Source organism: Streptomyces sp. NPDC052114, assembly GCF_040680155.1.
Classification (GTDB): domain Bacteria; phylum Actinomycetota; class Actinomycetes; order Streptomycetales; family Streptomycetaceae; genus Streptomyces.
The window spans coordinates 284,571-339,389 of sequence record NZ_JBFAWC010000007.1; the positions used below are offsets into that span (position 1 = coordinate 284,571).

Consider the following 54,819-nt stretch of genomic DNA (forward strand, 5'->3'; position numbering starts at 1 on the left):
CCGCGCTGGTCGATGGTGTCCGGGCGGCGCATGGACCCGGGGATCAGCCGGGAGTCGAACTCCGGCAGCAGATCGAGCAGCCCGCGCCCCACGAGTGCCGTGCCGGGCGCCTCGAAGGCCTCCAGCGCGATGGCGTTGGCGTTCACGACCGTGCCGTTGGCATTGACGAGGACCAGCGCGTCCGGGAGCGCGTCGAGTATGGCTGCGAGGCGAGCAGCGCCTCGGGATGGCCTGCTGCTCACGACGACGCTTCCTCCCTGATTACCGCTGCTTGCCGACCCGCTCAGGCCATCTTGCCCCTCGGCCCGTGGCGTGTCACGGGAGGGAGTCTACGGGGAGAGGTTGCGCGCGCGACGCCGGATGACAGGGAGGTCACACGCAGAAGATGTGAGTTTTCGGTACCGCCGGTCATGGGACGGCCGAGGTCACGGGTCACGAACCGGGCGAAGCCACAGGTCGCGGCCACCCGTCACGAATCGGCCGAACCCGCCCGTCGGGAATCGGCCGAACCCACCTGTCGGGAATCGGCCGAACCCGCCCGTCGTGAACCGGCCCACGGCCGCGCGGCGAAGCCGTCACGCACCGGCCGCGGGCAGCACGGGCACCAGCCCGTCCCACCGCGAGATCTCGCAGCCGTTGGAGCGGTCGTACGTGGCGTCGACGGGCCTGCCCTGCCAGGTCCCCGTGATGTGCGCGGTGGCGGGGCCGCCGTACTGCATCGTGCACATCGCGTCGGGCGGCACGGGAGCGAACGGGTCCTTGCCGTAGACCGTGACCTCCTCCAGCCGCGCGCACGCGCCCGCCGCGTCGGGGTGCGTGCCGCCCGTGGGGTGGCACTTCAGCTCGTACGTGCCGTCGCCCTCGCCCCCCGAGTCCGTGACCGTCACCGTGAGCCGGTCGGTCGGCGCCACGATCCCCGGGGCGGCGTGCGCGGCGGCGGGCAGGGCGGACAGCGCGGCGGCGGAGGCGAGTGCGGTGAGGGCGAGGCGACGCAGCATGAAGGGCTCCATGGAGAACAGAGGGTCAACGAACAGAGGACCGGGACAGTTGCTCTACCGCCTCTAACGCCGCGCGCCGCATGACGTTGCGGTGCCGTGGGACGCTTTGCCCTGCGGGCCGCGCGACTAGTACCGTGGGGACCGCGATTGGTGACACGCCACCAGGCTGTGTCATCATCTGCACGCACCCCCGCGCTCGCGCAGGTGTGCAAGCTGGAGGCGTCGCCTAGTCCGGTCTATGGCGCCGCACTGCTAATGCGGTTTGGGACTTAAATCCCATCGAGGGTTCAAATCCCTCCGCCTCCGCACCAAGATCCGAAGCCCCGGTCCGTCTGGACCGGGGCTTCGGCGCGTTCGGGGGTGCGTTCGCGCCGGAGCCTCGGGGCGCGCGGTCCCGCGCCCGGCGCGCACGGACTGCGCCGGAGCCCACCCTGGGGGCGTTTTCGCAGGTCACAAGGGGTCGGGCTAACGGATTTCACATGGCGGCGGCAGTCATGTAATGTTCTTCCTGTCGCCGCGAGCGGGCCGAAAGGCCGGGGAGCGGAGACAAAAACAAAACAAGCACTCGTAGCTTAACGGATAGAGCATCTGACTACGGATCAGAAGGTTGCAGGTTCGAATCCTGCCGAGTGCACAGCAGACCAGAGGCCCTGTGGAGAGATCCACAGGGCCTCTGGCTTTTGCTTTGACGGCAGTGTTTGACGGCAACCGCCTCAGTGGGCGGATTCGGGCCGGATCAGATGGCTACAGGGACACCAGCCGCGCCGTCGTCATCGTCCGGCTCATTGCCGTCACCCCTCAGCGCATCCCCGACACGGTCGAAGGCGGATCGCTGGGAGTCGAGCCGTACGAAGGTGTAGATGTCCATGGTCACGCGGATCGAGCTGTGGCCCAGTACTTCCATGATCATTCGGGCGTCGGCGCCCTGTTCGTGGAGCAGGGACGCGCAGGTGTGCCTCAGGTCGTGGAAGCGGACTTTGCGGACTCCGGCACGGACGCACAGCACCTCGAAGGACCGGTTGAGGTTGCGCGGCTCGATGGGGGTGCCGTTCTTGGTCGTGAAGACGAGGCCGTGACCCGTCCCCTTCCAGTTGTTGCCCGCAGCCTTCCTGTCGGCGATCTGCTGGGCGCGCTGGGCTCGGAGCGCTGTCACGCACTCGGGCGGCAGGGCGACGCGACGGGCCGAGCGCTGAGTCTTGGGCGCGACGATCAGCAGCTCACCGCCGACCCGCTGAAGGGCCTGCCGGACGGTGAGGACACCTTCGTGGAGGTCCACGTCCGACCAGCGCAGCCCCAGCAGCTCGCCCCGTCGAAGGCCGATACGGACTGCCAGCTCGTACGCGGCCCACAGCCGGTTGTCCCGGGCCGCCGCCAGCAGCTGACGCCCCTCCTGGACTGTGAGCGGTTCTATCTCGCGCTTCGTTCCCATGCCCAGCTCCACGTTCCGGGCCACGTTGCGGGGCAGCTCGTCCTCTCGTACGGCGTGCTGGAGAGCCGCCCGCAGCAGCACCAGCAGGAAGCGCACGGTCCGATCGGACGGGAGCTTCTCGCAGCACTTGCCGAGGGCGCAGCAGCGCCGCTTGTGCTCCGGCCGCTTCTTGTCCTTGCCCTGTGCACAGCACTGGCATGTCGCGGCCGTCTTCACGAGGAAGGCCCGGATGTCGCGGGCGGTGAGCCGGACCAGCTTCTTCCTGCCGAACTCCGCGGTGACGTAGTTCCGGACGAGGGACTCGTAGTTGACGTAGGTCGTTCTGCGGACCTTGCCCTTGGCGACGTTCGCCAGCCAGTAGGCCAGGTACTCGGAGATGGTCATCTTGCTGGTGGCCACCGGAAGGCCGTTCAGGGAGTCGGCCTTGAGCCTGGTCAGCTTCTCGTGCGCCTCGTCCCAGGTCTTGCCGTAGACACTGCGCCGCTTGTAGGTGCCGTCCGTCGTCAGCACATACGCGCTGCCCTCCCAGCGGCCATCCTTGCGCTGGTAGATGGTGCCCTCGTTGTTGGCGTTCTTCTTCGGCTTGGCCATCAGGCGGCTTCCTGTTCGATGCGGCGGGATACGTAGGCGTCCAAGGCGGCTTCACTGATGCGGCGGCAGCGGCCGACCTTGAAGGAGACGAGTTCGCGGGAGCGGATCAGGTCGTGGACCTTCCAGTGGCTGATGCCGAGGTGCTCGGCGACCTGGGCCACGGTGAGCACGGCCGTCGTCATTCGGGCAGCAGTCCTTCCTGCTTGAGGCGCTGGGTATGGGCCAGGTCGTGGCGGACCTGGGCGGCGAGGAGTTCCTCACCGGGGGTGTAGCCGGTGCCGAGGAAGGTCCAGACGGACTGGGTGACGAGGGTGGTGTTCTCGTCGCTGGTGGGGTGGCCGGCCCGGGTGCGGGCGGCGTCGGCTTGGGCCAAGCGCCAGGCACGGCGTACGGCTCGGAGCGCGCCGAGGGTGGTCGAGTAGGCGCGGGACTTGCTGGAGAAGTGGCCTCGGAAGCCGAGCATGTGAGCCCACTTCCAGAGCTTCAGGTCGGCGAACTCTGGCAGGTGGCCGAGGTCCCAGGCCGTGCGGATCATCTGCCGGGCGTGCTGCTGAACGGGGAGAGCCTTGATGGATTCGGACTGCCCGGTGCCCTCGCAGTAGGAGCAGAGGTCGTGGAAGCCGTCGGGGCCGCGTACGTAGCCACGACCGGAGCAGGGGCGGCACATGAGGGTGCGGTCCACGGTGCCCGCGCCTTCGGCGTTCTTGGTGGCGTACTTGGCGACGTACCCGGCGACCTTGGCATCGGTGAGTTCGCCCTCGCCCAGGGCGGAGATGGGGTCCACCTGGAACTGAGCGCCCCAGGTGAGTACGCGTTCGCCGATGGCGTCGGAGGTGATGGTGAGCCGGGTACGCCGGACGGCCAGGCCCACGGCGACGCTCAGGGCGTCGAAGGTGGCCCAGGGCGGGGGCGGGGCGGTGTGGCCGTCGAGGCCGTCGAAGCGGATCACAGCGTGGAAGTGGACCAGGCCGCGTTTCTGGTACTCGGCGACCTTGGCGAAGGAGACGCGCAGGGATGCGTTGAGCGCCTTCTGTGTCATGCCGAGGTGGGCGGCCAGGGCCCGGCGCAGGTAGGTGGTGAAGCGCGCCCACAGCTGCCCGGCGTGGGCGTTCCAGAGCACGGCGCCGGTGTAGTCGTAGGTGGCGGGGTTCAGTGGGGTGCCCAACACCGGGGAGTCCTCGGTGTGGTGGCTGCCGCAGGCGCAGGGACGGGGCTTGCCCACGGGGTCGGTCTTGCGGTTGTGGACGGGGCCGAAGGAGGGGGCGGTGAGGGTGACGAAGGCGCGAGGGTGGTCGCGGACGGTCTCGGCGACGTTCTTGCCGCCGGACAGTCCGGCCTTGATCAGGTGGTAGGTGTCGGCGGCGTAGACGCGGGAGCAGGCAGGGCAGCGGGAGGAGCGGCGGTTCCCGCAGGTGGTCAGGAGCCGTCCGGAGGGTTCGTCCTCGGAGCGGTAGGAACGGGTCACCTCCTGGGTGGCCGGGTCGGTGGTCACGGTCCAGCCGTGGAGGTTGACGGGGCTCGTGCAGCCGCGCAGGTTGCGGACCTGTTCGGCGACGCGGCCGAAGCCGTCGCTGTTGGCCAGCTCGATCAGGTTCCGGAGGCCAGGGCTGATCACGTGACGCAGGTCGAGGGGGCGGCGCATGAGAGGCGGGGCTCCTTTCTGGGGCGCGGACCTGCGGGCAGCAGTGATCAGTGCTCGGGCTGCTGCCCGCAGGCATGGCGAGTTGGGCCCAGGGGCGGGCGAGGGTGGGAAGTGCCGGAAGACCGGCGGAGAGAGCGCGGCCCTACAGGGCGGCGTGCAGGGCAGTGGCCATGGGCAGGCCGATGCCCAGTCGCATCTTGAGCTGGGCCGCCGTGATGGGGGCGCCGTGCTCGGCCTGGTGGGACGCGGCGATGGAGCGTGCTTCGGTGAGCAGAGGCTCAGGGACCTTGACCGCAGGCGGGGCGGGGACGGGAGCCGTGGCGGGTGCTGTCGGGCGGGGCTGCGAGGGAGCAGGTGCCGGAACGGGGGCCGGTTCGGCAGCGGTGACCGGGGCCGCGGGCGTCGAGGACGGCTCCGCCTCCGTGGCGGTCGGGGCGGGCTGCTGGGTCGGTTCCGTCTCTGCCGCTGGGACCAGGGCGGTGGCGCTGGAGGAGACCGCTTGGAAGGAGCGCAGGAGTTGCGGGCCGACCGCTCCCCAGCCCAGGAGCAGCAGCGGGGCGACGGCGTCGACGGCAGCGCGGCCGTAGTGCCCGGCGGCGAGCGGCTCGGCGACGTTGAGGGCCAGGGTCAGCAGGCCGGATACGTGCATGAGGCGCGTGGCCGCCTTCATCTGCTCGGCAGGGACACCGCGCAGGGAGAGGAAGCGCAGGGCCACCAGGAGGCCGACCACGGACAGGTCCACCATCGGGGCGATGAGCGGTGCGATCGGGTCGGGGACGCCCAGGCGCAGGGCCAGGGCCCAGACGTTGCCGAAGGAGAAGACGAACGCCAGCGTGGCGATGATGCCCATGACCACGGTCACGGTGCGCTGAGTGATCCGGTCCTCGGACATGGTGAGTTCACCTCCCTTCAGGGGCGTACGTGCGGCGATGCGGTCAGGCCGCCATCGGCGGGGTGGTGTCGTCCGGATCGGGCTTGCCGAGGTCGACTCCGGGCAGCTGGGCGGTCAGCAGATCAGCCGGATCGGTGGCGAGGTGGGCGGTCTGCTGGGCGATGGCCGCACTGTCCCTGCTGGACACGAAGGGTGTGCGGATGCGGGCGAAGCCGGGCTGAGACTGGTGATTCATGGAGGCGACACCGACATAGGCGCGGTCCTGGAGATTGATCGGGTTGGCGTCGGGCCACTCCCGGATGTCCTCACCGAGCGCGGCGACGGAAGCCTCAGCGGTCTTCTGAGCGAAGGACAGACCGATCGGGCACACGTCACGGATGAACGTGGGGATGGCGTCACCGGTGGACTTCTGGGTGGCGAGGATGACGAGGATGCCCATGCTGCGGCCCTTCTTCACCAGGTCCTCGACGAGCCGGGCGTTCTCGGCGGCGAGCGCGGCGAGCTTCTTCGTCTTGGCGTCGCTGCCCTTGTGGTCGCGGAAGTAGGTGTGCGCCTCGTCGACGATCACGACGACGAGCGGCCACCTCTCTGAGGGCCCCACCTCCCACATGCTCTGTACGCCGAGGATCTGATCAGCGGCGGAGACGCGGGCGCGACGCAGTTCCACCAGGCGCCGGAACAGGGCGTTGGCCTCTTCGAGGTCGTCACCGACGAAGGCGAACATCCGCTTCACGAGGTGGGCGTAGTCGCCCTCCCGGGCGGTGGATACCTTGCCGTCGGCGCACACGAACTGAACGGCGGGCGAAGGCGCCCAGTCGCAGATCAGCCGGTTGATGAGCGACGTTTTGCCGTAGCCGGGCAGGCCCGCCACCGTCACACCGGGCACCTGCGTGAGGTCGACGGACACCGGCTCGGCGTACTCGTCCAAGCCCAGGTCCCACCGGGCGATCTCGTCCGGCACCTCACCGGTTGGATGGTGCTCGGTGGTGAACTTCAGCGGATCGAGCCGCACTCCACGGATCAGCACCCGTCCGGGCTCGTCCTGAGTGACGGCGACCCGTGTGCACCTCCAGGCGTTGGCCAGGTGCGGAGCCGCCTTCTGGAACTGTTCCAGACCGACGCCGGGCAGGCAGTCCGCCCGCGCGATCACCCCGTACGCGTCATGTGTGACCTTCAGGGCGGGGACCAGGACGCGGGGCTTGACCGGCTTGTTGTCCGTGCTGGCCAGCGACGCCAGCGCGGTCGGAGTCTTGTCCGTGACCGACAGCTTCAGCATCAGCGCGAGCCGCTTCCAGTCCCTCCGCACGCGCATGGCCTGCCGGATCGACTGCCGTGTCATGGCATCGGCGCGTACGTAGCGGACCACCCACCACACCGCCCACGCGGCGAACACGGACAGGCCGACCAGCGCGACGAGCGGGGCGAGGCCGAACACCTCCTGTACGGACATTCATTGCTCCTTGGGGCAGTAGAGGAAGGAGGCCACCAGGGCCGATTCGAGAGCAGAGGGATTCACTGGGGCGGGCATCCGGCCCGGCGCGAGGCAACGGGGAGTCGTCTCGACGCCGGACCGGAAAGCGGTGCCACTCACGCCGCGTCAGCGGCCGGGGCCTGTGCCGGGGCGAGAAGCTCGACGCGGTCGGCGCGGTAGGCGATGCCGTCCGACAGCGAGCCGTTGAAGATCCGGGCCCACGGGGTAGCGAACAGCTCCACCGGCCGCACCGGCAGACCCGGCTTGAGGCCGTTGGGAAGACCCGTCTCCGGAACGGTGATCTTCAGTGCCTCGGCTCGGTCCTCCTCCATGAAGAAGAGGGTGATCGTCATGAGCTTCGCGCCGGTCTCGCGGTCGGTCGCGAACTGGGTCTTCTCGGCGTCCGCGTACTTCGGCACCGGCAGGGTGCCGACCATGAACGCAGCGGTCGGGAGCAGGCCAACACGGATACGGGCCATGGGAGTTACGTCCTTTCGATAGGCGCTCCGCTGGAGTGGCGGGGCGTGATCTATAGAACCTCGGTGACCTAGCACTGTCAAGTGAGACGGGTGAGCTAAGTATGGAGAGACCTATGTCAGTGGGGTGTGCTAGGGGAGCTAGAAGTGGCTACTCTGAGGGCATGACCCCCGCGCCAGACAAGAAGCAGGACCGCCGGCCGCCGTATCAGCACGCAGCCGACGAGCTTCGGCGCGACATCAAACAAGGCCGCTTCAAGCCCGGCGAGCAGATGCCGTCCGTCCGCGAGCTGCAAGAGCGCTTCGGTGTCGCCAACATGACCGCGAGAAGCGCCCTGAACGTGCTGCGGGACGAAGGACTGATCTACACCATCCACGGCCGGGGCAGCTTCGTCGCCGATGTCGGTGAGCCCGCGGGTGAGTCCGGCAGCGACTACACCCCGCCTGCCTGGTACCTGGCGAAGAACGGCACGGCTGAACCGGACGAGGGGACAGGGGAGGCGGAGCCCGGCGCTGAAGTCACCGGGTCCTCCCTCGTCGAGTTGCTCACGACCCTGCGCGATGAGATCCGAACCCTCAGCGCTGAGCATCAGGAACTGCGCCGCGAGGTCGAGGAGCTGAAGAAGGCGCAGCACTCGCAGCCCTGAGGCGCTCAACCTCCTGCCGCAGTTCCCTCGTTTCACGGCTGAGCCTCGCCACCGTGGCCTGCATTTCACGGATCAGCGCGGCCGCCTCTTCCACGTCGCGGCTGTGAGTAGCCACCAACTTCCTTTCTGCTCTGCCTATCTGCTCGGTCATGTCTCCCCGTTCACTGCCGTGCCGTCGGTGCGTGCTGCGCGGGCCAGACCCGGTGGACCTGTTCAGAGTTTCTTTACTGGATCAAGGCGGCCCGCCTACGGCGGTCCGCGCGCGCTGGCGGCCCGTGGCCGCCGCCGCTCCATGTCTCCGCCACCGCTCCGGCGGCCCCCCGCCGCTCAGCGCGCAGTGCCGCCAAGGCGGACAGCAGGACCAAGAAGCAACCCGACTGCTCCGGGCACCGGGACCAGGCCGACGCCCACAAGCCCCGGAGACGCCACTCGATCGCCCGACTGTCGAGGCCGCAGGACTCACAGGACAGCAGCCCGAGCCCGGTGGCTGGGCCGCGTCGGCAACGCCCAGGCCGGGAAGCGGTGCTGGCCGTGACGGATAGAAGTAGCGTGGCTGAGACCGGCACGGGGTTGCGGGAGGCATACGTGGCGGGTGCTCGTTCGGCTCTCCCGCCGTCGTGGCTGACTTTCGGTGGCTGAGGTCAGAACTGGGCGGCCACCAGCTGAGCGGCACCATCGGATCTCCCTGACTCGGTTATGGGGAACCGGAGTTGCGGCCGCACCCGCATTCGGACACGACGACCGCCCCGGTACCATCGGCACCGGGGTCCTGATCAGGGCTTCCGCGACCGGACCACCCGGAATGCTGTCCAGGCTGAGGGGTGGTCCGGTCTTGTGTTGTTGGCACCCCCCTTCACGGCTGGGTGGGGATGTGGAACCCGTCCCCGCCGAGTCTGCTGAGCGCGGGGAGTGCCTCACTCGGCTTCGTTCGGCGGGGACGGGGGTTCAGAGGAGAGGCGAGCCGGACGCCAGCGTGAAGCCGATGACCAGGCCGCACGAGCCGGAGATCATGATGATCATCAACGGTCCGGTGAACTGCCCTAACCGTGCGATCGTCCGGCGCATCAGGCTCGCCTCCAAGCCCGCCAGGGGCGCGTGATGATCTCGCGGTAGCTGTGGTGTGACGGATGCTTGCCGCAGTGTTCGAGGACCCACTTCTGCGCCACGGCGAAGTCCACGGCGGCCGGTGACGTCTCGCCGTCCACAGCGCACTGCATGGCGTACGTCGCGGGCTCCGCGTCGGGCTCGCGGTCGGGTTCGAGGGTCCATGTCTCGTGCCGCAGCACGGCGCGCGTACTCACAGTCCCCACCGCCCATTGGCGACGGACACCTTCGCACTCAGCTCCTCGGCCTGGGTGGGACGGCGGAGCGAGCCGGGCGGGACGTCCCACTCCAGGCCCCCACGCGGCGGCCGGAGTTGTATGTACGGACCCTCATGCCCCATGACCACACCCGCCTGGCCCGTTCGCTTGTCGACCATGAGGTCCCCGACATTGGGTAGAGCCACGTTGTCGATCACTTCCGCCTCCTCCTCGCCGGGGGAACGAATCGGCTCCGAGCCGGAGGGCCACCCCGGGCAAGCAGTCGCATCTGTTCGTTCGCCATGCGCAGAGCTTCGCGAGTTCGGCAACCGTGCAGAAAGGCCCAGGTGATTACCCAACTTGGGTAACATCACGACTGGTGACACGTAGCAACGTTGGGTAGTCCGTGGGAGCTTCGCGATGACCGAGCAGTCCCGTCCGCAGGAACTCCCTGCCGGGCTGCTCACCGATCCCGAGATGATCGACGCGTGCCGGGTACGGGACTTCGCCCGGGTCTTCCGGATGGTGAAGGCCAGGGCGGGCATCTACCCCTCGATGCTGGCCAGGAGATGTGACCTGACGCCCAGCCGAGTCGGCGAAGTAATCGCCGGGCGGCGGCAGTTGCTTCACATGGACGTGGTCGAGCGGATCTCGGACGGTCTGCGGATCCCGGGACACATGCTGGGGCTCGCACGGCGGCCCTGGGAGACGCCGCAGCCTCTTGGAGCCGATGAGCCCGAGGTGCCTCAAGAGGTGGAGGCCGAGAAGGCTGAGCCCGCCATCCTGCCGGGTCCCGATGTGGACAGCATCTTGGCGTTGACCACCAGGACGACTCTCAGCACGGCCACGCTTGAGGCATTCCAGTCGTCCATCCAGGACTACTGGCGGCGCGACGACCAGCATGGCGGCGAGGCGCTGAGGCCGGCCATCGTCGGACAGCTGCGGTACGTGGTCGGACTCCTGAAGGAGAATCGGCCTCCCTCCATCCAGAACGGGCTGTACGCGGTCGCGGCCGAGTTAGCCCGGCTCGCCGGGTGGACCTACTTCGACGCCCGCCAGTACAACCAGGCCCGCGCGTACTTCACCGAGGCGCTGCAACTGGCCAGGGAGATCGACGACCGGCAGACCATGGCCAACGTTCTGGCCTGCATGAGCTTGCAGGCGACGTACCAGGACAAGCCCGCGGACTCCCTGGCATTCGTGACTGCCGCCCAGGACCAGGCTCGATCAGCGATGGGCACCACCCCACGGGTCCTGTCGATGCTGTCGATACGAGAAGCCTTCGCGCATGCCACGCTCGGGAACAGGGACTCCACGCACCGGGCCATCGGTGAGGCGCACCGGCACTTCGAGGCGATCCGGACGGGCGACGTCGACCCGTCATGGGTGACGTACTTCGACGAGCCGAAACTCATCGTGGACACCGGCATCGCCCACGGACGACTGGGCGAGGCAGCGACAGCGGAACCTCTGATCGCGGATGCGTTGCGGCGGGAGAGCCACGCCAACCAGCGCGGCCGTGCCTTCCACTCGTTCTGGCTGGCACGTACACAGCTGGATCAGGGCAAGCTCGATCAGGCATGCCACACGGCCACGCGGGCTCTGGAGTCTGCGGCGGTGGTGGCATCCGAGCGCGTGAGTGGCCATCTCCGTGAGTTCTACGACCAGTTGGCACCGCATAGGCAAGAGCCCGTAGCCCTGGCCTTCGAGGCGCGGCTACGGGCCCTTCTGCCGCCGGTCAGCGGATTGATTCATCCATGAGCAGGTAGAGCAGACCGACGAGCGATCCACTACTCACGATCTCCTTGCGGTCGATCATCCCTCGTACCTCTGAAAGGGGGATCCACTCGATACGGTCGGACTCGTTCTTTTCGGTCGGCGGTCCCGAGTAGGTGGCGCCGTCGATGCGGAAGACGTGGTGCTGCGAGTCGGTGATCCCGTTGGCTGGCTCGGCGTAGATCAGGGACTTCACAGGACCAGGCTGGTAGCCCGTCTCCTCCAGGACTTCGCGTGCCGCCGCTTCCTCGGGGGTCTCGCCCTCCTCGACCAGCCCCATGGGCAACTCCCAGGCCCAGGAGTCCGTGATGAAGCGATGCCGCCACATCATCAGGACCTCTTGCCGGTCGTTCACCACGGCGGCAACGGCCAGGTGCCGAAGGCGAACGACGTGGTACTCCCACCTGCGCCCGTCAGGCTGTTGGACGTCGACCAGACACAGATTCACCCACTTGTTGGTGTAGATCTGTCGCTCCCCGTGGGTCTTCCACTCCATACCTGCGGCCCCTCTCGATCGGTCTTCAGGATCGCAGACTGATCGGGGGAGAGACGCAAGTTCGGCTCTTTTTGCGTCAGTTTGACGAGATGTCCATGGGCTGCTGCTCCGTGACGACCACCCAGACCTGAGTAGGTGACGCAAGGTCACTGCTGATCCATGGCGTGGGCGGTCTCGTGGACAGCGCAGTGTCACAGACCAACTTCACTGAGAGGACAGAGACTCCGGTTCTGCTCAAGTGGCTGCGCCTAGGCGGGGCCGGAGTGTGTCGGCGGGTGACCGAAGGCGCATTGAACGGTCTCCTCCGTGCTCGATGGCGGCAGCACCTACGGCACGCATTCTGATCACGCATGCCACACGGCCGCGCATGCGACTTGGCTGGGCGTCCCCAGCCAAGCGCCCCTCGATCCTGCTCACGGCCACACCGCTAGCGTGGTGACCGGGTTACTGCGGTGAGACCGCCAACCAGGGTCTAGGGGTGACTAGGTGCACGGCTATTGCGGCCAGCCCACGGTCTCTTACCCGACAGTGTGGCCTCCATTTCGCCAGTGGGCTACGCCCTCGCGTGAAGGTCACGATGCACAGCAGCACTGACAGCGACGAGCAGCGCGATCGAGCGGACGAAGGTGTCCCCTCATCAGGGTGATGCACAGGGAGGCCGCCGCCCGTCGACGAGGGCGGCGGCCTCACGCGCGAGCGCCTCGGGTCCCCTCCCCTGGGCTCGCGCGAGAACGTCCTGGCCGGTGACCTGACCGGGGACATGCGGGAAGAGTCCCCGGCCGCGTTGGCTGCCGGTAGGACGGAGATGGGTGGCTCCTGAGGTCCTAGTCGGATCGTAGGACGGTACTGGGGATCCGGACAGGCGTGCTTTGGCCTTCTGTCTTGGATATGGCGTGGCGCCTGACGGCAGGACTGACGGCAACGTCGGCGCACGGCAACCCGTGATCGCGACCTAGGACGATCAATCCGACAGGTGGTGGGACGCCCCTCCAGGGAGTTGCCCGATCCTACGGATCAGAAGGTTGCAGGTTCGAATCCTGCCGAGTGCACAGCAGACCAGAGGCCCTGTGGAGAGATCCACAGGGCCTCTGGCTTTTGCTTTTGCGGTGGTGTCCGCGGCGGCGCACGAGGCGTGTCCGTGGTCGCGGACGTGTTCCCGTCCGTGGTCCCGTCCGAGCCGGCGTGCGGCCGGCGGTCGGCGTCGGCGGGCGGTTGCTGGGCGGATTATTCAGCAGTCGGGGGCGGATGTCCGGGGTACTGGGAAGTCCAGTCGGTAGTCATATGCCCTAGGTAATGTGGCGCCACCTGCCTTCGACCAGATGGGTGGTGGGGATCCGCGCCCGTGGGTTCCGAACCGATGGCCTCCTTGCCCGAGCAGAAGAGCTCTTGTGGTGTAGGACCTGCCGCGCAGCACTGTGCGCCGTATCCGGTGCTGACAGTGGATGCGGGCGGCACCGTGCTGTCCCACAACGAGCAGGCCGCTGCTCTGCTGGTGCGCGTCGGCGTCGGTGCCTCGTTGGGCGAGATCGCGCCCGCGTGGCTGGTCGAGGCCCATCTGCGGCGGGTCAGCGGGGTCGGGGACGAACCGTCGGCGTGGGCGGGCGGCCGGATCGGCGGGCACCGTGTGAAGGCGCTGGCCGGGCCGCGTGTGGACGGCGCGGTGACCTGGTGGCTGGTCGGCGACGGCGCTCCGGTCGGCGTTGCGCAGGAGTTGGCGCGCGAGCGGGCGAGAGCCGGTCTGCTGCAGGAGCTCTCCTCCGAACTGCTCGCCTCGCTGAACGTCGAGCGCTGCATGGAAGTGACCGTGCGACAGGCGGCCCGGCATCTCGCGGACGCGGCGGTCATCGTCGGGACGGGCGACGGGCACAGCTTCCCCGTGACGCGGTGCACGACCGACGGGCCCGTGGTGCAGGAGCGCATCGCCCTGGCCCCGGGGCAACTGCCCGGCCTGGCGGAGGCGTTACTCGGGCTTCCCGCGGTGTCCTCCCGCTGGATCGACCCCCGCGAGGTGCCGTCCTGGGCCATGCCCAAGGAGTTCGGGGGCGATGCCGCCGACATCGGTTCGGTCGTGGTGGTGCCGCTGCCGGGGCACGGCACCCCCGCCGGCTGCCTCATCCTGCTGCGCCACCGCCAGGAAGAGGCGTTCAGCCCGGCCGAGGAGACCTTCGCCCAGCTCTTCGCCGCCCGCGCGGGCGCCGCCCTGTCCGTGGCCCGCAGCCACGCCCGCCAGGCGTACAGCACCGAAGTGCTGATGCGTGACCTGCTGCCGCCGCCGCTCGGCCGGGTGCACGGCATCTCCTTCTCCGGCCGCTACCGCGCCTCGGTGCCGGGCGAACGCGTCGGCGGTGACTTCTACGACCTCTACCCCGCCGACACACCGGACGCCGAGACCGTCGCGGTGCTCGGCGACGTATGCGGCAAGGGGCTGGAAGCCGCGGTGACCGCCGGCAGGATCCGCCACGCGCTCCGGGCGCTGGTGCCGTTCGCCGCCGACCACACCCGCCTGCTGACCCTCCTCAACACCGCGCTGCTCTCCTCGGGCCAGACGCCCTTCGTGACCCTGGTCCTGGTCACCGCCGTCCGCCGGGGCGCACGCGTACGGCTGCGCATATCGAGCGCGGGCCACCCCGCCCCGCTCATCGTGCGCACCACCGGCCAGGTGGAAGAGGCGCAGACCGGCGGCACGCTGATCGGCGCGTTCGCCGACCTGGAGTTCAGGACCGCCGAAGTCGTCCTCCAGCCGGGCGAGACCTGCGTGCTGTATTCCGACGGGATCACCGAGGCGCGCGGTGGGCCGCTGGGCGACGTGATGTTCAGCGAGGAGCGGCTGCGCGCCCTGCTGTCCCAGTGCGCCGGGATCGCGGCGGAGGCGGTCACCGAGCGCGTACAGATGATCATCGCCCAGTGGGTGGGGAAGGGCCTGCACGACGACATGGCCGTCCTGGCGATCGGCGCGCCCCGCGACAAGCGTCCGAGGACATCCGACAACTCCCGGCCGAAGGCGAAAGCGGGCAACCCGCTGCCGTCATTCGACGATCCGCTGCCGTCATCCGGCAATCCGCCGCTGTCGTCCGGCAATCCGATGCCCTCGGTCCGGCAGCCCTCGAACGACCGTACGACAAACACCTGACGGCCGTCCGACAGGCGTCGGCGGCCGTCCGAACAACCGTGAACGAGCCAACCGGGGAAGGTGAAACCCGTGACTGGTGGCGAAGGAACCCTCTCGCTCGCCGAGCCGCGCGAGCAACTGTGGGAGGCACTCGACGAGTGCGACGAGGCCCGCGCCGTCGCCGTGGTGCGGCGCGCACTCGATACCGCGGGGACCGTGCGGACGACCGCCGCGCGCGTCTCGGCCGCCGAACAGGTGCGGGCCGCGGGTGAGCGCGTCCTGCTCGAACTGATCGCCCCGGTCCAGGAACGGGTGGGCCTGGCCTGGGCGGCCGATCACATCACGGTGGCGCACGAGCACGCCGCCACGGCGATCAGCGAGCGGTGCGTCGCGGCCGTGGCCGCCGCCACCTCCCCCGCCCTCGCCCGCACGTTCACGGGACGGGTCCTGGTGTCGTGCGTCGAGGGTGAGTGGCATGCCCTGCCCGCGCGGCTGGTCAGCGAGGTGCTGCGGCTGCGCGGCTGGCGCGTCGACTATCTCGGGGCGCAGGTCCCCACCGAGCATCTCGTCGCGCACGTGCGCCGCACCCGTGCCCAGGCGGTGCTGCTGTCCTCGACCATCCCGACGCTGCTGCCCGGCGCCCACAACGCGATCAGTTCGTGCCAGGGCGCCGGTGTTCCGGTCGTCGTCGGAGGCGCCGCGTTCGGCCCGCAGGGCCGCTACGCCCGGCTGATGCGGGCCGAATGGGCCGAGGACGCGCGCGGTGCGGCCGCCCTGCTCGGCCAGAACCTGTCGCCGCCCGGCGCACCGGCGGTCCGCCTGCCCGATCTGGACCTGCCGCACCTGGGCGACCAGGAGTACACCATGGTCCACCGGACCAAGCTCCAGTTGGTCAAGCAGGCCCTCATCGACGTCGAGGAGGGCTTTCCCGAGATGCGCCGGTACAGCGCGTACCAGCTGGAGTGCACCGTCGAGGACCTCGACCACATCGTCGGATTCCTCGCCGCCGCCCTCTACGTCGACGACCCCGGCCTGTTCACGAGGTTCATCGCGTGGACCGCCGACATCCTGGCGGCCCGCGACGTCCCGCCGTGGTGCCTGCTCCCCGCTCTGGACTCGCTGCTGAACCAGCTCAAGGACTTCCCCCGCGTCGTCGGCATCCTCACCGCCGCCCGCGGCCTCGTCGATCCTCCCGGGTCCGCACCGCCCGAGTGATCACTCCGTAGACATCCGTAGACAGAAGAGCCCGAGAGGAGAGTCCGGGAGAGAGGTGCAATCGGGGCTACTTTCGCAAGGACGTAAAATCTGGACATCATGAGCAAGTCAGACGCCCCGGTGCGCGGGGTCATGTGGTGGGTCCTGGTTCCGCTGTTGTCCGTCGGTCTGCTGACCGCCGTGCCCTTCGGGTGGCTGGCGGGGCGGGCGAAGAGGGTGCGGAACACGCTCATCGCCGCCGCGTACGCGGTCGCCGCCGTCCTCGTGATCGTCTTCGTCCCCGAGGACGAGACCGACAACTGGGCCGTCGCGCTGGGCGCCTGCGCGTGGATCGTGGGCACGGCGCACACGGCCGCCGTCATGAGCGTGCTCCGGCGCGGGCGCGGCGGCGGCCGGGAGCGCAGCACGGGCGAGGTCAACCGCGAGGTCCTGCGGGCCGCGATGGAGCGCGAGGACCTGCGCAGGAAGGCCCGCGGTCTGCTGGCCGAGCACCCCGTCGCCGCCGCGGAGATGCGGATCGGGCGGCCGGACCTGCCGCGCACCTTCGACGACGGCGGCCTGATCGACGTCAACACGGTCCCCGCCGACGTGCTGGTACGCCACCTCGGCTGGCCGGCCGAGCGGGCCGCCGAGGTCGTCGCCGTGCGCGAGCGGCTCGGCCGTTTCGCCGACGGCAAGGAACTCATCGCGTTCACCGAGCTGTCGCCGACGCGGGTGGACGCGGCGCGCGCCGTGCTGGTCTATTCCGCCTGACCGGTGCGCCCGGCCGCTTCCGGGGCCAGGCCCGACTCCCAGGCCCAGGCGGCGATGCCGACGCGATTGCGGACCCGCAGCTTGGCCTGGATGTTGGCGATGTGGGTCTTCGCCGTGCCCGGGGAGATGAACAGCTCCGTGCCGATCTCCGTGTTCGTGAGTCCGTCCGCGACCAGCAGGGCGATCTCCTCCTCGCGGGCGGTGAGGGGCGAGGCGCGCCGGGCGGGGCGGTCCGCGGGGGTGCTCGCCGGGGTCTGGAGGAGACGCACCGTGAGCTGCGGGCTGATCAGGAGGTCGCCGGCCATCGCGGCGCGCACGCCCTCGATCAGGAGGCCCGGCCCCGAACGCTTGAGGAGGAAGCCGCAGGCGCCGTCGCGCAGGGCCGTGCGGACGTAGTCGTCGTGGTCGAAGGTGGTGACGACCAGGACGCGGGTCGGGTCGGTGGCGTCCGGGCCCGCGAGCCGGCGGGTGACCTCCAGGCCGTCGAGGCCCGGCATGCGGATGTCCGCGATGAGGAGGTCGGGGCGCAGCTCCCGGGCGAGTTCGACCGCCCTGACCCCGTCGGGGGCCTCGCCCACGACCGTCATGTCGGGCTGGGAGTCCAGGATGAGACGGAACCCGCCGCGCACGTCGTCCTGGTCGTCGGCGATGACGATGCGGATCGGGGTGTGCGACGCGTGCGACGCGTCTGAGGTGCTCACTTCGGCTCCATCTGGGGCTGCTCCCCGGGCTGTCTCTGTCACTGCTTCTGCCCTTGCTCCTGCCGCTGCGCGGTCCTCGGCAGTACGGCCGTCAGCCGCCAGCCGCCGTTCTCGTCCGGGCCCGCGGTGAGCGTGCCGCCCAGGGCCTCGGCGTGCTCGGTGAGGGCGGGCAGGCCCAGGCCGCCGCGGGTGCGGCGGGCACGTGGGACGCGTGGGACGGTCGAACGGCCCGGCGCGGGCGCGTCGTTGGTCACCCGGACCTCCACACCGGCCGGGACGGAGGTCAGGGTGATCCGGGCCCGGGGTGACGTCGGGGCGTGTCTGCGGATGTTCGTGAGGGCCTCGACGACGATGCGGTACGCGGCGGCGCCCGCCTCGCGCGACAGCGCGCCGGACGCCTCCGGGGACATGCCGAGCTCGGCCGCCGTCGCGCCCGCGGAGGTGAAGTCGTCCACGAGGGACGGGAGCCGGGCGAGGCCGGGGACGGCGTCCTTCGGCGAGCTCTCCGTGCCGTGGAGCATCTCCACGGCACGGTCCATCGCCGCCAGCGCGTTCAGGCCCGCCTTCTCGATCCGCTCCAGGGCGAGGACCGCCTGCGCCGGGTCCGTGGCGGCGACGAAGCGGGCCGCCTGGGCCTGCACGACGATGCCGCTGACGTCGTGCGCCACGAAGTCGTGGAGATCGCGGGAGAGCTGGCTGCGCTGGGCGCGGCGCGCCTGTGCGACGGCGGTCCTGCGGCGCAGGTCGAGGCGGCGCGGGTAGGCGCCGGCGGCCACCGCGGCGAGCGCGGGGAGCAGCCAGAAGGCGGCGGCGCCCGCGCGCTCCAGGATCGAGCCGTCGATCAGCGGCACGGGCCACAGGGCCACCGCCGACGCCGCGGCCGGCACGGCGGCCCGGAGCTCGCGCCGCGGTGCCCAGCGGGTCACCGCGGCGACGAGGAGCACGAGGACGACGGCTTCCGCGAGTTTCCAGCCGGAGCTCGCGTGGTGGCCGAGCGCGGGGAAGCCGAAGGTGGTCGCCAGGGAGAGGGCCGCGCAGACGGTGGTCGCGTGGGCGCGGCGCGCGGGGCGCGGGCGCGTGAGGGTCCGGGCGAGAGCGCCGAGCGCGGCCACCGTGGGGAGGCCGTCGAGTGCGGTGGCCCAAGCCGTGGTCGCCGTCGCCGTCATCGTCCCTCTCCCCCTGGGCCCTTCCCCCTGGCCCCTGTTCTCAGGGCCCTTCCCCCGGGGCCCGTGGCCGCCAGCGTACGAGGGGAAGATCCGTTCGCGCCCTCTGCCGATCGGCAGAGGGGCCGCGCGCGGGGCGTGGATCTTTGTGCCGGTCGGCGGATGGGCCGGGGCGGTGGGCGCGGGCGAGGCTGGGTCCCGTTCGGCAAGGAGCCGCAACGAGCAGGACAAGAAGCCGCAGTGGAAGGGGAGTTGGCCATGTTCGAGGTCGTACGCACGAGGCTCGTGGCGGTGTGCCGTGGCTGAGGCCGTTCTCGGGGCCAGGGCGGCGACGCCCGTACCTGCCACCCCTGGCGGGGTGTCCCGCGCCGTCCGGTGGGCCGCGCACGCCGCCGCCTTCACGCTCGTGCCGTCGGGGCTCTGGCGCATCGCCATCGCCTTCGGCTGGGACTCCGGGTTCGACGGGTTCCTCGACCCGTCCCACTTCCCGGGGAAGGGGTCGTTCTACCTGATCGGCCTGAGCCTGTTCGCCGAGGCGCTCGGGCTGCTCACCCTGGGGCTCGTGCACCGGTGGGGCGAGGTGCTGCCGCGCTGGGTGCCGGTGCTCGGCGGGCGGACGGTCCCCGTGCTCGCCGCGGTGATCCCCGCCTCGCTGGGGGCGGCCGCGGTCACCTTCGTCACCGTCTCCGGTGCGTTCGCCTGGAACGACTCGGGGAACATGGGATCGGCCGAGGCGCCGGACGGAGCGCTGTGGTGGGTCATGACCGCCTGCTACGCGCCGCTGCTCGCCTGGGGCCCGCTGCTCGCGGTGGTCACCACGGCGTACTACCGGCGCCGGCGGCACGGACGGACCATGTAGCGGAGTCGGAGTACGAGAGGGAGTCGCGGACGGTGGAGTGGCGGTGTGCCGGGCTCGGGTGGCCGGAGGGGAAGCCCGTGCTGCGGTGGCAGGGGGGACGGGACAGCGTCCTCGCGTACGGGACGGACATCGGGTTCCGGGCCGTCGGTGAGCGGCGGTGCGTGGGGGCGCGCGGGAACCCGTGCCCCCTGCGGGCCGTGGTGCCGGGGCGGGCCACGCAGGCGCGCTGCCCGGAGTGCGCGCGGCTCGACCGGGCGTTCTCGGTGGCCGCGGACGGGGTGCCCGACGATCCGCGGACGTACCGGGTCTATCTCGCGTGGTTCGGACCCGGGCTCCTCAAGGTCGGGATCACCGCGGAGGAACGCGGTCCCGCGCGGCTGCTCGAACAGGGGGCCGTGGCGTTCTGCTGGCTGGGGCGCGGGCCGCTGATGGCGGCGCGGCGTACGGAGGAGCTGCTGCGGGCGGCGCTCGGGGTGCCGGACCGGGTGCCGTACGCGCGCAAGCGGGAGGTCAGGGGCGGGCTGCCCGGGTGGGCGGAGCGGGAGCGGGAGCTGGCGGGTCTGTACGGGCGGGCCACGGGGCTCGACGGGTGGGCGGAGGCGCTGGAACGGGTGCCGTTCGAGGCGGTCGACCACTCGGGGGCGTTCGGGTTCGGGGCGGAGTCCGGTGCGGAGACCGGTGTGGAGTCCGGTGCGGAGAGCGGTGCGGGCCCCGCGCCGGATTCCGGCGCGCGGTCCGGGACGGCCGCCGTGGCCGCGGCCGTGCGGGAGCTGGTCGACGGCGGGGCGGTCGCGGGGCGGCTGGTGGCCGCCGCCGGGCCCGACCTGCACCTCGAAACCGCCGGGACGGGCGTGCTCGCGGTGGACACGCGGCTGCTGGTGGGGTGGCGGCTGGTGGGCGCGGAGGCCGGTTCCGGGGTGACCGTGCCCGTCCAGGTCCTCGCGGGCGACGAAGGCGGGGGCGCGCAAGACGGGCTCTTCTGACGCGTCGGCCGACCGCGTCGACTTGGCTGACCGCGTCGACTCGGCCGACCGCGTCGACTCGGCTGACCGAATGGTCAAGTCTCCGCACCCTTGGGGCAAGAGGAGGGCCGGAGGGTGGACACGGGGGTGGCGGTGGCCGGACCGTGAGGACATGAATGATCACGCCGTGGCTCCTGTCGGGCCCTTCGAACCCCCCTATTACGCCGCCGTCTTCACCTCCGTGCGCGCCGAGAGCGAGGAGGGATACGCGGAGACCGCCGCGCGCATGGACGAACTGGTCGCGAAGGTGCCGGGGTTCCTCGGCACCGAGTCCGCCCGCACGCCGGGCGGCATCGGCATCACCGTCTCCTACTTCCGCGACGAGGACGCGCTGCGGGCCTGGCGCGGCGACCTGGAGCACCGGGCCGCGCAGCGCCGCGGCCGCGACCAGTGGTACGAGTCGTACGTCCTGCACGTGGCCAAGGTCGAGCGGAGCCACGGCTTTGTGCGGGACTAGCGGTCACGCCGCGCACACAGGTCACGCCGCCGAGGTACGGCACCGCTGGGAGCGCCTCGGGCTGCCCGGACTCATCGACGTACACACGCACTTCATGCCGGACCGTGTGCTGCGGAAGGTCTGGGCGTACTTCGACTCCTTCGGGGCCGACGGCCGCGGGGTGCGGTGGCCCATCACCTACCGGCACGAGGAGGAGCGGCGGGTCGCTCTGCTCGGGGAGTTCGGGGTGCGGGCCTTCACCTCGATGCTCTATCCGCACAAGGCGGGGATGGCGCAGTGGCTCAACGGCTGGTCCGCGGAGTTCGCGCGGCGCACGCCCGGGTGTCTGCACACCGCGACCTTCTACCCGGAACCGGGCGCCGAGGCGTATGTGCGGGAGGCCGTGGCGGGCGGGGCGCGGGTCTTCAAGGCGCACCTCCAGGTGGGGGCGTACGACCCCAACGACCCACTCCTCGACGGGGTCTGGGGGCTGCTCGCCGAGGCCGGCGTGCCGGTCGTGACGCACTGCGGGTCCGGCCCCGAGCCCGGCAAGCACACCGGGCCCGAGCCCATGGCCCGGCTCCTCGCGCGCCATCCGCGGCTGCGGATCGTGGTGGCGCACATGGGGATGCCCGAGTACGCGGAGTTCTTCGCGCTCGCGGAGCGGTACGGGGAGGTGCGGCTCGACACCACCATGGCGTTCACCGACTTCAGCGAGGGGCTCATGCCGTTCCCCGAGGGCGAGCTGGGGCGGCTCGCCGACCTGGGGGACCGGGTGCTGCTGGGCAGCGACTTCCCGAACATCCCGTACGCGTACGTCCACCAGCTGGAGGCCCTGGAGCGGCTGGGGCTCGGGGACGCGTGGCTGCGGCGGGTGCTGTACGAGAACGCCGCCCTGCTGTTCGGCGTGGACTGACCGGCCGAGTGGCGGCCTCACCGGGCCCCGCGCTTTCTCAGGGAATTCACAGGTTGGCGCAAGGGTGCTCTCACGGGCGCCGCCAAGGGTGTGGGTATGACCACGACCACGCCTCAGGCGCGTACCGAACTGCTCAGGCCGGACGGGAGCCCCGTCCGTGTGCTCGTCGTGGACGACGAGGTGTCGCTCACCGAGCTGTTGTCCATGGCGCTGCGCTACGAGGGCTGGCAGATCCGCAGCGCCGCGGACGGCGCGGGCGCGGTGCGGGCCGCGCGCGCGTTCCGGCCCGACGCCGTGGTGCTCGACATGATGCTGCCCGACATGGACGGGCTCTCCCTGCTCGGCAGGCTGCGCCGCGAGATGCCGGACGTGCCCGTGCTCTTCCTGACCGCGAAGGACACGGTGGAGGACCGCATCGCCGGGCTCACGGCCGGCGGCGACGACTACGTCACCAAGCCCTTCAGCCTGGAGGAGGTGGTGGCGCGGCTGCGCGGGCTCATCCGGCGGGCCGGTGCCGCCGACAAGCGCAGTGAGTCGACCCTGGTGGTCGGCGACCTGACCCTCGACGAGGACAGCCACGAGGTGACGCGGGGCGGGGACTCCATCCATCTGACCGCCACCGAGTTCGAGCTGCTGCGCTACCTCATGCGCAATCCGCGGCGCGTGCTCAGCAAGGCGCAGATCCTCGACCGGGTCTGGAACTACGACTTCGGGGGCCAGGCCAACGTCGTCGAGCTCTACATCTCGTACCTGCGCAGGAAGATCGACGCGGGCCGGGAGCCGATGATCCACACGCGGCGCGGGGCGGGCTATCTGATCAAGTCGGCCGTCCCCGTGCCTTCGTGAGACGCCCCCGCCTCGGGTGGCCCGGCAGGCGCCCCGACGCCCGCCGCCCCCGCCTCGGCACCCGCCGTCCCCGCCCCGACGCCCGCCGCCCCGGCACCCGCCGTCCCCGCCCCCGCACCCTGCGCACCCGGCTCGTGCTGTCCGCCGTGGCGCTGATCGCCGTCGTGTGCGCGGTCATCGGGACCGTCACCACCATCGCCCTCAAGTCCCATCTGTACGAGCAGCTGGACGGCGCGCTCGGCGGGGTCGCCAAGCGGGCCTCGGGCCCGGCCGCCGTGCCCGGCGACGTCCCCCTGCCGGGGCACGGCGGCGGCCCCGGCGGGCAGGGTGACCCGCTGGAGTTCGTCTCGCGCGGCCCGCAGGAGATCGGCTCGATCGGCGCCGAGGTGCGGGACGGCACCATCGCGCGCGCCCTGGTCAGCACCGAGGGCGACGGCGACGGCGGCACCTCGCTGCCGGACGCCGAACCGCTGGACGCGGACCAGGTCGCCGCGCTCGCGGGCGTGCCGAAGGACGGCCGGCCGCACGACGTCGACGTCCCCGGGCTCGGCGAGTACCGCATGACGTACACGAGCGGCGTCAACGGCGACTTCGTCGTCGGCATCCCGACCGACAAGGTCCGCAACACCCTCAGCACGCTGGTCGTCGTCGAGGTCAGTGTCACCGCGGCCGGCCTGGTCGCCGCGTCGCTCGCCGGTGCCGCCATGGTCGGCGTCGCGCTGCGCCCGCTGCGCAGGATCGCCTCAACCGCGACGCGCGTCGCCGAACTCCCCCTGCACAGCGGCGAGGTCGCCCTGCACGAGCGCGCCCCCGACGCCGATCCGCGCACCGAGGTCGGCCAGGTGGGCGCGGCCCTCAACCGCATGCTCGACCACGTCCACTCCGCGCTCGACGCGCGCCAGCGCAGCGAGCAGCGGGTGCGCCAGTTCGTCGCGGACGCGAGCCACGAGCTGCGCACCCCGCTGGCCTCGATCCGCGGCTACGCCGAACTGACGCGCAGGGGCCGGGAGTCCACCGGGCCCGACACCCGGCACGCGCTCGGCCGCATCGAGTCCGAGGCCGAGCGGATGACCGGTCTGGTGGAGGATCTGCTGCTGCTCGCGCGGCTGGACGCGCAGCAGCCGCTCTCGTACCGGAGCACCGATCTCGCGCCGCTGGTCGTGGACGCCGTCAGCGACGCCCGCGCGGCCGGGCCCGACCACGTCTGGCGCCTCGACGTCCCCGGGCCCGACGAACCCGCCGTCGTCCACGCCGACACCGCCCGCCTCCACCAGGTCGTCGTCAACCTCCTGGCCAACGCCCGCAGCCACACGCCGCCGGGCACCACGATCACGGCGCGCGTCCGCGCGGACGGGCCGCGCGTGCTCATCGAGGTGCGGGACGACGGCCCCGGCATCGCGCCCGAGCTGCTCCCCACCGTCTTCGAGCGGTTCGCCCGCGGCGACGCATCGCGCTCGCGCCACGCGGGCTCCACCGGCCTGGGCCTGGCCCTCGTCCGCGCGATCGTGACCGCGCACGGCGGGACGGTGGAGGCCGACAGCGAGCCGGGCCGGACGGTGTTCACCCTCGCGCTTCCGGCCGCCCCGGGCGATCCCTCACCGACGGCTCACGGAACCACCTCACAGCCGGGCCACAGCCTCACCACACAGCCCTGACAGTCCCCTTGGCGAGTGTCGGTCGCATGCCAACCGACTCTTCCACGGACGACTCCTCCACGGCCGACTCCTCCACGGCCGACTCCTCGTCGCCGGGCGTCCTGCCGTCGCGGGACCACCTCCCCGCCGCCTGGCGCGACGTGCCCGTCCTGGACGTCGTGATCCCGGTCTACAACGAGGAGAAGGACCTCGGGCCGTGCGTCCTGCGGCTGCGCGACCACCTCGTCCGCACCTTCCCCTACCCCTTCCGCATCACGGTCGCGGACAACGCGTCCGTGGACCGCACCCCCCAGGTCGCGGCCAGGCTCGCCGCCTCCGTACGGGAAGTGCGGCACGTGCGGCTCGACCAGAAGGGCCGCGGCCGCGCGCTGCGCACCGTCTGGTCCGCCTCCGACGCGCCGGTCCTCGCCTACATGGACGTCGACCTCTCCACCGACCTCAACGCCCTGCTCCCGCTCGTCGCCCCGCTGATCTCGGGCCACTCGGACCTGGCGATCGGCTCGCGGCTCGCGGGCGGCTCGCGGGTGGTGCGCGGCCCCAAGCGGGAGTTCATCTCGCGTACGTACAACCTGATCCTGCGCGGCTCCCTGAACGCCCGCTTCTCCGACGCCCAGTGCGGGTTCAAGGCGATCCGCGGCGACGTGGCGCGGGAGCTGCTGCCGCTGGTCGAGGACACCGGATGGTTCTTCGACACCGAGCTGCTGGTGCTCGCCGAGCGGGCCGGGCTGCGCATCCACGAGGTGCCGGTCGACTGGGTCGACGACCCGGACTCCACGGTCCACCTGGTGCAGACGGCCACCGACGACCTCAAGGGCGTGTGGCGGGTGGGGCGCGCGCTCGCGGTCGGCGCGCTGCCGCTCGACCGCCTGGCCCGCCCCTTCGGCGACGACCCGCGGGACCGGCAGCTCGCCGGGGTCCCCGGCGGCCTGGCCCGCCAGCTCGTCGGCTTCTGCGTGGTCGGCGCCCTGTCGACCCTCTTCTACCTGCTGCTCTACAGCGGCTTCCGTACGTTCACGGGGTCGCAGGCCGCCAACGCGCTCGCCCTCCTGGTCTCGGCGGTCGCCAACACGGCGGCGAACCGGAGGCTCACCTTCGGGGTGCGCGGCCGGGACCGCGCGGTCCGCCACCAGGCGCAGGGCCTCGTCGTGTTCGCCATCGGCCTCGCCCTGACCAGCGGTTCCCTCGCGGCCCTCGGCGCGGCGTCGGGCGATCCCGCGCACTCCACGGAGCTCGCGGTCCTGATCGCGGCGAACCTCGCGGCGACGGTGCTGCGGTTCCTGCTGCTGCGGGCGTGGGTGTTCCCGGACCGCCGCGAGGCCCGGGCACAGACCGCCCGCCGGCCCGCGTGCGACGTCACGCACGCGTACGACGTCCAGGCCCCCGCGTACGACATGACGGTCACCCGCACCGACCCCGTCCGCACCGCCCCCACCGGCACGACCCCCACCCCGCACGACGACCCCACGAGGAACGCACGATGACGACCACCTCCCCCACGGCGGCGCCGCTCCCCGCGGCGTCGGACGGGGCCGCGCACCGGCGTTCCGGCGCCCTGCCCGCCAGGCTGTGGCGCGGCCGCCCCGACGACCCTCGCTGGGCGCGCCCCGCCCTGCTCGGCCTGCTGCTCGCGACCGCGGTCCTCTACCTCTGGAACCTCGGCGCGTCCGGCTACGCCAACTCCTTCTACTCGGCCGCCGCCCAGGCGGGCAGCCAGAGCTGGAAGGCCCTGTTCTTCGGCTCGCTGGACGCCGGCAACGCGATCACCGTCGACAAGCCCCCGGCCTCGCTCTGGCCGATGGCGCTGTCCGTACGCGTCTTCGGGCTGAACTCCTGGGCGATCCTGGTCCCGCAGGTCCTGATGGGCGTCGCGACGGTCGGCGTGCTGTACGCGGCCGTGCGCCGCCGCTTCAGCCCGGCGGCGGGCCTGATCGCGGGCGCGGTGCTCGCGCTGACCCCGGTCGCCGCGCTGATGTTCCGCTTCAACAACCCCGACGCGCTGCTCGCGCTCCTGATGACCGTCACCGTGTACTGCGTGCTGCGCGCGCTGGAGCACGGCCGCACCAAGTGGCTGGTGTGGGCGGGCGTCGCGGTCGGCCTCGCCTTCCTCGCCAAGACGCTCCAGGCGTTCCTGATCCTGCCGCCGCTCGCGGTGCTCTACGCCGTGTGCGCGCCGGTGCGGCTGCGCAGGCGCCTCGGCCAACTGGCCCTGTCCGCACTCGCGATGGTCGTCTCCGGCGGCTGGTGGGTGGCGGTCGTCGAGCTGTGGCCCGCGTCCTCGCGCCCGTACATCGGCGGCTCGCAGAACAACTCCTTCCTGGAGCTGACCTTCGGCTACAACGGCCTCGGCCGCATCAACGGCGAGGAGACCGGCAGCGTCGGCGGCGGCCGGCCCGGACTCGCGGGCGGTCAGTGGGGCGAGACCGGCCTGGGCCGGATGTTCAACTCCGAGGTGGGCGCGCAGATCTCCTGGCTGCTCCCGGCCGCGCTGCTCCTCCTGGTGGCGGGCCTGGTCCTCACCCGCAGGGCCCGCCGCACGGACACCGCGCGGGCGGCGTTCGTGGCGTGGGGCGGCGCGCTCCTGATGACGGCGGCGGTCTTCAGCTTCATGGCGGGGATCTTCCACCAGTACTACACGGTGGCCCTGGCCCCCTCCATCGCGGCGCTGATCGGCATGGGCGCCACGGTCCTGTGGGAGGAACGGTCCGCGCGGTGGGCGAGCGCGGCGCTCGGCGTGACGACGGCGGCCACGGCGGTCTGGGCGTACGTCCTGCTCGGCCGCACCCCGGACTACCTGCCGTGGCTGCGCTGGGCGGTGCTCGTCGTGGGCCTCGCGGGCGCGGCGGGCCTGCTGTTCGCGGGACGCCTCGGGCGCCTACTGGCCCTGGCGACCGTGGGGCTGAGCCTCGCGGCGGCGGTGGCGGGACCGGTGGCGTACACGCTGTCGACGGTGGACAGCGCGCACACGGGGTCGATCGTGACGGCGGGCCCGTCCGGCGCGGGCGGCATGGGCGGTCCCGGGGGCGGGGGAGGCAGGCCGGGCGGCGGCCCCGGGGGCGGCGGAGGAATGCCGCAGCCGCCGGGCGGCCGACAGGGGCAGATGCCGGGAGGCCAACTGCCCGGCGGCCAGGCGCCGAACGGCCAGGCGCCCAACGGCGGGAAGAACACGAACGGCATGCCCACGGGCGGCGGGTTCCCCGAGGGCGGCAGGGGCGGCATGCGCGGCGGCGCGGGCGGCGGCATGGGCGGCCTCCTGAACGGCGCGCAGGTCTCCGCCAAGGCGAAGAAGCTCCTGGAGGCGGACGCCGACGCCTACACCTGGGCAGCGGCGGCCGTGGGTTCCCAGAACGCGGCGAGCCACCAACTGGCCACCGGCGAGCCGGTGATGGCGATCGGCGGCTTCAACGGCAGCGACCCGTCGCCGACGCTCGCGCAGTTCAAGAAGTACGTGTCGGACGGCGAGATCCACTACTTCATCGCGGGAGGCATGGGCGGCGGCATGGGCGGCGGCACGGAAGGCCGGGGCGGCGGAGGCGGCGACGGCACCGCGTCGGCGATCACGTCCTGGGTCGAGTCGACCTTCACGAAGGTGACGGTGGGCGACGCGACGTTCTACGACCTGACGCAGCCGAAGGACGCGTAGGCCCCGGCAGCCCTCCCACAAAATCCCTTGTACGCCGTATGGGGACTGTTCTACGGTGTACGTCGCGCAAGCCTCGTACACCGTAGAACCAGAAGGAGAGGGCTGTATGACGGCAACGACAGCCGAGAACCCCACCGCCTCCCGGAGGCACCCGCAGCGCTGGCTGATCCTCGGCGTCATCTGCCTCGCCCAGCTCACCGTGCTGCTCGACAACACCGTCCTGAGCGTGGCGATCCCCTCCCTCACCCGGGAGCTGGACGCGTCCACCTCGGACATCCAGTGGATGATCAACGCGTACTCGCTGGTCCAGTCGGGCCTGCTGCTCACCGCGGGCAGCGCCGCCGACCGCTACGGCCGCAAGAAGCTGCTGGCGGCCGGCCTCGCCCTGTTCGGCATCGGCTCGCTGGCCGCCGGACTCGCGCAGAGCTCCGCGCAGCTCATCGCCGCCCGCGCGGGCATGGGCATCGGCGGCGCGCTGCTGATGACCACGACCCTCGCCGTCGTCGTGCAGATCTTCGACGACGCCGAGCGCGTGAAGGCGATCGGCCTGTGGGCCACCGTCAACTCCCTCGGGTTCGCGGCCGGTCCGCTGCTCGGCGGCTTCATGCTGGACCACTTCTGGTGGGGCTCGATCTTCCTCATCAACATCCCCGTGGCGCTGCTCGGGCTCGTCGCGGTCCTCAGGCTGGTCCCCGAGTCCAAGAACCCGCAGGGCGACCGCCCCGACCTCCTGGGCGCGCTGCTCTCGACGATCGGCATGGCCGCGGTGGTCTACGCGATCATCTCCGGCCCCGAGCACGGCTGGACGTCGGCACAGGTCCTGGTGGCGGCGGCGGTCGGCGTGCTGGTCCTCGGCGCCTTCACGCTCTGGGAGCTGCGCATCCCGTACCCGATGCTGGACATGCACTTCTTCCGCAACCAGCGGTTCGTCGGCGCGGTGGCGGGCGCGATCCTGGTCGCCTTCGGCCTGAGCGGCTCGCTCTTCCTGCTGACCCAGCACCTCCAGTTCGTCCTCGGGTACGAGCCGTTGGAGGCGGGGCTGCGCACGGCGCCGCTCGCGGCGACCATCGTGGCCCTCAACCTCGCGGGCGTCGGCGCGCGGCTGCACGCCAAGATGGGCACGCCCGTGACGATCGCGACGGGCATGACGCTGCTCGCGGCCGGACTTTCGGTGGTCGCCGTGCTCGGCGGCGACGACTACACGGGGATGCTGGCGGGGCTCGTCGTGATGGGCGCGGGCATCGCGCTCGCCATGCCCGCCATGGCCAACGCGATCATGAGCGCGATACCGCCGGAGAAGGCGGGCGTGGGCGCGGGCATCAACGGCACGCTCGCGGAGTTCGGCAACGGCCTGGGCGTCGCCGTCCTCGGCGCGGTCCTCAACTCCCGCTTCGCGGCGCTCGTGACGGTCTCCGCCGTGTCGTTCCCCGCGGCCATGGCGGCGGCGAGCTCCGCGGGCGAGCGCGAGCGGATCGCCGACGCGTTCGCCTCAGGCCTGGAGACGAGCCAGTTGGTGGGCGCGGCGGCGGTGCTCGTCGGCGGTCTTCTCGCGGCCGCGTTGCTGTGGCGTGCGGAGCGGGGAGACTCCGCGGGTAAGGCATCGGCATAGCATCGTGGAGAGGGCGGACCACTTCCTTCCGGGACCACCGCCCTCTCTTCGCCCCACGGAACGACCAGGAAGGTGCGCCATGGCCAAGGCAGCCGGCCACACGAAGAACCCGGCGCGGACGAGTGTCTGGCTGCAGGCGAAGGCGCCCCGCGGCGGTGGCCGCAAGGGCGACCAGCCGAGCGGCCTGGACCGGGACCGGATCACCGGGGTCACGGTCCGTCTCCTGGACACGGAGGGGCTCGCCAAGTTCTCCATGCGCAGGCTCGCCGGGGAGCTGAACGTCACGGCGATGTCCGTCTACTGGTACGTGGACACCAAGGACGACCTCCTCGAACTGGCCCTCGACGCGGTGTTCGGCGAGATGGAGCTCCCCGATCCGGAGACGGCGCCGCAGGCGTGGCGCGAGCAACTCCGTGCGCTGGCCGAGGAGTACCGGGCGGTGCTGATCCGCCACCCGTGGGTGTCGCCGCTGATCGGGCGGTTCCTGAACATCGGGCCGAATTGGCTGGCCTTCGCCGTGGCGATCCAGCAGACGGTACGGAACACGGGGTTGCCCGCGTACACGCAGAACGGGGCGATCTCGGCGGTCTTCCAGTTCGTGTACGGCTTCGGGACCATCGAGGGGCACTACAGCGCGCGGTGCGCGGAGGCGGGGATGTCGCCCGAGGAGTACTACCGGGAGGCGATCGGGACCGTGCGGGGGGAGTTGGCGGAGCACGGGGTGCTGGAGAGTGCGAGTGAGTTGATGGCGGCGCGGGGTGGGGACACGGTCGAGGAGATGTGGCAGCGGGACTTCACGATTGCCCTCGATCTAATGATCGCGGGCATCGAGTCCCTCCTCTCCCGCGGGGGCCCCTGACGGGGCTGGAGCCACGGTCATCGCTGCCCGGCACGGGTCGGCTGCGCCGGGGCGGGAGCCACACTTATCGCTGCCCCGCCTGCGCCGGGGCGGGTGCCCCCTTCATCGCTGCCCGGCACCGGGGGCTGTGCCCACCCGTTCCGCCCTGCGGAACGCCTGCCCACAGCAGGAGCGGCCACGTGCCCACCGCGCCGCCGCACACAGCGGCGGGACCCCCACCGGGCCGCGCCCGCACGCGCTCCTGGGGGACGTGGGGGTATGTGCGAACGGAGCACTGAGCGCACGTTGGCGTCTTTGGACTTGAGGCGGGGCGCAGGGATGGCGAGTACGCACATACCCCTGCGGCCCCGCCCCCGAGACGAACCCAAGGCGCCCCCGCCGGCGACTACCGCCCCGGCGGGAAGCCCCCCGTAGCCACGGGTCCCCACCTCTCCGGAGTGACCCGGATGATCGACTTGCCCTGGGTCCGCATCGCCGACCGGTACTCGTCCCAGTCCGGATGCTCCCCGGAGATGTTCCGGAAGTACTCCACCAGCGGCTCCACCGACTCCGGAACGTCAAGGACCTCGGCCGAACCGTCGACCTGGACCCACGGCCCGTCCCACTCGTCGCTCAGCACGATCAGGCTGACCCGCGCGTTCCGCCGGGCGTTCCGCGTCTTCGCCCGCTCCGGGTACGTCGACATCACGATGCGGCCCGAGTCGTCGACCCCGCAGGTCAGCGGCGACCCCTGAGGAGTCCCGTCCGCCCGCGCGGTCAGCAGCACCGCACGATGGCGGGGCCGCACGAAGTCGAGCAACTCCTCAAGGCTGACAGCCGTGTTGGTGGCGATGCGAGGTGACATGCGGGCAACCCTAGTCACCGATCAGCCCGCCTGCGGCAGACCTTCCCCCTGCACCGCCTGAATGTCCAGTTCCACCCGCAGCGTCGTCCCGATAGCCGAGATCCCCGCCTGCACCACCTGGTTGTAGTTCATCGCGAAGTCCTCCCGCCGCAGCTCGGCCGTCGCCCGGAACGCCGCCCGCGTCCCGCCCCACGGGTCCGCCCCGGTCCCCAGGTAGCTCAGCTCCAGGTCGACCGGCCGCACGACCCCGTGCATGCCCAGCTCGCCGTGGACGGTCCACCGGTCCGTCCCGGCGGGCGTCAGCCCGTTCGACCGGTACGTGATCTCCGGGTACTGCTCGACGTCCAGGAAGTCCGGCGACTTCAGGTGCCCGTCCCGCATGCCGTTCCCCGTGTCGATCGAGGCCGACCTGATGACCGCCTCGACGCGGGACTTCTCGACGTCCTCGGCGATCTCCACGCGCCCGCCGAACTCCGTGAACCGCCCGTGCACGCTGGTGATCCCGAGGTGCTGGGCGACGGCGCCCACGGTCGAGTGGGCGGGGTCGACCGTCCACGGACCGGGCGGCGGCAGCTCGGTGCCGCCCTGCCGGGCGAGGACGACGGTGCCGACCTCCGCGCGCCCGCTCGCGGTGACGAGCGCGGTGGACGCGACGGGCGCGTACCCGACGGCGGTGACGATCACGGTGTACGGACCGGGCACCAGGGCCGTCGCGTCCCGCACGACGCCGTCCTCGTCCGCCGCCGCGCGCAGCACCTGCGTACCCGTCATGTCCGTCACGGTGACGACGGCGTGCGGCACGGCCCACCCGTCACGCGTACGCATCCGAGCGTTGAGTCCCATCCCGTTCAACTCCTTGCCGGGCTCCCGCATCCGGAAGCCGCACAGTCCAAGCTCTATCAAGCACAGGGCGGAAAGCGGACGGCCCCCGGCGGCGGTGACTGGCCGTCCCCTGCCATGAACGCCACCGCCGGCCCGGGGGCCCTTTCCGCAACCGGCCCGGGGCCGCGCCTCCGCTCGGGGCGCGACCTCGGGCCGGGGCCGGTCACTCGCCCGGGTGGGCGAGTTCGATGTCGTGGCCGTCGACGCCGCTGCCGGCGACCGTGAGGCCCGTGGCCACCGGCGGGTATCCCGTCGCGATGACGGTGTACTCACCGCTGTCCAGGTCGGTGAAGGCGTACGCGCCGTCCGCACCGGTGGTCGCCGTGGCGACGACGTTCCCGGCGGCGTCCACGAGCGTGACGCGGGCGTCGTTCAGCGGCGCGCCGCCCGCCCGCACGGTACCCAGCACCTGCGCACCGGAGCGGAGCTCGACCTCGACCCGGGTGACCCCGGCGCCGCCCACCTCGACGGGCAGGGCCAGCGGCCGGTGGCCCGCGGCGTTGACCGCGATGGTGACCGTGCCGGGCACCAGCTCGGCGAAGGTGAACTCGCCCTGCTCGCCGGAGAGTCCGGTGGCGAGCACGTCACCGCGGACATCGGTCACGATGACCATGGCACCGGCGACGGGCAGCTTGCTGTCCGCGTCCCGCACCAGGCCGCTCAGCCCGCTGGTCCCGCTGAGCAGGATGTCGTACGCGAGGGCGTCCTCGCCCACGACGACCGTGGAGGCCTGCGGCTGGAACCCGTCGGCCGACGCGATGAGCACGTACGAACCCGCGCCCGGTGCGTCGACGGCGTAGGAACCGTCGCCCTGCGCGACCGCGCGGCCCAGCTGGCGTCCCCCGAGGGAGATCAGCGTGACGGCGGCCCGCGGCACGGGCGCGCTCTCGGCGCCGCGGACGAAGCCGCGGACCGGGATCCCGCCGGTGAGCTGCGGCGCGGCCCCGTCGGGACCGGCCTCGGCGGCGGACGCCACGGCGGCGAGCCGCTGCGTGCCCTCGGGCCCGGCCCCGGTCTGCGCGGCGACGGAGGCGAGCGCGGGCTCGTCGGCGAGCGGGGAGGCGGCCGAAGCGGCGACCGGAGCGGCGGCGGCAGCCGGAACCACGCCGTCCGCGGAGTCGGAGCCGGACTCGGACTCGGACGCGGCCTGGGCGAGCGCGCCCGACGTCCGCAGCGGAACCTCCTTGATGAACAGCGTGATCAGGAAGGCGATCAGCGCCATGGGCGCGGCGATCAGGAAGACATCGGCGATGCCGTGGCCGTACGCGCTCTCCATCACCGTGCGGAACGGCTCGGGGATCTTGTCGAGGTCCGGGATGCCGCCGCCACCGGTGCCGCCGTGGCCGAACCCGGCCGCCTTCGGACCGAGGTCGGCGAGGCCGTCCTTGACGTAGTCGGTGATCCGCGTGGCCATGATCGCGCCGAGCGCCGAGACACCGATCGCACCGCCCAGCGAGCGGAAGAAGGTGACGGTGGAGCTGGCGGAGCCGAGGTCCTCGGGGGCGACCTGGTTCTGCGTGCAGAGCACCAGGTTCTGCATCATCATGCCGATGCCGAGACCCATCAGGGCCATGAAGATCGCGATGTGCCAGTACTCGGTGTCGTAGCGGATGGTGCCCAGCAGACCGAGGCCCGCCGTCACCAGCACGCCGCCGCTGACCAGCCAGGCCTTCCACTTGCCCGTCTTGGTGATGACCTGGCCGGAGACGGTGGACGAGACGAACAGGCCACCGATCATCGGGATCGTCAGGACACCGGACATGGTCGGGGACTCGCCCCGCGCCAGCTGGAAGTACTGGCTGAAGAAGACCGTGCCCGCGAACATCGCGACACCCACGAAGAGCGAGGCGAGCGAGGCGAGCGTGATGGTGCGGTTGCGGAAGAGACGCAGCGGGATGATCGGCTCGGTCGCCTTGGACTCGACGAGCACGAAGATCAGACCCAGCAGCACCGAGCCGCCGACCATGGCGCCGGTCTGCCAGGAGAGCCAGTCGTACTTGTCGCCGGCGAAGGTGACCCAGACGAGCAGCAGGCAGACGGCGGCGCTGATGAAGAAGGCGCCGGCCCAGTCGACCTTGACGTCCCGCTTGACCACGGGGAGCTTCAGGGTCTTCTGGAGGACGATCAGGGCGATGATCGCGAAGGGCACGCCGACGTAGAAGCACCAGCGCCAGCCGAGCCACGAGGTGTCGGTGATGACACCGCCGAGCAGCGGGCCGCCGACGGTCGCGACGGCGAACGTGGCACCGAGGTAGCCGGAGTAACGCCCGCGCTCACGCGGGGAGATCATCGCGGCCATGACGATCTGCGCGAGGGCGGAGAGACCGCCGACGCCGATGCCCTGGACGACACGGCAGGCGATGAGCATGCCGGCGTTCTGCGAGAGACCGGCGACGACCGATCCCAGCACGTAGATGATCAGGGCTATCTGTACGAGCGCCTTCTTGCTGAAGAGGTCGGACAGCTTGCCCCACAGGGGGGTGGTCGCGGTCATCGCGAGCAGCGAGGCGGTGACGACCCAGGTGTAGGCGGACTGGCCGCCGCCGAGGTCGCCGATGATCTCGGGCAGGGCGTTGGAGACGATCGTCGACGACAGGATCGCGACGAACATGCCGAGCAGCAGCCCGGAGAGCGCTTCCATGATCTGCCGGTGCGTCATCGGAGCGTTCTCGCCGGGATGAGCCCCGTGCTTGGCATGGCTGCCCCGCACACCGGCTGGTGTGGTTGTTGCCATGGGTTTCCTTTTCTTACGCGGGTGTACGGGTGGTCTCTGAGGTCTGTGTGTCGTGGGGGGAGAGGGGGGACCGGTGCTGTGACACGAGCGGCTTCGCCGCAGGGCGGGCCGAAGCAGCCGCACGGCAGTCCCCGAAGCTGTCGCGCAGGCGCGCGAGCAGCGTGCTGAGCTGGTCGACCTCGTCGTCCGACCAGTCGTGCAAGTAGTGGGCGAGTGCCCGCATCGAGAGATCGGAGAGCTCTTCGAACTTCGCCTCACCGGCAGGTGTGAGGCGAAGGATGCGGGAACGCTTGTCCGCGGGGTCGGGATCCCGGTGGATCCAGCCCCGCTCGGCGACGTGGGCGACATGGCGGCTGGTCACCGACATGTCGACGGCGAGCAGCTCGGCGAGCCTGCTCATCCGCATCTCCCCGTGCCGGTTGAGCAGGGTGAGCACGGCGGCGGACCCGGCCGGGCACTCGGGGGGCAGGACCCGCCCGAGGCCACGCTTCACGGCGCCGATCGCGCTGAGCTGTCGGGCCAGCTCCTCGTACTGACGCTGCGCGGCCACGGCACCTCCCGGATTCTTTTGTTGCTTAGGGCAACGATAGAAGCAGTTGGTTGCCGCAGGCAAACTAAAAAGGGACCAAGGCCCTAAAGAGTCGGCAAAGGTCTGGGACCTTCGTCGTAAAGTCCCTGGCCAGAGGGGGTTGGGCCGACAGCGCTGGATTCGCTAGGGTCCTGATCCATGGCACACAACCCCCAGGGTCCCCAGGGCAACCCCGACCCCGCCGGCAGCACGCAGATGTTCCGCGCCTTCGTCGACGAGGCGCCGCAGGGCCGACAGCAGCAGGCGGCGGCGCCCGCGGGCCCGCGGATCGGCCTGATCGTCGGCGTGGTCCTCGCGATCGTCGTCGTGGCCGCCGTGGCCTGGTTGGCCCTCAAGTAACACGCTCGCGGGCGGGCGCCCGTCGTGGTGCGTGCGCGGTGCGTCCCCAGGGACGCGGGGAACTGCGCGACCGGCCACGACGCGCCCGCAGGCGAACTGCTCGCGCGGGGTCGCCCCGCCTACTTCCAGTCCACGTCGACGTCCTGCGTCTCCACATGCATGCCCAACGGCACGCGCCACGCGTCGACGCAGACCGGCCACGTCTTCTTCACGCGCTGACCCGCGCCGATCGGGGCCGGCAGGTCCACGGTCGACTCGATCGTGTCCCAGTCGACGCCGAGCGCGCCGATGATGTGCGTACCGAAGGTGACCTGGCCCGAACGGACCGGTGAGCCGCCGGTGTTGTGGAAGGTGAGCGTCACCTTCTCGCACCAGCGCTTGTCGGCGGGTTCGCGCTTCGGGTCCCCGACGCCCAGTTTCGCGGGCCCGCCGGGCGAGGCGCCGCCGCTCGGCTCGTCCTTGCCCGGAGCCGACGGGCTGCCGCTGCTGCCGCCCTGGCCCGGCCGCTCCGCACCGCCCGGTGAACTTCCTTCCGTACGGCCGGGGTTCGCGCCGTCGTCCGACACCGCGCCGCCCTCCGGGGCGGCCCCGCCGCCGGAACTCCCTTCGGCGCCGGGCGACTTCCCCTCCGAGTCGCCGCCGCTGCCCTCTCCGGAGCCGGACGCCGCCTTCGTCGAGCCGTCGCCGCGCCCGTCCTTCCCGTCGCCGCCGGAGGCCTCCGACCCGTCCAGCGGCACCAGCTTCACGTCACCGGTGGGCCCCACGGCCTTTCCCGGGGCCCGCTCGGGCGAGGCGCCGGCCGCGCCGGTCGCCACATAGCCGTCGCCGCTCTCGCCGCCGCATGCGGCGAGGAGGCCGCCGAGACACACCACGGCCGCACCGGCACCGAGCACGTTCCGCACACCACGTCGCATCGCGCCAGTGTGGCTGACGGTCCGTCAATTAGGAACCCCGTCAGCAACACCGGCCCCGCGTACGCCTGTTGGCCCGGTGGCCGCCTCGCGGCCCGGGGGCGTCAGTCCGAGATGAGCCCCTCGCGCAGCTGCGACAGCGTCCGCGTGAGCAGCCGGGAGACGTGCATCTGCGAGATGCCGACCTCCTCGCCGATCTGCGACTGCGTCATGTTGGCGAAGAAGCGCAGCATGATGATGCGGCGCTCGCGCGGCGGCAGCTTGGCGAGCAGCGGCTTGAGCGACTCGCGGTACTCCACGCCCTCCAGGGCGGAGTCCTCGTACCCGAGCCGGTCCGCGAGGGAGCCCTCGCCGCCGTCGTCCTCGGGGGCCGGGGAGTCGAGCGAGGAGGCGGTGTAGGCGTTGCCGACCGCGAGGCCGTCGACGACGTCCTCCTCGGAGACGCCGAGCGCGGCGGCGAGTTCGGGCACGGTCGGGGAGCGGTCGAGCCGCTGGGCGAGCTCGTCGCTGGTCTTGGTGAGCGCGAGCCGCAGCTCCTGGAGGCGGCGCGGCACCCGCACCGACCAACTGGTGTCCCGGAAGAAGCGCTTGATCTCCCCGACGACCGTCGGCATCGCGAACGTCGGGAACTCCACGCCCCGTTCGCAGTCGAAACGGTCGATCGCCTTGATCAGGCCGATCGTGCCGACCTGGACGATGTCCTCCATCGGTTCGTTGCGGCTGCGGAAGCGGGCCGCCGCGTACCGGACGAGGGGGAGGTTGAGTTCGATGAGCGTGTCGCGTACGTAGACGCGCTCCGGGCTGTCCTGGTCGAGCGCGGCGAGCCGCAGGAAGAGGGAGCGGGACAGGGTCCGGGTGTCGATGGCTTCCGAGGCTGGTGAGCTGTGAAGCGCGTCGGGCGCGGAGTCGCTCGGGCTCTTGGTGAGCGTGAGCGTGAGCACCTTCGAGCTGCCCTGGTCTGCGGACATGCCACCCCCTTGAGGTCGCGGACGGTCGCGGCGAGCGCTCCCGTCGGAGGAACGCAGCCTCCACCTGAATACCGGAGGTGGGGCTACGGCAAACGCGGTTCCAGCAGAATGTCACATGTCGGCAACACGCTGTAGTTACTTGTCGACAAACAAGGGTGACATCGATGCAGGAAAGAGGGGGTCTGGGGCTTTTAAGGCCGGAGTGCCGTCGGAAAGATCTCCGACGGCACTCCACTCTTTACGGTTACGCCTCGATCCGATTTGCGGACCGGAGCCGCGCGAAGCTTCTGGCGAGCAGTCGCGACACATGCATCTGGGATACGCCGAGTTCGGCGCTGATCTGTGACTGCGTCAGATTGCTGTAGTAGCGAAGCAGCAGGATCCGCTGTTCGCGCTCGGGGAGTTGAACCAGGAGATGGCGCACGAGGTCGCGGTGCTCGACGCCGTCGAGCGCGGGGTCCTCGTAGCCGAGCCGGTCGAGCAGGCCGGGCAGCCCGTCACCCTCCTGGGCCGCCTCCAACGACGTTGCGTGGTACGAGCGTCCGGCCTCGATGCAGGCGAGCACCTCGTCCTCGGTGATGCGCAGCCGCTCGGCGATCTCGGCGGTCGTCGGCGAGCGCCCGAAGGCCGTGGTGAGGTCCTCGGTCGCCCCGGTCACCTGCACCCACAGCTCGTGCAGCCGCCGCGGCACGTGGACGGTGCGGACGTTGTCGCGGAAGTACCGCTTGATCTCGCCGACCACGGTCGGCATCGCGAAGGTCGGGAACTGCACGCCGCGGTCCGGGTCGAACCGGTCGATGGCGTTGATGAGCCCGATGGTGCCGACCTGGACGACGTCCTCCATCGGCTCGTTGCGGCTGCGGAAGCGCGCGGCCGCGTACCGCACGAGCGGCAGGTTGGCCTCGATGAGCGCGCCGCGCACCCGGCCGTGCTCGGGGGTGCCCGGCTCCAGCTCCTTGAGCTGGCCGAAGAGCACCTGGGTCAGGGCCCGGGTGTCGGCGCCGCGGGTGCTCCCGGTGCCGGGGGAGGCCTTCACGGGTAGGGCCTTCGCGGGTGGAGCCTCAGGCGCAGTACTGGCCGGCACGGTCAACGCCACCCCTTCTCAAACAAGCACGGTCAAGCTCGGTCTACCTTGGTCAACTCATCCGTCAAAAGCGGTCATAGCATCACAAGACATGTGCACTGTGTGCAAGCACCCGATAACTACGTGTTGAGGGGCAAGTTGGGGCAAGTCATCGGCCGGGACGCGGAACGGCCCCGCACCGTTGCGGTGCGGGGCCGTTCGGGGGGCTGCTGCGCCCGGTGACTCAGAACTCGTAGTCGGCGATCACCCACGTGGCGAACTCGCGCCACAGCGCGACGCCCGCCTGGTGGGCCGGGTGCTCGATGTACCGCTTCAGCGCATCGGTGTCCTCGACCGCCGAGTTGATGGCGAAGTCGTAGGCGATGGGGCGGTCGGTGATGTTCCAGTCGCACTCCCAGAACGTCAGTTCAGGGATCTGCTCGCCGAGCGCGCGGAAGGCCTTGACGCCCTCGACCACGCGCGGCTCGTCGCGCGTCACGCCGTCGTTGAGCTTGAAGAGGACCAGATGGCGGATCACGGGCACTCCTTGGAGAGGACGGTGGCTGCGCGGCTCCGGCGCCCGCTCAGTCCTTGCCTCCGTTGGCGACCCACGTCATGAAGTCGCCGATGCTCTGAGCGGCGCTCGAGACGCCCTCGAAGCCTATCTGCACGTAGTCCGCGGCCTTGGCGGGGTCGGTGATGATCACGTAGAGCACGAAGACCACCACCACGAAGAGGCCGATCTTCTTCCACTGCACTGCCACGATCTGGCCTCCCCTTACCGCGCCCCGTGTGACCCCTGTGACGGCGGTGAGTCTAACCCGGACCGTACTCACGGGGCTTTTAAGGACCAACGGCCCGGCAGCACAGGCCCTTTGCCTGCGCCGTGCGAGTGGTCCCGGGCGCAGGATGGGTGGTGAGCCCGGCGGATCTGGCAGGAATCCACGGGCGAAGGGACTGCCCCTACTGCGGGGTCCGCGCCGTCTGCTTCCCCCCTGACGGCGGCGCTGACTTGAGGGACAGTCCTCGTCGGGGGAAGCGGCTTGTCCCCCCGATGCCGCTTCCCCCGTCCCAACGGGAGAAAGCCCCGGCGCCGAACAGGCGCCGGGGCTTTTCGCGTACGGGAAAGAGGCGGGGTGTTTCCCGCCCGGGGGCGGAGCGCTCCGGGAACGAAACGACGAAGGGCCCGTCCTGTCGGACGGGCCCTTCGTATCGAGAGCGGTAGCGGAGGGATTTGAACCCTCGGTGAGTTTCCCCACACTCGCTTTCGAGGCGAGCTCCTTCGGCCGCTCGGACACGCTACCGAGAGGAACTCTAGCCCACGATGCCCCGAGGACTGAAATCCGTTTGGCCGAGCCCCGGAGCCTGCCCGTGCGGGCCCGTACTCAGCGCTTCCGGAAGAAGTCCGTCAGCTGCGCCGCGCACTCCTCGGCGAGGACGCCGTGAAGGACTTCGGGGCGGTGGTTGAGCCTGCGGTCGCGTACGACGTCCCAGAGGGAGCCGGCCGCGCCCGCCTTGTCGTCCCGCGCTCCGTAGACCACCCGGTCCACGCGGGACTGCACGAGCGCGCCGGCGCACATCGTGCACGGCTCCAGCGTGACGACGAGCGTGCAGCCGGTCAGCCGCCACGAGCCGAGCGCGGCGGCGGCCCGGCGCAGGGCCAGGACCTCGGCGTGCGCGGTGGGGTCGCCGGCCGCCTCGCGTTCGTTGTGCCCCACGGCGAGCACCGTCGTGCCGTCCGGGGACAGCACGACGGCGCCGACGGGCACGTCGCCGCCCGCGACGGCCCGCTCGGCCTCGGCCAGAGCGAGCCGCATGGGCGCCCGCCAGCGGTCGCGCAGGGGATCGGTTGCGGTGGTGTGGTCGGTCGGGGCGTTCGGGTCGGTCACACGGGGAACCTAGCGGACGGTCTCCAGCACCTCCGCCGCCCCGAGGATCTCGGCGATCTCGCCCAGCGCGTCGCCGCTCTCCAGGGCGAGCAGCTCCTTCTCCGGGACGCCGAGGTCGCCGAGGATCTCCGCGTCGCCGAGCGGGCCCGCGGGCACCGCCTCGTCGCCGTCGGCCTCCCCGTCGTCCGCGGCGGCGGAGTTCTCGGGCTCCCCGTCCTCGGTGCCGTCGAGGTCGAGGGCGTCCAGGTCGTCGGCCGGGTCGTCGTCCGGGTCCCGGCCGAGCATCTCGTCGGTGAGCAGGATCTCCCCGTACGAGCTGCGGGCGGCCGCGGCCGCGTCCGACACATAGATGCGAGGGTCGTCCTCGCCGTCCACGCGGACGACGCCGAACCACGCGTCCTCCTGTTCGATGAAGACGAGCACCGTGTCGTCGTCGGCGTCGACCGTGTCCCGGTGGTCCCGGGCCAGGTCGGCGAGATCCGACAGCGTCTCCACATTGTCGAGCTCCGTGTCGCTCGCTTCCCACCCGTCTTCGGTGCGCGCGAGCAGTGCGGCGAAGTACACCGTGACTCTCCCACTGGTCATAGGCAGTGCCGGTTGGCGGTTTTGGGGTCCCCCCGGCGAGGTCGGGGAGCGGGGAATGGCTGTGACTCGCCCCGCCCTTTCGGAATCGTGGCAGAAACAGCGCCGTCAGGAGAGGTCTTCCGGCCGCTGTGTTCGCGTCGCGTTCTTCCGGAGCCCTCGTGGGACCGCCGCGCGGGGGGCGGCTACCAGCGGAACGTACGCATACGCATCGCCTGTCGCATGCGTGCCGCCCGGGCGCGGCGCGGCTTCACGCGCTCGCGGAGCTCGATGGCCTCGGTGCGCTCGCGCAGGAACTGGGCGCGGCGCCTGCGGCGCTCGGCGTCGGTCTCGTCCGCCGGTTCGTGCTTCCGCTCGGTCATGGGCCACCACCTCAGTCCGTACGTCCCCACCTTCCCCCCGACGGCGGGGTTGATGCCAGCGCGGGGCGCCGGGCCCGGGCCCGGTTACTGTTGATGTCATGCGGATCCACGTCGTCGACCACCCGCTGGTGGCGCACAAACTCACCACGCTGCGCGACAAGCGCACCGACTCCCCGACCTTCCGGCGCCTCGCCGACGAGCTGGTCACCCTGCTCGCGTACGAGGCCACCAGGGACGTGCGCACCGAGCAGGTCGACATCGACACCCCGGTGACCCGGACCACCGGCGTCAAGCTGTCGTATCCGCGTCCGCTGGTCGTGCCGATCCTGCGCGCCGGTCTCGGCATGCTCGACGGCATGGTCCGGCTGCTGCCGACCGCCGAGGTCGGCTTCCTCGGCATGATCCGCAACGAGGAGACGCTCCAGGCCTCCACGTACGCGACGCGCATGCCGGACGACCTCTCGGGCCGCCAGGTCTACGTCCTCGACCCGATGCTCGCCACGGGCGGCACGCTCGTCGCGGCGATCAAGGAGCTGATCAAGCGCGGCGCCGACGACGTGACCGCCGTGGTGCTCCTCGCCGCCCCGGAGGGCGTCGAGATCATGGAGCGCGAGCTGGCGGGCACGCCGGTGACGGTCGTGACGGCCTCGGTCGACGAGCGGCTCAACGAGAACGGGTACATCGTGCCGGGCCTCGGCGACGCGGGCGACCGGATGTACGGGGCCGCGGAGTAGCGGGACCCGTTGCCGTGGGCCCGTGCGGGCCCACGGGGTTCCACGGGCCCGTGCGGCGGGTCTAGCAGTTCTTCTTGTTCTCGTCCGACGCGGTGGGCGTCGACCGGGGCTCGGCGAGTTTTGCCAGGGCCTTGTCGGCGTCCTCTTTTTTGGCCAGATCCTTGAACTTGTCGCCGAGGATGAGGTCCACCACGCCGCCCTTGCGGCCGTCGGTCTTCTGCTCGGCGCCCGCGAGCTGGGTGCCGAGGACCGGGAACGCGGTGCCGGTGGCCGCGGCGGGGCCGAGCAGTATGCCGGTGCCCTTGACCTTCTTGTCGTACGCCTTCGTCGCGTTGCCCACCTTGCCGATGGTGAAGCCGCGCTTCTTGAGCTCGTCGGCGGTGTCCTTGGCCAGGCCGCCGCGCGGCGTGGCGTTGAAGACGTTGACGGTGATCTGGCCGGGCCTGGGCAGCGGCTTCGGCTTCGCGGACGAGGTCTGCCCGGAGGCCCCCGGTTTGCGGTCGCAGTCCGGGGCGGCCGGACTCGCCGCCGAGGCCTTGTCGCCGCCCGTGAACACGTCGATGAGCTGCAGTGTGCCCCAGCCGATCAGGCCCACGGCCGCGGCGGACGCGGTGACCGCGAGCACGATCCTGCGGCGCCCGCGGGGGCGGCGCATGCGCGGATATTTGTCCCCCGTGATGCGGTACTTTCCGCCCATGCCGGGGGGAGTGAGCATGCTCATGGGCGCAGCGTAGTGCCGTGCGGCGGCGATTCCTACTAAATGATCATTGCTCGGCGCGCAGTCCAACCCAAAAGGGCCAATGCGGCCCCGGGGCCCGGTCGGGCGGGGGAGCGGGGGCGTCAGCCCAGTTCGAGCACGCGCGCGTGGAGCACCTGGCGCTGTTGCAGCGCGGCGCGGACCGCCCGGTGCAGACCGTCTTCCAGGTAGAGGTCGCCCTGCCACTTCACGACGTGCGCGAAGAGGTCGCCGTAGAACGTCGAGTCCTCGGCGAGCAGGGTCTCCAGGTCGAGCTGCCCCTTGGTCGTCACGAGCTGATCGAGGCGGACCGGGCGCGGCGCGACATCCGCCCACTGCCGGGTGCTTTCCCGGCCGTGGTCGGGGTACGGTCGGCCGTTTCCGATGCGCTTGAAGATCACACGGAAAGCCTACCGGGCGAGGCTCTCCGGGCGCAGCCATGGCGACGGAGTGCGACCCTGGGAAATGCCGCCGGAAATCGGGGCAAACCGGAAACACGCCAGCCGGGAACAGGGGCCGAAGTGAGCGAGAGCCAGCCGATGCCGTCCATGTCCGGAAGCGCGAACCGCCCGAACGAGTCAGTGGCGGTCGCCGGGGTGACGGATGGAAGCGAAGGTTCCGGGGACGCTGGGGCGGCTGATTCCGCGGGTGCCGGTGCGGTGAGTGCCGGTGCGGCGGAAGCCGGTGGGGCGGAAGCCGGTGCGGCGGAAGCCGAGGGGGGTGCCGAGGGGAGTGGTGGTGCCGGTGGTGGTGCCGGTGCGCTGCCGCAGGAGGCCGTGGAGATCGCCGCCGGGTACGCCTTCACCGGGCCCGCCCTCGATCTGGGCGCCCTGATGTGGGGCGGGCAGTGCTACGCCGACGCCCAGATCCGCATCCCGCTGACCATGCTCAACCGCCACGGCCTCGTCGCCGGGGCCACCGGCACGGGCAAGACCAAGACCCTTCAGCTCATCGCCGAACAGCTGGCCGCGCAGGGCGTGCCCGTGTTCCTCGCGGACATCAAGGGCGACGTCTCCGGCATCTCGGCCCCCGGCGAGGCGGGCGACAAGGTCGCCCAGCGCGCCGCGGAGGTGGGGCAGCGGTGGGAGGCGACCGGGTTCCCCTCCGAGTTCTACGCGCTCGGGGGCATCGGCACGGGCACGCCGGTGCGGGCCACCATCACCAGCTTCGGGCCCGTCCTGCTCTCGAAGGTGCTCCAGCTCAACCAGACCCAGGAGCAGTCCCTCGGGCTGATCTTCCACTACGCCGACCAGAAAGGGCTCGAACTCGTCGACCTGAAGGACCTGCGGGCCGTCGTCACCTTCCTGACGTCGGACGAGGGAAAGCCGGAGCTCAAGGGCATCGGCGGCCTCTCCACGGTCACCGCGGGCGTCATCCTGCGGGCCCTGACCGCCTTCGAGGCGCAGGGCATGGCGGACTTCTTCGGGGAGCCGGAGTTCGACACGAGCGAGTTCCTGCGGACGGCGACGGACGGGCGCGGCACGGTGTCCGTCCTGGAGCTGCCCGAGGTCCAGGACAAGCCGCAGCTCTTCTCGACGTTCCTGATGTGGCTGCTGGCCGACCTCTACACCGACCTGCCGGAGGTCGGCGACCTGGAGAAGCCGAAGCTCGTCTTCTTCTTCGACGAGGCGCACCTGCTCTTCAACGGCGCCTCCAAGGCCTTCCTGGAGGCGATCACGCAGACCGTCCGGCTCATCCGCTCCAAGGGCGTGGGCATCTTCTTCGTGACGCAGACGCCGAAGGACGTGCCGGCGGACGTGCTCGCGCAGCTGGGCAACCGGGTGCAGCACGCGCTGCGGGCGTTCACGCCGGAGGACCAGAAGGCGCTGAAGGCGACGGTCCGTACGTTCCCGAACTCGGCGTACGACCTGGAGGAGGTCCTCACCGGCATCGGCACCGGCGAGGCCGTGATCACCGTGCTGAGCGAGAAGGGCGCGCCGACGCCGGTCGCGGCGACGCGGCTGCGGGCGCCGGAGTCGCTGATGGGGCCGGTGGAGGCGGGCGTCCTCGAACAGGCCGTGCGGGGGTCCCTGCTGTACGGGAGGTACGCGGACGCGGTCGACCGCGAGTCCGCGTACGAGAAGCTGACCGCCCAGGAGGCGGAGACGACGGCCCGCAAGCAGGCCGAGGCGGAGGCCGCGGAGGCGGAGAAGGCGGCGCGGGCGGAGGCGCGGGCCGGGGCGCGGGCGAAGCCGCAGGGGGATGCGTCGGTGGTGGACCAGGTGGTGGGGAGCGGGATGTTCAAGTCGCTGCTGCGGTCCATGGGGACGCAGATCGGGCGGGAGATCTCGCGGTCGGTGTTCGGGACGGCCCGGCGCAGACGCTGATCGGCTGCGCCGGGCCGGCTGTCAGTCGTCCTGGTCGGGGCGCGCCTCGGGCTTCGTCTCGCCGCTGAAGCCCTGGCCGTGCTTCTGGTCCTGGTTCCCGGCCTGGTCCTCGTGGGGCGCTGTGCGTACGGCTTCCGCGCGCAGGAGGGCGTGCAGGGCCGCGTACGGGTCGATGGGCATGGGCTGTCCTTGCTGCTGGTTCGTGTTCTTGCTCTGCTCCTTGTCTTCTGTGGCCGGACCTGTCAGCAGCGGAGGACCACCGAGCGGGGGGTGGGGACGTGGGGGCGGAGGTGGCGCGGGGGCGGGCTGTCGGCGCGGGTGCCCGTCGCCGGGGGAGCGCTCGGGAGGCCCGGGGTGTCCGGGCGCCGGGTGGCGGCGTGCCGGGCCGGGAGACGGAGCGCGGCGTCGGTGGCGTCCTGCTGCGCCTCGCTGCCGCTGCCGGCCTCCGTGGAGAGGGTGACCGGGGGCGGGGGTGCGGCGGGTGCCGTGAGGCCGGTGAGGGCGAGGGTGGCGGCGAGGAGAACGAGAAGCGCGAGCAGCGCCCGGGGCCACGGGAGGTGGCGGGGGTGTCGGGTGCCGGGGCGCATGGGGGGCATGTCCCCACCTGAACGGCCATATTGCCCACGAGACACGGAGAACCGCCCTCATGGACTACGGGTTCGGGCGGGGCGCCTTGGACGGTGCGCCTCGTGCGGGTCGCCTTGGGTCCGTCTGTGGGGCGGGGCCGCGGGGGTATGTGCGTACTCGCCATCCCTGCGCCCCGCCCAACGGACAAAGGCGCTATTGCTGGCTCGGTGCTCCGTTCGCACATACCCCCACGTCCCCTCAGGCCGTAGGGCGCCTGCCGACCGGTGGGGGCCGTTGTGCCGGTGCTGCGGCGGGCAGGACCGCGCCGCTCCTGCTGTGGGCAGGCGTTCCGCAGGGCGGAACGGGTGGGCACAGCCCCCGGTGCCGGGCAGCGATCAAGGAGGCACCCGCCCCGGCGCAGCCGGACCCGCAGGGCGGTGCGGGGTGAACGGGTGGGTGGGTGGGGAAGGCCCGGCGCGGAGCGCCGGGAAGCGGACGGTGCCGGGCGGCGACGAAGGTGGCTCCAGCCCCGGCGCAGCCGGACCGTGCCGGGCGGCGATGACCGTGGCCCAAGCCCGGCGCAGCCGGACCGTGCCGGGCAGTGGTGAAGGCGGCTCCAAGCCCGGCGCAGGCGGGCGTCAGCCACGGGGCCGGGGAGGCGGGGCGGAGGCACCCGCCCCGGCCCCGCTACTTCGGCGAAGCCTTCGCCGCGGCTTTCTGCGACTGTTTGTACGCCCGTACCTTCTGAAGAGACTCCGGCCCCGTGATGTCCGCCACGGACCGGTACGACTTCGCCGCCCCGTAGTCCCCCGCCGCCTCCCGCCACCCGGCAGGCCGCACCCCCATCTGCTTCCCCAGCAACGCCAGGAAGATCTGCGACTTCTGCTTGCCGAAGCCCGGCAGCTCGGTCAGCCGCCGCAACAGCTCCGCCCCGGAGGACGCGTCCCGCCAGACCCCGGTGGGGTCACCGTCGTAGTGGTCCACGAGGTACTGGCACAGCTGCTGGATCCGCTTGGCCATGGACCCGGGATACCGGTGCACCGCCGGCTTCGTGGAGAGCACCGAGGCAAAGGCCTCGGGATCGTACGCGGCGATCTCATGGGCGTCGAGATCGTCCGCCCCCAGCCGCGTGGCGATCGTCCGCGGCCCCGCGAACGCCCACTCCATGGGGACCTGCTGGTCCAGCAGCATGCCGACCAGCGCGGCCAGCGGACTGCGGCCCAGGAGCTCGTCGGCCTCCGGCTGCTGCGCGAGGTGAAGGGTGACGTCCATGGAACCGATGATCCCCCGCCCCGGGAGCCGCCGCCAGAAATGCGGGTGCGCGCCGCGGACCCGCGCCCGTACCCTCGGTCCCATGTCTACGCCCCGCATTTCCTAGCCAGGACACACGCCTCCACGCCACCCGTGTGTCCATTCGCTATTGCGGAGCGTCATCCCATGATCACCGTACGAGGTGCCGACGTGCGCGTCGGCGCCCGCCTCCTCCTGTCCGGCGTCACCTTCCACATCGCCCCCGGCGACCGCGTCGGCCTGGTCGGCCGCAACGGCGCCGGCAAGACCACCCTGATGAAGATCCTCGCGGGCGGGTCGGCCCCCGCCGAGGGCACCGTCACCCGCTCCGGCTCCGTCGGCCACCTCGCCCAGGACCCCGGCGCCGCCGACCCCGCCGTCACCGTCACCGACCGCATCCTGTCGGCCCGCGGCCTGGACGAGGCGGTCGCGGCGCTGCGTACCGCCGAGACCGCCATGGCCCGCGCCCAGGGACCGGCCGCGCAGGAGCGCGCCATGGCCGCCTACGCCCGCGCGGACGACCGGTTCCAGGCGCGCGGCGGCTACGCGGCGGAGGCCGAGGCCGCGCGCGTCGCCGCCGGGCTCGGGCTGCCCGAGCGGGCGCTGCACCAGCCCGTCGGCGCGCTCTCCGGCGGCCAGCGGCGCCGCGTCGAGCTCGCCCGGATCCTGTTCTCGCGGCACGAGACCCTGCTCCTCGACGAGCCGACCAACCACCTCGACGCCGACTCGGTGGGCTGGCTGCGCGGCTATCTCACCGGGTATCCGGGCGGCCTCGTGCTGATCAGCCACGACACCGGCCTCCTCGCCGACACCGTCAACCGCGTCTTCCACCTCGATCCGGTACGCGCCGCGCTCGACGTGCACAACACCGGCTGGCGGACCTACCTCGCGCAGCGATCCGCGGACGAGCGGCGCCGGGCCCGCGAGCGCGCCAACGCCGAGCGCAAGGCGGCCTCGCTGCGCGCCCAGGCCGACAAGATGCGCTCCCACGTCGCCACGGCCACCGCCGCGAAGAACATGGAGCGCCGCGCCGACCGGCTGCTCGCGGGCGCCGAACCGGTGCGGCGGCGCGAGAAGGTGGCGCGGATCCGGCTGCCCGAGCCCGCGCCGTGCGGCCGGATGCCGCTCGGCGCCGTCGGTCTCACCAAGGCGTACGGCTCCCATCGCGTGCTCACGGACGTCGACCTGGCCGTCGACCGGGGCAGCCGACTGGTCGTCCTCGGGCTCAACGGCGCCGGGAAGACGACCCTGCTCAAGCTGCTGGCCGGGCGCGAACTCCCGGACGGCGGACGGGTCGTCGCCGGGCCCGGCCTGCGGCTCGGGTACTTCGCGCAGGAGCACGACACCCTGGACGGCGCGCGGACCGTACGGGAGAACCTCGCCGCCGCGGCGCCGCAGCTGACCGACGGCGAGGTGCGGGGCGTCCTCGGGGCCTTCCTGTTCCGCGGCGACGACGTCGACAAGCCCGCCGGGGTGCTCTCCGGCGGCGAGAAGACGCGGCTGGCGCTGGCCGGTCTCGTCCACTCCGGCGCCAACGTCCTGCTCCTGGACGAGCCCACCAACAACCTCGACCCGGCGTCCAGGGACGAGGTGCTGGCCGCCGTGGGCACGTACCCGGGAGCCGTCGTGATGGTCACGCACGACGAGGGCGCGATCGACGCGCTGCGGCCCGACCGGGTGCTGCTGCTCCCGGACGGCACGGAGGACCTGTGGAGCCCCGACTACCGGGGGCTGGTCGGGCTGGCCTGAGGCCGGCCCCGGTGGCCCGGCCGGGCCCCTGCCGGGCCGGTCACCACGACTCGGTGCGGTGCACCGGCCGCTCCGGCGCGGTCACCCCGCTCCCGTTCCTCGCACGCAGCCGCAGCGCGAGGAGCGGGAAGACCAGGACCGACACCATGCCCGCCCCGACCAGCGCCGCCGCCTCGCCCGCCGTCAGCGCCTTCTCGTCCAGGCCGATCGTCGTGATCGCGACGACCAGCGGCAGCGCCGTCGCGTTGTACAGCATCAGCGCGGTGCGGTCGGTGCGGTCCAGGTCGCGCGGGGCGAGTACGTACACGGGCAGGCCGCGCACGACGAGGAAGAGGAGCAGGAACACCGGGAGCAGGAGCAGGGCGCGGCCCCCGTCCAGCAGCGCCTTCAGGTCGAAGTCGATGCCCGTCACGATGAAGAACACCGGGACCAGGAAGCCGAACCCCATCGCCTCGATCTTGCCGAGGACGACCTCGCTGCTCTCGGGGGCCGCGCCCTGCAGGACGAGCCGGGTGAGCAGGCCCGCCGCGAAGGCGCCGAGGAGCGTGTCGAGCCCGAAGGCGTGCGAGAGACCGAGCATCGCCGCGAGGAGCAGCATCACGAAGCGCACCGCGAACTGGGCGCTGCTGTGCAGGGTCTTGGCGATGACGTCGGCGAACCACGGGCGGCGCGGGCGCAGCGCCCAGAACACCGCGGCCGCCGTGACCGCGGCGAAGGCGGCGAGCAGCGCCGTGGACTCGCCCGGGTGGCCGCTGCTGCTCAGGAGCACCGTCATCGCGATGATCGGCCCGAACTCGCCGACCGCGCCGAACGCCATCATCACCGTGCCGAAGCGGCCCTTGAGGTCCCCGGAGTCGCGCAGGATCGGCAGGACCGTGCCGAGCGCCGTGCTGGTGAGCGCCGTGCCGATGACGAAGCTCTTGGTGACCGCGCCGCCGTTCAGCGCGAAGGCGATGCCGAGGCCCAGGGCGAGCGCGGCCAGCCAGGCCCACACCGATCGGCGCAGGGTGTCGCCGCGGACCGTCGCGAACTCGATCTCGTACCCGGCGAGAAAGATCAGCATCGAAAGGCCCAGGTCGGACAGGGTGTCGATGGTCGCGTCGTGGTGGGCGAGACCGAGGACGTCGGGGCCGATCACGATGCCGAGGACGATCTCGAAGATGACCAGGGGGACGGGGAGCCTGCGGCCGAGCCCGTGCGCGAGAAGCGGGGCGAGGACCGCGATGGCCATGATCAGGATGAGGGTCCCCGGCTGCGACATAAGAGACTATTTAGCATAAAGTCGGGCGAAACCGTTGAGGCAGGTCGACGGATGCCGTGAGGACGGGCTGGAAGGGGTTCCGGTGAGTCTGGGTCAGAATCCGGTGCAGGGCGGTGGCCCGGGTCGGGACGGTGGTCCCGGCCGGGACCCCGGTTTCGGTCGGGACCCCGGTTTCGGTCAGGGGGACGGCCTCGGCCGGGGCGACGGCGGCGGTGCTCCGCGGATGACGCCCGGCCTGTGGAAGCGGTGCCTGTGGGGCGGGCTCGGCCTGTGGCTCCTGACCGCCGTCATCACGTACGCCACCAAGAACACCAACCTGCTGCCCACGCTGATCCTGCTCGGCAGCTTCCTGGTCCCCGGCGTCTTCGTCCTGTGGGCCTACGAGCGGTACGGCCGCGACCTCGGCCTGAGCGTGCTGCTCAACTGCTTCGTGGTGGGCGGTGTGCTGGGCGTGCTCGGCGCGTCCGTCATGGAGTACTACCTGCTGCACCCCTCGGTGTGGATCTTCGTGGGCGTCGGGCTCATCGAGGAGGCCGTCAAGCTCGCCGCGCTCATGCTCGTCCTGCGGCGCTTCCGGCAGGTGCGGGGGCTGCGGGCCGGGCTGGTGCTCGGCGCCGCGGTGGGGTTCGGCTTCGCCGCGTTCGAGAGCTCCGGGTACGCCTTCAACGCCGTACTGAGCCTGGACGGGCTCGATCTGCGGTCCCTGCTGGAGACCGAGATCCTGCGCGGCCTCCTCGCCCCCTTCGGCCACGGCCTGTGGACGGCGATCGCGGGCGGCGTCCTGCTCGCGTTCCGGGAGCCGGGCGGGCGCTTCCGCTTCCCGGGGGCCGTCGTCGCCACGTATCTCGGCGTCGCGCTGCTGCACGCGCTGTGGGACTCGATGCACGGGATCGCGGTCTGGCTCGTCATCAAGATCACGAGTACGGGACTGGACCGCTCGCTCTTCGCCCAGGGCTACATCCCCGAACCCACGGCCGAACAGAAGCACCTGTTCACCCTCTTCTCGGTGGGCGGCATGGTGCTGGTCTCCCTGGTCGGCGTGGCATGGCTCCTGTCGCTGGCCCGCGGGCGGCGCGGGGCGTCGCTGCGGTAGGTCTCCGAGGGGCGTCTCCGAGTCGGGTCTCCGAGGTGCCGTTGCGCGTACCGGCTCCGCCCGCCCGCACCCGAGTCGTGCGGTAACCCCCGCTCGCGCCGTACCGCTGTGCTTCCATGCTCCGATGAGACGAGACCGTGCCGCCGACGCGGCCGATGGGCATCCCGTTCTCCGGGTGCGGGAGCGTGCGGCGGAGCGTGACACGGAGGCGTGCATCGGGGTGCTCGCCCAGGTGCACCGGACCGACGGATACCCCGTCAACTGGCCCGACCGGCCCGGCGATTGGCTGGACGGCGGCGACGGGTACGGGGCCTGGGTGGCCGAGCTCGACGGGCGGGTCGTCGGTCACGTCGGGCTGTTCCGCCCCGGCGCGGGGGACGCGGCGCCCGCCCTGTGGGCCGAGCGCGCGGGCGTCGGCGTCGACGCGGCGGCCGTCGTCGGCCGGCTCTTCGTCGCGCCGGACGCGCGCGGTCACGGCATCGGCGCGCTCCTGATGGGCCGCGTGGCGCGGGAGGCCCGCTCGCGCGGCCTGCACCCGGTCCTGGACGTCGTCTCCTCCGACGCCTCGGCCGCCGCCCTCTACGAACGCCTGGACTGGCGGCTGCTGGACGTCGTCGAGCAGGAGTGGCGGCCCGGCCAGCGGGTCGCCCTGCGCTGCTACGCGGCCCCCGACGACCGCGCCGCGGCCGCCCGCAGCGCCGCCAGCAGCCCCCGCACCGCCGGCTGAACCGGTGCCCCGCCCCGCACCGCCGCGTGGATCGACCTGACCGGCTCGGGGCCCCTGACCTCCCGTACGACCACGTCGGGGCGGTGCCCGGCGTGGAGGCCGAGCTCGGGCACCAGGCTGACGCCGAGACCGGCGGCGACGAAGCCCTGTGCGGTGGCGTAGTCGCCGCTCTCCACCGCGAAGTCCGGGGTGAAGCCCGCGGCGGCGCACGCGTCGAGCACCGGGTCGAGGCACGGCCCCGGCGTCTCGCCCGCGATCCACGGCTCCTCGGCGAGTTCGGTCAGGTCGATCACCGGCCGCCCGGCGAGCCGGTGCCCCTGCGGGAGCACCGCGCGGTAGCGGTCGTCCAGCAGGTGCGCGAACCGGATCCCGTCCACCGCGGCGCCCTCGCGCGGGCGCACCACCAGCGCCAGATCGGCCCGCCGCGCCTTCACCTCCGGCACCGGGTCGTCCGGGTCGAAGAGCTTCAACTCCACTTGTACGCCGGGCTGCTCGCGCCGCAGCTCGGCGATCGCGGGCGCCACCAGGGGCGCGCCCGCCGTGGCGAAGTACCGCATCGAGACGCGTCCCGTACGGCCCGCCCGCAGCTCGGCGAGCGCGGTCTCCGCCTCGGCGGCGTGCCGGCCGATGGCGGTCGCGTACTCGGTGAGCATCCGGCCCGCGTCCGTGGGGCGGACCCCGCGCCCGTTCCGCTCCAGGAGCGCGATGCCCGCCTCCTTCTCCAGCGCGGCCATCTGCTGGCTGACGGCCGAGGGGGTGTAGCCGAGGTTCCGGGCCGCCGCGGTGACCGAGCCGCTGGTGACCACCGCCCGCAGGATCTGCATGCGCCGCATGTCAAGCATGGCCCCAGTGTGCGGCACGCCGTGCCCGCTGTCTGCGTTCACTGCTGCTTAATTCTGGATCCAGATCTTTTCGCTTGTCTTAAGAGTGGGGTGCACGGGACCGTACTGGTGAGCCACCACCCGCCCCGTCCAGAAGCAGGAGGTCAGCCGTGTCCGGCGGTCCCCGCACCCCTCTCGTCCGCATCGCCGTCCTCGCCCTGCTGTGGGGGTCCGGCTTCCTGTGGATCAAGCTCGCCCTGGAGGGCGGCATCGCGCCCCTGCACCTCACGATCGTGCGGTGCGCGCTCGGCGCCGCCGTCCTGTTCGTCCTCGCCCGCTCGGCCGGCCAGCGGCTGCCGCGTGACCGGGGGACCTGGGGGCGCCTCGTCGTGGCCGCCCTGTTCTGCAACACCCTGCCGTTCTTCCTGTTCGGCCTCGGCCAGCAGACCGTCGACTCGGGCGTCGCGGGCGCCCTGAACGCGACGACCCCGCTGTGGTCCCTGGCCATCGGCCTGATGCTGCGCACCGAACGCCGCCTCGGCCCCCTCCGCCTGACCGGCCTGCTGCTCGGCTTCGCGGGCACGCTGCTGATCTTCGCGCCCTGGCAGCAGACGGGGCTGGTCAGTTGGGGCGCCCTGGCGCTGCTCGCCGCCGCCGTCAGCTACGCCGTCGCCTTCGCCTACATGGCCCGCCACCTCATCGGCCGCGACGGCGCGCCCCTCGCGCTCTCCGCCGCCCAGCTGCTCACCGCGACCGGCCTGACCACGCTCGCGCTGCCCGCCGCGCCCCCGGGCGGCTCGTCGCCGACGCTCCTGGGCATCGTCGCGGTCGTCGTCCTCGGCACGCTCGGCACGGGCGTCACCTTCCACCTCAACTCCCGCCTCATCGCCGACGAAGGACCCACCGCGGCCGCCACCGTCGGCTATCTGCTGCCGGTGGTCTCCCTCGCGCTCGGCGCGCTGGTCCTCGGCGAGGAGGTCGGCCCGCGGGTCGTGGCGGGCATGGCGGTGGTCCTCGTGGGGGTGGGCCTGACACGGCGCCGCAAGGACGTGAAGGACGTGAAGGACGTGAAGGACGCGCCGGAACGCCAAAAGGAGAGGCGGAACGGGCTCCTGACGGGCCGTTCCGCCTCGACGACTCCCTAGCGGTCGCCGTTCGCTTCTCAGCCGAGCAGCGAACGGACCGCCGCGCGCTCGACGTTCGTCAGGGCGCGGACCAGCTTCGGGGTGAGCAGGACGATGACGGCACCGACGAGGCCGACCGCCGCGACCTGGAGCGGCGAGGTGATGTAGTACTGGTGCCGCTCGCCGCCGGACGTGAAGTCGTAGATCCGGTAGCCGGGCCACCCGACGTAGCGGTGGAAGACCCAGGAGTACGTCGGGAAGAGCGCGACCACCCAGCCGGTGACCAGGAACGTCACCGTCAGGACGAAGCTCAGCACGCGCCAGGGGAACATCACCAGCTGGAACAGGAGCGCCTTCCAGCCCGCCCGGTCCGTGAGCCGGGCCCTGACCCCGCCCCACCGGCCCGCGCCCCGCGGTACGGCGAGTGCTCCGGGACCGGCGACGTTGAGCCCGAGCCCCGCGCGGGCCCGCGCCCGCTCGGCGGCACCGAGGCCCCGCGCCGCCATGAGCGCCGCGGCGAGGACGGGCAGTCCGACGACCGTGACGAGCAGCCCCGCGCCGAGCGAGAGCATCGTGACGGCGAGGACGAACCCGGCGATGGCGACGGGCAGCGAGGTCAGCACGTGGCCGATCTCCCGGAAGGTGACCCGGGCGAAGGGCGCTCGCCAGAAGCCGGGCCGCCGCTCCCGCTCGGCGCGGGCCCGCGAGGCCGCCGGACCGGGCGC

55 protein-coding genes and 3 tRNA genes (2 of these 58 running past the window's edge) are annotated in these 54,819 nt (G+C 71.8%); 24 read left to right on the forward strand and 34 right to left on the reverse strand.

Annotated features, from left to right (window positions below; translation table 11 throughout):
- A protein-coding gene (locus tag AB0L89_RS18035) for a PAS domain-containing protein (protein WP_365141770.1) crosses the window boundary here: on the reverse strand, positions 1-242 show its start. Its footprint begins 4,447 nt before the window's first position; 242 of the gene's 4,689 nt are visible here — the first part of the coding sequence; its start codon is at positions 240-242; the stop codon falls past the left edge of the window.
- Positions 243-575: 333 nt separating this feature from the next.
- Positions 576-998 carry an SSI family serine proteinase inhibitor gene (locus AB0L89_RS18040; protein ID WP_365141773.1) on the reverse strand — a complete coding sequence of 141 codons (423 nt, stop codon included), beginning with the start codon at positions 996-998 and terminating at the stop codon, positions 576-578.
- A gap of 215 nt (positions 999-1,213) precedes the next feature.
- Between AB0L89_RS18040 and AB0L89_RS18045 the strand changes: the two genes are divergently transcribed.
- A tRNA-Ser gene (locus tag AB0L89_RS18045) sits at positions 1,214-1,304 on the forward strand.
- Between the two features lie 255 nt (positions 1,305-1,559).
- Positions 1,560-1,632 (forward strand) — tRNA-Arg (locus AB0L89_RS18050).
- Between the two features lie 102 nt (positions 1,633-1,734).
- Here the strand turns inward: AB0L89_RS18050 and AB0L89_RS18055 are convergent.
- The 6 genes from AB0L89_RS18055 to AB0L89_RS18080 form a co-directional block, all read right to left on the reverse strand.
- Positions 1,735-3,018 (reverse strand): tyrosine-type recombinase/integrase, encoded by a 1,284-nt coding sequence (locus AB0L89_RS18055; RefSeq protein WP_365141776.1) that lies wholly within the window; start codon positions 3,016-3,018, stop codon positions 1,735-1,737.
- Positions 3,018-3,200 (reverse strand): helix-turn-helix domain-containing protein, encoded by a 183-nt coding sequence (locus AB0L89_RS18060; RefSeq protein ID WP_365141779.1) that lies wholly within the window; start codon positions 3,198-3,200, stop codon positions 3,018-3,020. Before AB0L89_RS18060 ends, AB0L89_RS18055 begins: the two co-directional genes overlap by 1 nt.
- On the reverse strand, positions 3,197-4,660 hold the full coding sequence (locus tag AB0L89_RS18065) for a replication initiator (RefSeq protein ID WP_365141782.1): 1,464 nt from the start codon (positions 4,658-4,660) through the stop codon (positions 3,197-3,199). Before AB0L89_RS18065 ends, AB0L89_RS18060 begins: the two co-directional genes overlap by 4 nt.
- A 142-nt stretch (positions 4,661-4,802) precedes the next feature.
- Positions 4,803-5,552, reverse strand: a complete 750-nt coding sequence (locus AB0L89_RS18070) for a DUF2637 domain-containing protein (RefSeq protein WP_365141785.1) — start codon at positions 5,550-5,552, stop codon at positions 4,803-4,805.
- 43 nt (positions 5,553-5,595) lie between these two features.
- Positions 5,596-7,002 (reverse strand): FtsK/SpoIIIE domain-containing protein, encoded by a 1,407-nt coding sequence (locus AB0L89_RS18075; RefSeq protein WP_365141788.1) that lies wholly within the window; start codon positions 7,000-7,002, stop codon positions 5,596-5,598.
- A gap of 137 nt (positions 7,003-7,139) precedes the next feature.
- The gene (locus tag AB0L89_RS18080; RefSeq protein WP_365141791.1) at positions 7,140-7,502 is read right to left on the reverse strand and encodes a hypothetical protein; all 363 of its coding nucleotides are present in this window, start codon (positions 7,500-7,502) and stop codon (positions 7,140-7,142) included.
- Between the two features lie 161 nt (positions 7,503-7,663).
- On the opposite strand from AB0L89_RS18080, the gene AB0L89_RS18085 reads away from it, so the two are divergent.
- Positions 7,664-8,146 carry a GntR family transcriptional regulator gene (locus tag AB0L89_RS18085; protein WP_365141794.1) on the forward strand — a complete coding sequence of 161 codons (483 nt, stop codon included), beginning with the start codon at positions 7,664-7,666 and terminating at the stop codon, positions 8,144-8,146.
- Between the two features lie 1,064 nt (positions 8,147-9,210).
- On the opposite strand, the gene AB0L89_RS18090 is transcribed toward AB0L89_RS18085, so the two are convergent.
- Both AB0L89_RS18090 and AB0L89_RS18095 read right to left on the reverse strand, forming a co-directional pair.
- Positions 9,211-9,456 carry a hypothetical protein gene (locus tag AB0L89_RS18090; protein WP_365141797.1) on the reverse strand — a complete coding sequence of 82 codons (246 nt, stop codon included), beginning with the start codon at positions 9,454-9,456 and terminating at the stop codon, positions 9,211-9,213.
- A complete protein-coding gene (locus tag AB0L89_RS18095) occupies positions 9,444-9,626 on the reverse strand; it encodes a hypothetical protein (RefSeq protein ID WP_365142026.1) in 183 nt (60 codons plus the stop codon). The genes AB0L89_RS18090 and AB0L89_RS18095 overlap by 13 nt, the downstream gene beginning before the upstream one ends.
- 241 nt (positions 9,627-9,867) lie before the next feature.
- Here AB0L89_RS18095 and AB0L89_RS18100 point away from each other — a divergent pair, with 241 nt between their 5' ends.
- Complete coding sequence (locus AB0L89_RS18100) at positions 9,868-11,208, forward strand: helix-turn-helix transcriptional regulator (RefSeq protein ID WP_365141800.1); 1,341 nt, start codon at positions 9,868-9,870, stop codon at positions 11,206-11,208.
- Here AB0L89_RS18100 and AB0L89_RS18105 read toward each other — a convergent pair.
- Positions 11,186-11,719, reverse strand: a complete 534-nt coding sequence (locus tag AB0L89_RS18105; protein WP_365141802.1) for an NUDIX hydrolase — start codon at positions 11,717-11,719, stop codon at positions 11,186-11,188. The two genes, AB0L89_RS18100 and AB0L89_RS18105, sit on opposite strands and share 23 nt — an antisense overlap.
- 1,429 nt (positions 11,720-13,148) lie before the next feature.
- Between AB0L89_RS18105 and AB0L89_RS18110 the strand changes: the two genes are divergently transcribed.
- The 3 genes from AB0L89_RS18110 (at position 13,149) to AB0L89_RS18120 (ending at position 16,796) form a co-directional block, all read left to right on the forward strand.
- Complete coding sequence (locus AB0L89_RS18110; protein ID WP_365141805.1) at positions 13,149-14,849, forward strand: SpoIIE family protein phosphatase; 1,701 nt, start codon at positions 13,149-13,151, stop codon at positions 14,847-14,849.
- A 69-nt stretch (positions 14,850-14,918) separates the two neighbouring features.
- On the forward strand, positions 14,919-16,043 hold the full coding sequence (locus AB0L89_RS18115) for a cobalamin B12-binding domain-containing protein (RefSeq protein ID WP_365141808.1): 1,125 nt from the start codon (positions 14,919-14,921) through the stop codon (positions 16,041-16,043).
- A 99-nt stretch (positions 16,044-16,142) separates the two neighbouring features.
- Positions 16,143-16,796, forward strand: a complete 654-nt coding sequence (locus AB0L89_RS18120) for a hypothetical protein (protein ID WP_365141811.1) — start codon at positions 16,143-16,145, stop codon at positions 16,794-16,796.
- Here the strand turns inward: AB0L89_RS18120 and AB0L89_RS18125 are convergent.
- Complete coding sequence (locus AB0L89_RS18125) at positions 16,784-17,497, reverse strand: response regulator transcription factor (protein WP_365141814.1); 714 nt, start codon at positions 17,495-17,497, stop codon at positions 16,784-16,786. The two genes, AB0L89_RS18120 and AB0L89_RS18125, sit on opposite strands and share 13 nt — an antisense overlap.
- 38 nt (positions 17,498-17,535) lie before the next feature.
- Positions 17,536-18,663: a histidine kinase gene (locus AB0L89_RS18130; protein WP_365141817.1), complete on the reverse strand. Its 1,128-nt coding sequence runs from the start codon at positions 18,661-18,663 to the stop codon at positions 17,536-17,538.
- 355 nt (positions 18,664-19,018) lie between these two features.
- On the opposite strand from AB0L89_RS18130, the gene AB0L89_RS18135 reads away from it, so the two are divergent.
- The 10 genes from AB0L89_RS18135 (at position 19,019) to AB0L89_RS18180 (ending at position 30,502) form a co-directional block, all read left to right on the forward strand.
- Positions 19,019-19,519 (forward strand): hypothetical protein, encoded by a 501-nt coding sequence (locus tag AB0L89_RS18135; protein ID WP_365141819.1) that lies wholly within the window; start codon positions 19,019-19,021, stop codon positions 19,517-19,519.
- Between the two features lie 32 nt (positions 19,520-19,551).
- The gene (locus AB0L89_RS18140) at positions 19,552-20,502 is read left to right on the forward strand and encodes a DUF2797 domain-containing protein (protein WP_365141822.1); all 951 of its coding nucleotides are present in this window, start codon (positions 19,552-19,554) and stop codon (positions 20,500-20,502) included.
- A 151-nt stretch (positions 20,503-20,653) separates the two neighbouring features.
- Positions 20,654-20,998 (forward strand): antibiotic biosynthesis monooxygenase, encoded by a 345-nt coding sequence (locus tag AB0L89_RS18145; protein ID WP_365141825.1) that lies wholly within the window; start codon positions 20,654-20,656, stop codon positions 20,996-20,998.
- Positions 20,985-21,893, forward strand: coding sequence for an amidohydrolase family protein (locus AB0L89_RS18150; protein ID WP_365141828.1), 909 nt, complete (start codon positions 20,985-20,987; stop codon positions 21,891-21,893). The genes AB0L89_RS18145 and AB0L89_RS18150 overlap by 14 nt, the downstream gene beginning before the upstream one ends.
- A gap of 96 nt (positions 21,894-21,989) precedes the next feature.
- Positions 21,990-22,739, forward strand: a complete 750-nt coding sequence (locus tag AB0L89_RS18155; RefSeq protein ID WP_365141831.1) for a response regulator transcription factor — start codon at positions 21,990-21,992, stop codon at positions 22,737-22,739.
- 119 nt (positions 22,740-22,858) lie between these two features.
- Positions 22,859-24,394, forward strand: a complete 1,536-nt coding sequence (locus AB0L89_RS18160) for a HAMP domain-containing sensor histidine kinase (RefSeq protein WP_365142028.1) — start codon at positions 22,859-22,861, stop codon at positions 24,392-24,394.
- Between the two features lie 26 nt (positions 24,395-24,420).
- Positions 24,421-25,875 (forward strand): bifunctional glycosyltransferase family 2/GtrA family protein, encoded by a 1,455-nt coding sequence (locus tag AB0L89_RS18165; RefSeq protein ID WP_365141834.1) that lies wholly within the window; start codon positions 24,421-24,423, stop codon positions 25,873-25,875.
- On the forward strand, positions 25,872-28,034 hold the full coding sequence (locus AB0L89_RS18170; RefSeq protein ID WP_365141837.1) for a glycosyltransferase family 39 protein: 2,163 nt from the start codon (positions 25,872-25,874) through the stop codon (positions 28,032-28,034). Before AB0L89_RS18165 ends, AB0L89_RS18170 begins: the two co-directional genes overlap by 4 nt.
- 106 nt (positions 28,035-28,140) lie before the next feature.
- On the forward strand, positions 28,141-29,643 hold the full coding sequence (locus tag AB0L89_RS18175) for a DHA2 family efflux MFS transporter permease subunit (RefSeq protein WP_365141840.1): 1,503 nt from the start codon (positions 28,141-28,143) through the stop codon (positions 29,641-29,643).
- A gap of 79 nt (positions 29,644-29,722) precedes the next feature.
- Positions 29,723-30,502: a TetR/AcrR family transcriptional regulator gene (locus tag AB0L89_RS18180; RefSeq protein ID WP_365141843.1), complete on the forward strand. Its 780-nt coding sequence runs from the start codon at positions 29,723-29,725 to the stop codon at positions 30,500-30,502.
- 385 nt (positions 30,503-30,887) lie between these two features.
- On the opposite strand, the gene AB0L89_RS18185 is transcribed toward AB0L89_RS18180, so the two are convergent.
- From AB0L89_RS18185 to AB0L89_RS18200, 4 genes are all read right to left on the reverse strand, one after another.
- The gene (locus tag AB0L89_RS18185) at positions 30,888-31,346 is read right to left on the reverse strand and encodes a PPOX class F420-dependent oxidoreductase (protein WP_365141846.1); all 459 of its coding nucleotides are present in this window, start codon (positions 31,344-31,346) and stop codon (positions 30,888-30,890) included.
- A gap of 21 nt (positions 31,347-31,367) precedes the next feature.
- Positions 31,368-32,189 carry a YceI family protein gene (locus AB0L89_RS18190; protein ID WP_365141849.1) on the reverse strand — a complete coding sequence of 274 codons (822 nt, stop codon included), beginning with the start codon at positions 32,187-32,189 and terminating at the stop codon, positions 31,368-31,370.
- 202 nt (positions 32,190-32,391) lie between these two features.
- The gene (locus AB0L89_RS18195; protein ID WP_365141852.1) at positions 32,392-34,962 is read right to left on the reverse strand and encodes an MFS transporter; all 2,571 of its coding nucleotides are present in this window, start codon (positions 34,960-34,962) and stop codon (positions 32,392-32,394) included.
- Positions 34,963-34,975: 13 nt separating this feature from the next.
- A complete protein-coding gene (locus AB0L89_RS18200; RefSeq protein ID WP_365141854.1) occupies positions 34,976-35,512 on the reverse strand; it encodes a MarR family transcriptional regulator in 537 nt (178 codons plus the stop codon).
- A 177-nt stretch (positions 35,513-35,689) separates the two neighbouring features.
- Between AB0L89_RS18200 and AB0L89_RS18205 the strand changes: the two genes are divergently transcribed.
- A complete protein-coding gene (locus AB0L89_RS18205) occupies positions 35,690-35,890 on the forward strand; it encodes a hypothetical protein (RefSeq protein WP_365141857.1) in 201 nt (66 codons plus the stop codon).
- 119 nt (positions 35,891-36,009) lie between these two features.
- Here AB0L89_RS18205 and AB0L89_RS18210 read toward each other — a convergent pair whose 3' ends face one another.
- The 9 genes from AB0L89_RS18210 to AB0L89_RS18250 all read right to left on the reverse strand — a co-directional run bounded on the left by AB0L89_RS18210 (position 36,010) and on the right by AB0L89_RS18250 (position 41,665).
- A complete protein-coding gene (locus AB0L89_RS18210) occupies positions 36,010-36,804 on the reverse strand; it encodes a hypothetical protein (protein WP_365141860.1) in 795 nt (264 codons plus the stop codon).
- Between the two features lie 101 nt (positions 36,805-36,905).
- Complete coding sequence (locus tag AB0L89_RS18215) at positions 36,906-37,769, reverse strand: RNA polymerase sigma factor SigF (protein ID WP_365141863.1); 864 nt, start codon at positions 37,767-37,769, stop codon at positions 36,906-36,908.
- Positions 37,770-38,013: 244 nt separating this feature from the next.
- Positions 38,014-38,865 (reverse strand): RNA polymerase sigma factor SigF, encoded by an 852-nt coding sequence (locus AB0L89_RS18220; protein WP_365141866.1) that lies wholly within the window; start codon positions 38,863-38,865, stop codon positions 38,014-38,016.
- A 211-nt stretch (positions 38,866-39,076) separates the two neighbouring features.
- Positions 39,077-39,370: a Dabb family protein gene (locus AB0L89_RS18225; protein WP_365141869.1), complete on the reverse strand. Its 294-nt coding sequence runs from the start codon at positions 39,368-39,370 to the stop codon at positions 39,077-39,079.
- Between the two features lie 46 nt (positions 39,371-39,416).
- Positions 39,417-39,596 carry a hypothetical protein gene (locus AB0L89_RS18230; protein ID WP_055700242.1) on the reverse strand — a complete coding sequence of 60 codons (180 nt, stop codon included), beginning with the start codon at positions 39,594-39,596 and terminating at the stop codon, positions 39,417-39,419.
- 455 nt (positions 39,597-40,051) lie between these two features.
- A tRNA-Ser gene (locus AB0L89_RS18235) sits at positions 40,052-40,136 on the reverse strand.
- 81 nt (positions 40,137-40,217) lie between these two features.
- Positions 40,218-40,649, reverse strand: a complete 432-nt coding sequence (gene tadA / locus AB0L89_RS18240; RefSeq protein ID WP_365142030.1) for a tRNA adenosine(34) deaminase TadA — start codon at positions 40,647-40,649, stop codon at positions 40,218-40,220.
- An 81-nt stretch (positions 40,650-40,730) separates the two neighbouring features.
- Positions 40,731-41,285, reverse strand: coding sequence for a hypothetical protein (locus AB0L89_RS18245; protein WP_365141872.1), 555 nt, complete (start codon positions 41,283-41,285; stop codon positions 40,731-40,733).
- A gap of 203 nt (positions 41,286-41,488) precedes the next feature.
- Complete coding sequence (locus AB0L89_RS18250; RefSeq protein WP_167357869.1) at positions 41,489-41,665, reverse strand: hypothetical protein; 177 nt, start codon at positions 41,663-41,665, stop codon at positions 41,489-41,491.
- A 98-nt stretch (positions 41,666-41,763) separates the two neighbouring features.
- Between AB0L89_RS18250 and upp the strand changes: the two genes are divergently transcribed.
- On the forward strand, positions 41,764-42,399 hold the full coding sequence (upp, locus tag AB0L89_RS18255) for a uracil phosphoribosyltransferase (RefSeq protein ID WP_365141875.1): 636 nt from the start codon (positions 41,764-41,766) through the stop codon (positions 42,397-42,399).
- A 61-nt stretch (positions 42,400-42,460) separates the two neighbouring features.
- On the opposite strand, the gene AB0L89_RS18260 is transcribed toward upp, so the two are convergent.
- Positions 42,461-43,120, reverse strand: a complete 660-nt coding sequence (locus AB0L89_RS18260) for a LytR C-terminal domain-containing protein (RefSeq protein WP_365141878.1) — start codon at positions 43,118-43,120, stop codon at positions 42,461-42,463.
- A gap of 119 nt (positions 43,121-43,239) precedes the next feature.
- A complete protein-coding gene (locus AB0L89_RS18265; protein ID WP_003955420.1) occupies positions 43,240-43,536 on the reverse strand; it encodes a type II toxin-antitoxin system VapB family antitoxin in 297 nt (98 codons plus the stop codon).
- Between the two features lie 138 nt (positions 43,537-43,674).
- On the opposite strand from AB0L89_RS18265, the gene AB0L89_RS18270 reads away from it, so the two are divergent.
- Positions 43,675-45,462, forward strand: a complete 1,788-nt coding sequence (locus AB0L89_RS18270; protein ID WP_365142032.1) for a helicase HerA-like domain-containing protein — start codon at positions 43,675-43,677, stop codon at positions 45,460-45,462.
- 21 nt (positions 45,463-45,483) lie between these two features.
- On the opposite strand, the gene AB0L89_RS18275 is transcribed toward AB0L89_RS18270, so the two are convergent.
- From AB0L89_RS18275 to AB0L89_RS18285, 3 genes are all read right to left on the reverse strand, one after another.
- Complete coding sequence (locus AB0L89_RS18275; RefSeq protein ID WP_365141881.1) at positions 45,484-45,642, reverse strand: hypothetical protein; 159 nt, start codon at positions 45,640-45,642, stop codon at positions 45,484-45,486.
- Positions 45,643-45,704: 62 nt separating this feature from the next.
- Positions 45,705-46,058, reverse strand: a complete 354-nt coding sequence (locus AB0L89_RS18280) for a hypothetical protein (RefSeq protein ID WP_365141884.1) — start codon at positions 46,056-46,058, stop codon at positions 45,705-45,707.
- Positions 46,059-46,716: 658 nt separating this feature from the next.
- The gene (locus AB0L89_RS18285) at positions 46,717-47,301 is read right to left on the reverse strand and encodes an HhH-GPD-type base excision DNA repair protein (protein ID WP_365141887.1); all 585 of its coding nucleotides are present in this window, start codon (positions 47,299-47,301) and stop codon (positions 46,717-46,719) included.
- Between the two features lie 165 nt (positions 47,302-47,466).
- Between AB0L89_RS18285 and AB0L89_RS18290 the strand changes: the two genes are divergently transcribed.
- The gene (locus AB0L89_RS18290) at positions 47,467-49,068 is read left to right on the forward strand and encodes an ABC-F family ATP-binding cassette domain-containing protein (protein WP_365141889.1); all 1,602 of its coding nucleotides are present in this window, start codon (positions 47,467-47,469) and stop codon (positions 49,066-49,068) included.
- A 40-nt stretch (positions 49,069-49,108) separates the two neighbouring features.
- On the opposite strand, the gene AB0L89_RS18295 is transcribed toward AB0L89_RS18290, so the two are convergent.
- A complete protein-coding gene (locus tag AB0L89_RS18295) occupies positions 49,109-50,329 on the reverse strand; it encodes a cation:proton antiporter (RefSeq protein WP_365141891.1) in 1,221 nt (406 codons plus the stop codon).
- A gap of 223 nt (positions 50,330-50,552) precedes the next feature.
- Between AB0L89_RS18295 and AB0L89_RS18300 the strand changes: the two genes are divergently transcribed.
- Entirely contained in the window at positions 50,553-51,422 is an 870-nt protein-coding gene (locus AB0L89_RS18300; RefSeq protein WP_365141893.1) for a PrsW family intramembrane metalloprotease, read from the forward strand.
- Between the two features lie 124 nt (positions 51,423-51,546).
- On the forward strand, positions 51,547-52,149 hold the full coding sequence (locus tag AB0L89_RS18305) for a GNAT family N-acetyltransferase (RefSeq protein WP_365141895.1): 603 nt from the start codon (positions 51,547-51,549) through the stop codon (positions 52,147-52,149).
- Here the strand turns inward: AB0L89_RS18305 and AB0L89_RS18310 are convergent.
- Complete coding sequence (locus AB0L89_RS18310) at positions 52,080-52,991, reverse strand: LysR family transcriptional regulator (protein WP_365141897.1); 912 nt, start codon at positions 52,989-52,991, stop codon at positions 52,080-52,082. The genes AB0L89_RS18305 and AB0L89_RS18310 overlap by 70 nt on opposite strands.
- Positions 52,992-53,140: 149 nt before the next feature.
- On the opposite strand from AB0L89_RS18310, the gene AB0L89_RS18315 reads away from it, so the two are divergent.
- Positions 53,141-54,115, forward strand: a complete 975-nt coding sequence (locus AB0L89_RS18315; protein ID WP_365141899.1) for a DMT family transporter — start codon at positions 53,141-53,143, stop codon at positions 54,113-54,115.
- Positions 54,116-54,132: 17 nt separating this feature from the next.
- Here the strand turns inward: AB0L89_RS18315 and AB0L89_RS18320 are convergent, their stop codons facing one another.
- Positions 54,133-54,819 carry the 3' portion of a sensor domain-containing protein gene (locus AB0L89_RS18320; protein ID WP_365141901.1) on the reverse strand. 51 nt of this gene lie beyond the right edge of the window, so only the last 687 of its 738 coding nucleotides appear in the window; its start codon lies beyond the right edge, outside the window; its stop codon occupies positions 54,133-54,135.

Excerpts from the sequence above, each read along its gene's own strand:
- AB0L89_RS18075 (WP_365141788.1), bottom strand. The coding sequence starts at position 7,002 with ATGTCCGTACAGGAGGTGTTCGGCCTCGCCCCGCTCGTCGCGCTGGTC.
- AB0L89_RS18095 (WP_365142026.1), bottom strand. The coding sequence starts at position 9,626 with ATGGTCGACAAGCGAACGGGCCAGGCGGGTGTGGTCATGGGGCATGAG.
- AB0L89_RS18105 (WP_365141802.1), bottom strand. The coding sequence starts at position 11,719 with ATGGAGTGGAAGACCCACGGGGAGCGACAGATCTACACCAACAAGTGG.
- AB0L89_RS18205 (WP_365141857.1), top strand. The coding sequence starts at position 35,690 with ATGGCACACAACCCCCAGGGTCCCCAGGGCAACCCCGACCCCGCCGGC.
- AB0L89_RS18195 (WP_365141852.1), bottom strand. The coding sequence starts at position 34,962 with ATGGCAACAACCACACCAGCCGGTGTGCGGGGCAGCCATGCCAAGCAC.
- AB0L89_RS18070 (WP_365141785.1), bottom strand. The coding sequence starts at position 5,552 with ATGTCCGAGGACCGGATCACTCAGCGCACCGTGACCGTGGTCATGGGC.
- upp (WP_365141875.1), top strand. The coding sequence starts at position 41,764 with ATGCGGATCCACGTCGTCGACCACCCGCTGGTGGCGCACAAACTCACC.
- AB0L89_RS18170 (WP_365141837.1), top strand. The coding sequence starts at position 25,872 with ATGACGACCACCTCCCCCACGGCGGCGCCGCTCCCCGCGGCGTCGGAC.
- AB0L89_RS18250 (WP_167357869.1), bottom strand. The coding sequence starts at position 41,665 with ATGACCGAGCGGAAGCACGAACCGGCGGACGAGACCGACGCCGAGCGC.
- AB0L89_RS18080 (WP_365141791.1), bottom strand. The coding sequence starts at position 7,502 with ATGGCCCGTATCCGTGTTGGCCTGCTCCCGACCGCTGCGTTCATGGTC.
- AB0L89_RS18190 (WP_365141849.1), bottom strand. The coding sequence starts at position 32,189 with ATGGGACTCAACGCTCGGATGCGTACGCGTGACGGGTGGGCCGTGCCG.
- AB0L89_RS18060 (WP_365141779.1), bottom strand. The coding sequence starts at position 3,200 with ATGACGACGGCCGTGCTCACCGTGGCCCAGGTCGCCGAGCACCTCGGC.
- AB0L89_RS18280 (WP_365141884.1), bottom strand. The coding sequence starts at position 46,058 with ATGCCCCCCATGCGCCCCGGCACCCGACACCCCCGCCACCTCCCGTGG.
- AB0L89_RS18260 (WP_365141878.1), bottom strand. The coding sequence starts at position 43,120 with ATGAGCATGCTCACTCCCCCCGGCATGGGCGGAAAGTACCGCATCACG.
- AB0L89_RS18145 (WP_365141825.1), top strand. The coding sequence starts at position 20,654 with ATGAATGATCACGCCGTGGCTCCTGTCGGGCCCTTCGAACCCCCCTAT.
- AB0L89_RS18305 (WP_365141895.1), top strand. The coding sequence starts at position 51,547 with ATGAGACGAGACCGTGCCGCCGACGCGGCCGATGGGCATCCCGTTCTC.
- AB0L89_RS18180 (WP_365141843.1), top strand. The coding sequence starts at position 29,723 with ATGGCCAAGGCAGCCGGCCACACGAAGAACCCGGCGCGGACGAGTGTC.
- AB0L89_RS18285 (WP_365141887.1), bottom strand. The coding sequence starts at position 47,301 with ATGGACGTCACCCTTCACCTCGCGCAGCAGCCGGAGGCCGACGAGCTC.
- AB0L89_RS18055 (WP_365141776.1), bottom strand. The coding sequence starts at position 3,018 with ATGGCCAAGCCGAAGAAGAACGCCAACAACGAGGGCACCATCTACCAG.
- AB0L89_RS18165 (WP_365141834.1), top strand. The coding sequence starts at position 24,421 with ATGCCAACCGACTCTTCCACGGACGACTCCTCCACGGCCGACTCCTCC.
- tadA (WP_365142030.1), bottom strand. The coding sequence starts at position 40,649 with ATGCGGCTCGCTCTGGCCGAGGCCGAGCGGGCCGTCGCGGGCGGCGAC.
- AB0L89_RS18310 (WP_365141897.1), bottom strand. The coding sequence starts at position 52,991 with ATGCTTGACATGCGGCGCATGCAGATCCTGCGGGCGGTGGTCACCAGC.
- AB0L89_RS18130 (WP_365141817.1), bottom strand. The coding sequence starts at position 18,663 with ATGACGGCGACGGCGACCACGGCTTGGGCCACCGCACTCGACGGCCTC.
- AB0L89_RS18215 (WP_365141863.1), bottom strand. The coding sequence starts at position 37,769 with ATGTCCGCAGACCAGGGCAGCTCGAAGGTGCTCACGCTCACGCTCACC.
- AB0L89_RS18065 (WP_365141782.1), bottom strand. The coding sequence starts at position 4,660 with ATGCGCCGCCCCCTCGACCTGCGTCACGTGATCAGCCCTGGCCTCCGG.
- AB0L89_RS18270 (WP_365142032.1), top strand. The coding sequence starts at position 43,675 with ATGCCGTCCATGTCCGGAAGCGCGAACCGCCCGAACGAGTCAGTGGCG.
- AB0L89_RS18120 (WP_365141811.1), top strand. The coding sequence starts at position 16,143 with ATGAGCAAGTCAGACGCCCCGGTGCGCGGGGTCATGTGGTGGGTCCTG.
- AB0L89_RS18175 (WP_365141840.1), top strand. The coding sequence starts at position 28,141 with ATGACGGCAACGACAGCCGAGAACCCCACCGCCTCCCGGAGGCACCCG.
- AB0L89_RS18210 (WP_365141860.1), bottom strand. The coding sequence starts at position 36,804 with ATGCGACGTGGTGTGCGGAACGTGCTCGGTGCCGGTGCGGCCGTGGTG.
- AB0L89_RS18085 (WP_365141794.1), top strand. The coding sequence starts at position 7,664 with ATGACCCCCGCGCCAGACAAGAAGCAGGACCGCCGGCCGCCGTATCAG.
- AB0L89_RS18295 (WP_365141891.1), bottom strand. The coding sequence starts at position 50,329 with ATGTCGCAGCCGGGGACCCTCATCCTGATCATGGCCATCGCGGTCCTC.
- AB0L89_RS18155 (WP_365141831.1), top strand. The coding sequence starts at position 21,990 with ATGACCACGACCACGCCTCAGGCGCGTACCGAACTGCTCAGGCCGGAC.
- AB0L89_RS18040 (WP_365141773.1), bottom strand. The coding sequence starts at position 998 with ATGCTGCGTCGCCTCGCCCTCACCGCACTCGCCTCCGCCGCCGCGCTG.
- AB0L89_RS18300 (WP_365141893.1), top strand. The coding sequence starts at position 50,553 with ATGACGCCCGGCCTGTGGAAGCGGTGCCTGTGGGGCGGGCTCGGCCTG.
- AB0L89_RS18275 (WP_365141881.1), bottom strand. The coding sequence starts at position 45,642 with ATGCCCATCGACCCGTACGCGGCCCTGCACGCCCTCCTGCGCGCGGAA.
- AB0L89_RS18290 (WP_365141889.1), top strand. The coding sequence starts at position 47,467 with ATGATCACCGTACGAGGTGCCGACGTGCGCGTCGGCGCCCGCCTCCTC.
- AB0L89_RS18100 (WP_365141800.1), top strand. The coding sequence starts at position 9,868 with ATGACCGAGCAGTCCCGTCCGCAGGAACTCCCTGCCGGGCTGCTCACC.
- AB0L89_RS18185 (WP_365141846.1), bottom strand. The coding sequence starts at position 31,346 with ATGTCACCTCGCATCGCCACCAACACGGCTGTCAGCCTTGAGGAGTTG.